Annotated in this window: 54 protein-coding genes (2 of these 54 only partly in view); 28 read left to right on the top strand and 26 right to left on the bottom strand. The window is 62.3% G+C overall.

Going from position 1 to position 56,085, the window contains the following annotated elements; genetic code table 11:
* The 3 genes in view from RTCK_RS16050 to pcaF are tightly spaced (at most 10 nt apart) and all read left to right on the top strand, a layout consistent with a single transcriptional unit that may run on beyond the window.
* Positions 1-665, top strand: partial view of a 3-oxoacid CoA-transferase subunit A gene (locus RTCK_RS16050; RefSeq protein ID WP_142593525.1) — the 3' portion only. The gene continues 43 nt to the left of window position 1, outside the view; the window shows 665 of its 708 coding nt (coding positions 44-708); its start codon lies off the left edge, out of view; it ends in the stop codon at positions 663-665.
* Positions 662-1,363, top strand: a complete 702-nt coding sequence (locus RTCK_RS16045; RefSeq protein ID WP_142593524.1) for a CoA transferase subunit B — start codon at positions 662-664, stop codon at positions 1,361-1,363. The genes RTCK_RS16050 and RTCK_RS16045 overlap by 4 nt, the downstream gene beginning before the upstream one ends.
* Positions 1,364-1,373: 10 nt before the next feature.
* Complete coding sequence (gene pcaF / locus RTCK_RS16040; protein ID WP_142593523.1) at positions 1,374-2,579, top strand: 3-oxoadipyl-CoA thiolase; 1,206 nt, start codon at positions 1,374-1,376, stop codon at positions 2,577-2,579.
* A gap of 29 nt (positions 2,580-2,608) precedes the next feature.
* Here pcaF and RTCK_RS16035 read toward each other — a convergent pair whose 3' ends face one another.
* Together RTCK_RS16035 and RTCK_RS16030 are read right to left on the bottom strand one after the other, a co-directional pair.
* Positions 2,609-4,099 carry a S10 family peptidase gene (locus tag RTCK_RS16035; protein WP_185928039.1) on the bottom strand — a complete coding sequence of 497 codons (1,491 nt, stop codon included), beginning with the start codon at positions 4,097-4,099 and terminating at the stop codon, positions 2,609-2,611.
* Between the two features lie 119 nt (positions 4,100-4,218).
* A complete protein-coding gene (locus tag RTCK_RS16030; protein ID WP_142593521.1) occupies positions 4,219-5,916 on the bottom strand; it encodes an ABC transporter ATP-binding protein/permease in 1,698 nt (565 codons plus the stop codon).
* A 362-nt stretch (positions 5,917-6,278) separates the two neighbouring features.
* On the opposite strand from RTCK_RS16030, the gene RTCK_RS16025 reads away from it, so the two are divergent.
* Complete coding sequence (locus tag RTCK_RS16025) at positions 6,279-6,620, top strand: hypothetical protein (protein WP_142593520.1); 342 nt, start codon at positions 6,279-6,281, stop codon at positions 6,618-6,620.
* Positions 6,621-6,660: 40 nt separating this feature from the next.
* On the opposite strand, the gene cysG is transcribed toward RTCK_RS16025, so the two are convergent.
* The 8 genes from cysG to RTCK_RS15985 all read right to left on the bottom strand — a co-directional run bounded on the left by cysG (position 6,661) and on the right by RTCK_RS15985 (position 16,264).
* Positions 6,661-8,148 carry a siroheme synthase CysG gene (gene cysG / locus RTCK_RS16020; protein ID WP_235988723.1) on the bottom strand — a complete coding sequence of 496 codons (1,488 nt, stop codon included), beginning with the start codon at positions 8,146-8,148 and terminating at the stop codon, positions 6,661-6,663.
* Positions 8,149-8,218: 70 nt separating this feature from the next.
* Entirely contained in the window at positions 8,219-9,952 is a 1,734-nt protein-coding gene (locus tag RTCK_RS16015) for a bifunctional protein-serine/threonine kinase/phosphatase (protein WP_142593519.1), read from the bottom strand.
* A 50-nt stretch (positions 9,953-10,002) separates the two neighbouring features.
* Positions 10,003-10,848 carry a formate/nitrite transporter family protein gene (locus tag RTCK_RS16010; protein ID WP_142522485.1) on the bottom strand — a complete coding sequence of 282 codons (846 nt, stop codon included), beginning with the start codon at positions 10,846-10,848 and terminating at the stop codon, positions 10,003-10,005.
* Positions 10,849-10,895: 47 nt separating this feature from the next.
* On the bottom strand, positions 10,896-11,228 hold the full coding sequence (gene nirD, locus RTCK_RS16005) for a nitrite reductase small subunit NirD (RefSeq protein WP_142593518.1): 333 nt from the start codon (positions 11,226-11,228) through the stop codon (positions 10,896-10,898).
* A 46-nt stretch (positions 11,229-11,274) separates the two neighbouring features.
* Entirely contained in the window at positions 11,275-13,734 is a 2,460-nt protein-coding gene (nirB, locus tag RTCK_RS16000; RefSeq protein ID WP_142593517.1) for a nitrite reductase large subunit NirB, read from the bottom strand.
* Between the two features lie 352 nt (positions 13,735-14,086).
* On the bottom strand, positions 14,087-15,349 hold the full coding sequence (locus tag RTCK_RS15995; RefSeq protein WP_408004561.1) for a CmpA/NrtA family ABC transporter substrate-binding protein: 1,263 nt from the start codon (positions 15,347-15,349) through the stop codon (positions 14,087-14,089).
* 52 nt (positions 15,350-15,401) lie between these two features.
* Positions 15,402-15,989, bottom strand: coding sequence for an ANTAR domain-containing response regulator (locus RTCK_RS15990; RefSeq protein WP_142593516.1), 588 nt, complete (start codon positions 15,987-15,989; stop codon positions 15,402-15,404).
* A gap of 89 nt (positions 15,990-16,078) precedes the next feature.
* Positions 16,079-16,264, bottom strand: coding sequence for a DUF2735 domain-containing protein (locus RTCK_RS15985; RefSeq protein WP_142593515.1), 186 nt, complete (start codon positions 16,262-16,264; stop codon positions 16,079-16,081).
* A gap of 384 nt (positions 16,265-16,648) precedes the next feature.
* Here RTCK_RS15985 and RTCK_RS15980 point away from each other — a divergent pair, with 384 nt between their 5' ends.
* Positions 16,649-17,689: a glutamine synthetase beta-grasp domain-containing protein gene (locus RTCK_RS15980; RefSeq protein WP_142593514.1), complete on the top strand. Its 1,041-nt coding sequence runs from the start codon at positions 16,649-16,651 to the stop codon at positions 17,687-17,689.
* Between the two features lie 150 nt (positions 17,690-17,839).
* Complete coding sequence (locus RTCK_RS15975; protein ID WP_142522491.1) at positions 17,840-18,607, top strand: SDR family oxidoreductase; 768 nt, start codon at positions 17,840-17,842, stop codon at positions 18,605-18,607.
* A gap of 56 nt (positions 18,608-18,663) precedes the next feature.
* Here the strand turns inward: RTCK_RS15975 and RTCK_RS15970 are convergent, their stop codons facing one another.
* Both RTCK_RS15970 and RTCK_RS15965 read right to left on the bottom strand, forming a co-directional pair.
* Complete coding sequence (locus tag RTCK_RS15970) at positions 18,664-18,861, bottom strand: hypothetical protein (RefSeq protein ID WP_142593513.1); 198 nt, start codon at positions 18,859-18,861, stop codon at positions 18,664-18,666.
* Between the two features lie 6 nt (positions 18,862-18,867).
* Complete coding sequence (locus RTCK_RS15965; protein WP_142593512.1) at positions 18,868-19,821, bottom strand: homocysteine S-methyltransferase family protein; 954 nt, start codon at positions 19,819-19,821, stop codon at positions 18,868-18,870.
* Positions 19,822-20,082: 261 nt separating this feature from the next.
* Between RTCK_RS15965 and RTCK_RS15960 the strand changes: the two genes are divergently transcribed.
* A complete protein-coding gene (locus RTCK_RS15960; protein WP_328803981.1) occupies positions 20,083-20,697 on the top strand; it encodes a TetR/AcrR family transcriptional regulator in 615 nt (204 codons plus the stop codon).
* On the opposite strand, the gene RTCK_RS15955 is transcribed toward RTCK_RS15960, so the two are convergent.
* The 3 genes from RTCK_RS15955 to denD are packed head-to-tail and all read right to left on the bottom strand — an operon-like array spanning position 20,694 to position 24,357.
* A complete protein-coding gene (locus tag RTCK_RS15955; protein WP_142593511.1) occupies positions 20,694-22,481 on the bottom strand; it encodes an IlvD/Edd family dehydratase in 1,788 nt (595 codons plus the stop codon). The two genes, RTCK_RS15960 and RTCK_RS15955, sit on opposite strands and share 4 nt — an antisense overlap.
* A 2-nt stretch (positions 22,482-22,483) precedes the next feature.
* The gene (locus tag RTCK_RS15950; protein WP_235988721.1) at positions 22,484-23,374 is read right to left on the bottom strand and encodes an NAD(P)-dependent oxidoreductase; all 891 of its coding nucleotides are present in this window, start codon (positions 23,372-23,374) and stop codon (positions 22,484-22,486) included.
* Positions 23,371-24,357, bottom strand: coding sequence for a D-erythronate dehydrogenase (gene denD / locus RTCK_RS15945; RefSeq protein ID WP_142593510.1), 987 nt, complete (start codon positions 24,355-24,357; stop codon positions 23,371-23,373). Before denD ends, RTCK_RS15950 begins: the two co-directional genes overlap by 4 nt.
* 177 nt (positions 24,358-24,534) lie before the next feature.
* On the opposite strand from denD, the gene RTCK_RS15940 reads away from it, so the two are divergent.
* The 6 genes from RTCK_RS15940 (at position 24,535) to RTCK_RS15915 (ending at position 30,938) form a co-directional block, all read left to right on the top strand.
* Positions 24,535-25,980: an FAD-binding oxidoreductase gene (locus RTCK_RS15940; RefSeq protein ID WP_142593509.1), complete on the top strand. Its 1,446-nt coding sequence runs from the start codon at positions 24,535-24,537 to the stop codon at positions 25,978-25,980.
* 31 nt (positions 25,981-26,011) lie between these two features.
* On the top strand, positions 26,012-26,731 hold the full coding sequence (locus tag RTCK_RS15935; RefSeq protein WP_142522498.1) for a FadR/GntR family transcriptional regulator: 720 nt from the start codon (positions 26,012-26,014) through the stop codon (positions 26,729-26,731).
* A 177-nt stretch (positions 26,732-26,908) separates the two neighbouring features.
* Complete coding sequence (locus RTCK_RS15930; RefSeq protein WP_185928027.1) at positions 26,909-28,069, top strand: fumarylacetoacetate hydrolase family protein; 1,161 nt, start codon at positions 26,909-26,911, stop codon at positions 28,067-28,069.
* Between the two features lie 16 nt (positions 28,070-28,085).
* Positions 28,086-28,622, top strand: a complete 537-nt coding sequence (locus RTCK_RS15925; protein WP_142523009.1) for a TRAP transporter small permease — start codon at positions 28,086-28,088, stop codon at positions 28,620-28,622.
* On the top strand, positions 28,619-29,896 hold the full coding sequence (locus RTCK_RS15920; protein ID WP_142593507.1) for a TRAP transporter large permease: 1,278 nt from the start codon (positions 28,619-28,621) through the stop codon (positions 29,894-29,896). Before RTCK_RS15925 ends, RTCK_RS15920 begins: the two co-directional genes overlap by 4 nt.
* Before the next feature lie 37 nt (positions 29,897-29,933).
* Entirely contained in the window at positions 29,934-30,938 is a 1,005-nt protein-coding gene (locus tag RTCK_RS15915; RefSeq protein WP_142522501.1) for a TRAP transporter substrate-binding protein, read from the top strand.
* 170 nt (positions 30,939-31,108) lie between these two features.
* On the opposite strand, the gene RTCK_RS15910 is transcribed toward RTCK_RS15915, so the two are convergent.
* The 6 genes from RTCK_RS15910 to RTCK_RS15885 all read right to left on the bottom strand — a co-directional run bounded on the left by RTCK_RS15910 (position 31,109) and on the right by RTCK_RS15885 (position 36,407).
* Positions 31,109-32,029, bottom strand: coding sequence for a DMT family transporter (locus tag RTCK_RS15910; RefSeq protein WP_235988720.1), 921 nt, complete (start codon positions 32,027-32,029; stop codon positions 31,109-31,111).
* A gap of 24 nt (positions 32,030-32,053) precedes the next feature.
* Positions 32,054-33,256: a mandelate racemase/muconate lactonizing enzyme family protein gene (locus RTCK_RS15905; protein WP_142593506.1), complete on the bottom strand. Its 1,203-nt coding sequence runs from the start codon at positions 33,254-33,256 to the stop codon at positions 32,054-32,056.
* A gap of 15 nt (positions 33,257-33,271) precedes the next feature.
* A complete protein-coding gene (locus RTCK_RS15900; protein WP_142593505.1) occupies positions 33,272-33,982 on the bottom strand; it encodes a FadR/GntR family transcriptional regulator in 711 nt (236 codons plus the stop codon).
* A gap of 83 nt (positions 33,983-34,065) precedes the next feature.
* Entirely contained in the window at positions 34,066-34,698 is a 633-nt protein-coding gene (locus tag RTCK_RS15895; protein ID WP_142593504.1) for a 2-dehydro-3-deoxy-6-phosphogalactonate aldolase, read from the bottom strand.
* Positions 34,699-34,710: 12 nt separating this feature from the next.
* Complete coding sequence (locus tag RTCK_RS15890) at positions 34,711-35,640, bottom strand: 2-dehydro-3-deoxygalactonokinase (RefSeq protein ID WP_142593503.1); 930 nt, start codon at positions 35,638-35,640, stop codon at positions 34,711-34,713.
* Complete coding sequence (locus RTCK_RS15885; RefSeq protein ID WP_142593502.1) at positions 35,637-36,407, bottom strand: SDR family NAD(P)-dependent oxidoreductase; 771 nt, start codon at positions 36,405-36,407, stop codon at positions 35,637-35,639. Before RTCK_RS15885 ends, RTCK_RS15890 begins: the two co-directional genes overlap by 4 nt.
* A 212-nt stretch (positions 36,408-36,619) precedes the next feature.
* Here RTCK_RS15885 and RTCK_RS15880 point away from each other — a divergent pair, with 212 nt between their 5' ends.
* Positions 36,620-36,904: a DUF6074 family protein gene (locus tag RTCK_RS15880; protein ID WP_328803980.1), complete on the top strand. Its 285-nt coding sequence runs from the start codon at positions 36,620-36,622 to the stop codon at positions 36,902-36,904.
* Between the two features lie 132 nt (positions 36,905-37,036).
* Positions 37,037-37,504, top strand: a complete 468-nt coding sequence (locus tag RTCK_RS15875) for an MgtC/SapB family protein (protein WP_142522508.1) — start codon at positions 37,037-37,039, stop codon at positions 37,502-37,504.
* A gap of 46 nt (positions 37,505-37,550) precedes the next feature.
* Here the strand turns inward: RTCK_RS15875 and RTCK_RS15870 are convergent, their stop codons facing one another.
* Positions 37,551-40,247 carry a bifunctional diguanylate cyclase/phosphodiesterase gene (locus RTCK_RS15870; protein WP_142593501.1) on the bottom strand — a complete coding sequence of 899 codons (2,697 nt, stop codon included), beginning with the start codon at positions 40,245-40,247 and terminating at the stop codon, positions 37,551-37,553.
* Positions 40,248-40,540: 293 nt separating this feature from the next.
* On the opposite strand from RTCK_RS15870, the gene napE reads away from it, so the two are divergent.
* The 6 genes from napE to RTCK_RS15840 are packed head-to-tail and all read left to right on the top strand — an operon-like array spanning position 40,541 to position 45,156.
* Positions 40,541-40,732 (top strand): periplasmic nitrate reductase, NapE protein, encoded by a 192-nt coding sequence (gene napE, locus RTCK_RS15865; protein ID WP_235988719.1) that lies wholly within the window; start codon positions 40,541-40,543, stop codon positions 40,730-40,732.
* 7 nt (positions 40,733-40,739) lie between these two features.
* Positions 40,740-41,231: a ferredoxin-type protein NapF gene (locus RTCK_RS15860; protein ID WP_142593500.1), complete on the top strand. Its 492-nt coding sequence runs from the start codon at positions 40,740-40,742 to the stop codon at positions 41,229-41,231.
* Positions 41,224-41,511 (top strand): chaperone NapD, encoded by a 288-nt coding sequence (locus tag RTCK_RS15855; RefSeq protein ID WP_142522511.1) that lies wholly within the window; start codon positions 41,224-41,226, stop codon positions 41,509-41,511. Before RTCK_RS15860 ends, RTCK_RS15855 begins: the two co-directional genes overlap by 8 nt.
* Entirely contained in the window at positions 41,486-43,990 is a 2,505-nt protein-coding gene (gene napA / locus RTCK_RS15850; protein ID WP_142593499.1) for a periplasmic nitrate reductase subunit alpha, read from the top strand. Before RTCK_RS15855 ends, napA begins: the two co-directional genes overlap by 26 nt.
* On the top strand, positions 43,960-44,448 hold the full coding sequence (locus tag RTCK_RS15845; protein ID WP_142522513.1) for a nitrate reductase cytochrome c-type subunit: 489 nt from the start codon (positions 43,960-43,962) through the stop codon (positions 44,446-44,448). The genes napA and RTCK_RS15845 overlap by 31 nt, the downstream gene beginning before the upstream one ends.
* A 3-nt stretch (positions 44,449-44,451) precedes the next feature.
* Positions 44,452-45,156, top strand: coding sequence for a NapC/NirT family cytochrome c (locus RTCK_RS15840; RefSeq protein WP_142522514.1), 705 nt, complete (start codon positions 44,452-44,454; stop codon positions 45,154-45,156).
* A gap of 697 nt (positions 45,157-45,853) precedes the next feature.
* Here RTCK_RS15840 and RTCK_RS15835 read toward each other — a convergent pair.
* A complete protein-coding gene (locus RTCK_RS15835) occupies positions 45,854-46,081 on the bottom strand; it encodes a hypothetical protein (protein ID WP_142522516.1) in 228 nt (75 codons plus the stop codon).
* A gap of 109 nt (positions 46,082-46,190) precedes the next feature.
* Between RTCK_RS15835 and RTCK_RS15830 the strand changes: the two genes are divergently transcribed.
* Both RTCK_RS15830 and RTCK_RS15825 read left to right on the top strand, forming a co-directional pair.
* On the top strand, positions 46,191-47,087 hold the full coding sequence (locus RTCK_RS15830; RefSeq protein WP_142593498.1) for an HpcH/HpaI aldolase/citrate lyase family protein: 897 nt from the start codon (positions 46,191-46,193) through the stop codon (positions 47,085-47,087).
* Positions 47,084-47,290 carry a DUF1737 domain-containing protein gene (locus RTCK_RS15825; protein WP_142522518.1) on the top strand — a complete coding sequence of 69 codons (207 nt, stop codon included), beginning with the start codon at positions 47,084-47,086 and terminating at the stop codon, positions 47,288-47,290. The genes RTCK_RS15830 and RTCK_RS15825 overlap by 4 nt, the downstream gene beginning before the upstream one ends.
* A 15-nt stretch (positions 47,291-47,305) precedes the next feature.
* On the opposite strand, the gene RTCK_RS15820 is transcribed toward RTCK_RS15825, so the two are convergent.
* Positions 47,306-47,743 carry a metallopeptidase family protein gene (locus RTCK_RS15820; RefSeq protein ID WP_142522519.1) on the bottom strand — a complete coding sequence of 146 codons (438 nt, stop codon included), beginning with the start codon at positions 47,741-47,743 and terminating at the stop codon, positions 47,306-47,308.
* 165 nt (positions 47,744-47,908) lie between these two features.
* Here RTCK_RS15820 and RTCK_RS15815 point away from each other — a divergent pair, with 165 nt between their 5' ends.
* From RTCK_RS15815 to bfr, 5 genes are all read left to right on the top strand, one after another.
* The gene (locus RTCK_RS15815) at positions 47,909-48,829 is read left to right on the top strand and encodes an ImuA family protein (protein ID WP_142593497.1); all 921 of its coding nucleotides are present in this window, start codon (positions 47,909-47,911) and stop codon (positions 48,827-48,829) included.
* Complete coding sequence (locus tag RTCK_RS15810; RefSeq protein WP_328803992.1) at positions 48,741-50,282, top strand: Y-family DNA polymerase; 1,542 nt, start codon at positions 48,741-48,743, stop codon at positions 50,280-50,282. Before RTCK_RS15815 ends, RTCK_RS15810 begins: the two co-directional genes overlap by 89 nt.
* Complete coding sequence (locus RTCK_RS15805; RefSeq protein WP_142593496.1) at positions 50,279-53,656, top strand: error-prone DNA polymerase; 3,378 nt, start codon at positions 50,279-50,281, stop codon at positions 53,654-53,656. The genes RTCK_RS15810 and RTCK_RS15805 overlap by 4 nt, the downstream gene beginning before the upstream one ends.
* 175 nt (positions 53,657-53,831) lie before the next feature.
* Positions 53,832-54,143: a (2Fe-2S)-binding protein gene (locus RTCK_RS15800; RefSeq protein ID WP_142593495.1), complete on the top strand. Its 312-nt coding sequence runs from the start codon at positions 53,832-53,834 to the stop codon at positions 54,141-54,143.
* On the top strand, positions 54,109-54,594 hold the full coding sequence (bfr, locus tag RTCK_RS15795) for a bacterioferritin (RefSeq protein ID WP_142522523.1): 486 nt from the start codon (positions 54,109-54,111) through the stop codon (positions 54,592-54,594). Before RTCK_RS15800 ends, bfr begins: the two co-directional genes overlap by 35 nt.
* Positions 54,595-55,176: 582 nt before the next feature.
* On the opposite strand, the gene RTCK_RS15790 is transcribed toward bfr, so the two are convergent.
* The gene (locus RTCK_RS15790; RefSeq protein ID WP_142522524.1) at positions 55,177-55,872 is read right to left on the bottom strand and encodes a Crp/Fnr family transcriptional regulator; all 696 of its coding nucleotides are present in this window, start codon (positions 55,870-55,872) and stop codon (positions 55,177-55,179) included.
* Between the two features lie 82 nt (positions 55,873-55,954).
* Positions 55,955-56,085: the final stretch of an SUMF1/EgtB/PvdO family nonheme iron enzyme gene (locus RTCK_RS15785; RefSeq protein ID WP_142593494.1), read on the bottom strand. 778 nt of this gene lie beyond the right edge of the window; only the last 131 of its 909 coding nucleotides appear in the window; its start codon lies beyond the right edge, outside the window; its stop codon occupies positions 55,955-55,957.

Here is a 56,085-nt window from a genome sequence, read left to right as displayed (position 1 = left end):
TCAACGACGGGGCCACGATCATGATCGGCGGCTTCGGGGGATCCGGTGCTCCAATCGAGCTCATTCATGCGTTGATAGACCGGCGCCCGAAGGATCTTACAGTCATCAACAACAACGCCGGAAACGGCCGTATCGGTATCGCGGCGATGATCGATGCCGGCATGGTCCGCAAGATGATCTGCTCGTTTCCCCGCTCCTCCGATCCTCGCGCCTTCACGGAAAAATACGTGGCAGGCGAGATCGAGCTGGAACTGGTGCCGCAGGGGACCCTTGCCGAGCGGATTCGCGCCGGCGGCGCCGGCATCCCTGCCTTCTACACCCCTACCGCGTACGGCACGGAACTCGCCGAGGGCAAGCCGATCGCCGAGTTCGACGGCCGCCCCTATGTTCAGGAACGTTGGCTCAAGGCGGACTTTGCTCTCGTCAAGGGATTGCTGGGGGATACCCATGGAAACCTGACCTACAGCAAGGCCGGGCGGAACTTCAATCCGCTGATGTGCATGGCGGCGGCGAAGACGATAGCGCAGGTGTCGAAGATCGTTGCGGCCGGCGAGATCGATCCGGAGCATGTCGTCACCCCCGGCATTTTCGTGGACCGGGTGGTCGAGGTCGCCGACGCCCGCCAGGAAGAAGAGCTCGTTCGTGCCGGAGTGGCCTACATATGACAGCCGATACGCCTATCGATACCCGCGAAGACATAAAACTCACCAATGCCCAGATCGCTTGGCGTGCCGCCCAGGACATTGCCGACGGCGCCTATGTCAATCTCGGCATCGGCTTCCCCGAGATGGTGGCCGGCTATCAGCCGTCCGGGCGGCAGGCGGTCTTCCATACCGAAAACGGCATTCTCAGTTTCGGGGAAGCGCCTCCGCCCGGTGAGGAGGATTGGGATCTGATCAATGCCGGAAAGAAGGCTGTCACCCTGAAGCCGGGGGCTTCCTTCTTCCACCACGCGGACAGTTTCGCGATGGTTCGCGGCGGCCATCTCGACGTTGCCATACTGGGTGCGTACCAGGTGGCGCAGAATGGCGATCTTGCGAATTGGCGCGTCGGCGCCAAAGGCGTACCTGCGGTCGGCGGGGCCATGGATCTCGTGCACGGCGCAAAACAGGTCTGCGTCATCACCGAGCATGTCACCAAGAACGGTGAGCCGAAGCTTGTGGAGAAATGCACCTTTCCGCTCACCGGCGTGGGCTGCATCACCCGCGTATACACAAGCCATGCCGTGGTCGACATTGTCGGCGGCCGCTTCGTCCTGCGGGAGAAACTGGCGGCAATGTCGCTGGAGGAACTGCAGGCCATGACCGGAGCACCGTTGCATCTGGATGGAGCCGTGGCCGATCTCGTCGTGCCGGCACTTTGAGGAAAACACCATGACCGATGCCTTTATCTGCGACTATATCCGCACGCCCATTGGCCGTTTCGGCGGTTCCCTGTCCTCCGTCCGTGCCGACGACCTCGGCGCCGTGCCGCTGCGTTCACTGATGGAGCGCAACCCGCAGGTGGACTGGCAGGCTGTGGACGACATCGTCTTCGGTTGCGCCAATCAGGCCGGCGAAGACAATCGCAACGTCGCACGGATGTCGTTGCTGCTCGCGGGGCTGCCCGCTTCGGTGACCGGTACGACGATCAACAGGCTCTGCGGCTCGGGCATGGATGCGGTGATCGCGGCCGCACGCGCCATCAAGGCCGGTGAGGCGGAACTGATGATCGCCGGCGGGGTCGAAAGCATGAGCCGGGCCCCCTTCGTCATGCCGAAGGCGGAAACGGCGTTCTCGCGCAATGCGGAAATCTACGACACGACGATCGGATGGCGCTTCATCAATCCGCTGATGAAAAAGCAGTACGGTGTGGATTCCATGCCGGAGACGGGTGAGAATGTCGCAGCGGACTATGGTGTTTCGCGAGAGGATCAGGACGCGTTTGCGCTCCGCTCGCAGAACAAGGCTGCGGCGGCGCAGGAGAATGGCCGTCTCGCCCAGGAGATCGCACCCGTCACCATACCCCAGCGCAAGGGGGATCCCATCGTGATCGGCAAGGACGAACATCCGCGGGCCACGACCATCGAAGCGCTTGCCAAGCTGGGTACGCCCTTCAAGAAGGAGGGCGGGACCGTGACGGCGGGCAATGCCTCCGGTGTCAACGATGGCGCGGCCGCTCTCATCATCGCATCGGAAGCTGCGGCGAAGAGGCATGGGCTCACCCCCATCGCCCGCATCCTGGGCGGTGCAACCGCGGGGGTCGAACCGCGTGTCATGGGGATCGGGCCGGCGCCTGCGACCCGGAAGCTCTGCGCCCGCCTCGGAATATCGCCGGCGGATTTCGATATCGTCGAGCTCAACGAAGCCTTTGCCTCCCAGGGCATCGCGGTGCTGCGCGAACTCGGGATCGCCGAGGATGCGGATCACGTCAATCCCAACGGCGGCGCCATCGCGCTGGGGCATCCGCTCGGCATGTCGGGAGCTCGCATTGCAGGAACTGCAGCCCTGGAACTCTCGCTGCGGAAGTCGAAGCTGGCCCTGGCGACCATGTGCGTGGGTGTCGGTCAGGGCATCTCGATCGCCTTGGAACGTGCCTGAATCGGGATCTCCTCCGGAGGTGGAGGTTGTCAGTCCGGCTTCGCCTGCCGGTAGAAGTCTGCCACATCCTTAGAGAAGCGCCGTCTAGAGTCCGGATCGGTGTAGAACATATGGCCGCCGCGATAGAGAGCCAGTGCCGTACGGGATGCCGCAAGTTGTGGCGGCAGGTGATCGAGGACATAGCGGCTCATGCCATAGGGGGTGATGGCATCGCTGTAGCCGTGGGCGATGAGAAGCCGAAACTCCGGAATGACGGATAACAGATCGCGCAGATCGTCCGATGCGCTTGCGCCTGCGCGGCCCCCGTCGCCATGCCCGCCTTTCCAATCCCAGCGCCGGTTCACGTCCTCGTTCAACAGCGTGTAGGTCATTGTGTTGCGGTAGTTGAGAACCTGTTCCGCATAGGAGGCGAACGCGGCGCCATAAGCCCGTGTGGAGCCATCGAGGATGGGGTCGTCATTGCGGCTGTAAGACGCCTCCGGATATGCGTCGGGACGGACATAGGCCGCGTCGTAGGGGCTGACGATTTCGCCGGTTCCCGCAGATTGCTTGGCATAGACGTCCGAAATGAATCCTCGTGTGCGGCGGACGGCATCCACATCGATACCGGTCAGTTCGGAAACGCGGCGGTAGAAGGAAGTTGCGGCGTCTCCCGTCGGGGGTGGTCCGGCGAGGGTCACGAGATAATTATTCATCGCGAACGCTTCGGCGTCCGCCAGTGCTTCTGCCGAGAATCGGCCTTCGCGTTCCATCCTGGCGGCAGCGAGCGCGGGAAGCTGAAGTGCTGCGCTGAGAGGATCCTCGCCCGCGCCGAAGAGGAAACGACCTTCGATCAGCGGCGAGAGCATGATGATGCCGGAGGAGAGCAGGCCCTGGCTGTTCTTGAGAGCCGTCGCCACCTTCGCTGCCCTGAAGCCTCCGTAGCTTTCGCCCAGCAGATATTTCGGCGACGCCAGCCGACCGTTCTTCTGGAGGTAGAGCGCGATTACCTTGGCGATGGCGTCTGCGTCCTGGTTGACGCCGTAGAAGTTGCCGGCGACCTCGTTGTTCGCGGCCCTGCTCCAACCTGTCCCGACGGGGTCGATGAAGACGAGGTCCGTGAACTGCAGCCAAGTATCCGGATTATCCGTCAAGAACGGAGTCGTTCCGTGGCCTGTATGCGCTCCGAACTCAAGAACCTTCGGTCCTGCCAGTCCAAGATGCAGATAGGCGGATGCCGCGCCGGGACCGCCGTTGAAGGCAAAGGTGATCGGCCGCGTTTTTCCCGCCTCCCCCTGCATCGCGTAGGCCGTATAGAAAACCTTGGCCGTACGCCCGCCGTCCTGCCCGAAGAGGTCGATCGTTCCCGCCGTTGCCTTGTATTTCTTCGGACTGGATGGAGTGGAGAGCATGTGTTCGGTTGTCGAGTCGGTCGGGATCAATGCGAAGATGCCCTGCTGGGTTTCCGGTTGCTGGGCATTCGGCGCCGGGCAGAAGGCCGCGAAGAGGACGAGAGTGAAAAGGAGACGCTGCAGGAACAAGATATCTACTCCGGGAAAGGCTGCTGCCGACTCTAACTCACTTCGGCGGGTGTGGCCGTTCAACAGAAATTGAGCCGGGCCTCGATGTCTGTCCCTGCCCGGCAGCAATCCAAGGCCGCCTAGTCTTTGGATGCCGATACTTCCGTCCTGATCTGCTGGAGATCGATGTGTCGCGGTCTGACGATTCGATCGAAAGCCGCAGAAAGGCCGATATAGATCATCGTGACATTTTCGAGCTCGGAGAGAACAGCCGCCATCTCGGATTGAACATCGGCATCCAGTCCTTCCAGGATGTCGTCCATGAACAGCCATTTCGGTTCGGTGACCAGGACGTTCGCGAGCCGGAGGCGTGCCTGATCCCCTTCGGAAAGCTTCTGGTCCCAGCGTTCCGTCAGTCCGAGTGCCGCGGTGAGCAGGGAAAGCCCCACCCGTTCGAGGGCAGCGGCAAGCCGTTCGTCCTCAAACCGGGACGGGTCCAGAGGATAGACAAGCACCTCACGCAGGCTCGCATGGGGCAGGTACGGCACCTGCGGCATGAACAGCGTCCGCCCGGTTCGTGGGAGGGCAATTTGCCCCCGTCCCCATTGCCCAAGCCCAGCCAGGCATTGAAACAACAGGCGGCGGTCGGCGCCCGCCTCGCCATTGATCATGACCCGGTCACCGAGGCGGATGACCTCATTGGCCGGCAGGCGAAGGCCGTGATTGTGTGCCGTGTCCGGCGGCGATGCCCACAGTTCCAGCTCTTTCAGCGAAAGGCTGTCTTCGTCGCTGAGCGTAAGAACCAAAGCTCCCTGAGCCGGCACATCTTCCATGGAGACTAGCGCATGGCGGAAGGTCGAGACACGCTGCAGTGTCGCCTTCCAATCGGCGATCTGGCGGAAGTTGTCGACATACCAGCGCAGCGCGCCATAGACCTGGTTGAAGGCGCCGACGGTCATCATCAAGCCGCCGAACGTGAGTTTCCCGGCAAAATAAACAGGCGCCGCGATCAGGATCGGCGCCACGATGGAAAGCCATCCGAAGCCGGAAGACACCCAGGTGAGATGCGTGTAGCCGATGGCAAGCCTCCGTATCACACCCAGCACGGTGGTTATCGCATCCTGAGCGCGTCCCATCTCGTTCTGCTCTCCACGGGCAAGGGTGATCGCCGTCAGGTTCTCACTTGTTCGCATCAGTGCGAAGCGCAGTTCGGCTTCCTTCGAATAGCGCTGCGCATTGAGGTCCGGAAGCCGGCGTCCGACGATGTTGCTGAGGATGGAAGCAAGGCCGGCATAGCCGAGAGCCGCCCATACCATGTAGCCGGGAACGGAAAAGGTCGTACCGTTGAACTGGAAGCTGAAGTCACCGGAAACCGACCACAGGACGCCGATGAAGCTGACGAGCAGGATGGTGGCGTTGACAAGACCGATCGTCAACGACGTGGTGAGTTCCGAGAGGTTCCGGGCGTCTTCATGCAGGCGCTGGTCGGGATTGTCTCCGAGGCTTCGCATCTTGGAGAGCCTCAGCGCGCGCTGAGGCTTCAGCCATTCGTCAACCAGGTCCCGGGAGAGCCCCTCGCGCATGTAGAGGGCGGTTATCTGGTTGAGCCATGTCTGGACGACGTTGAGCAGCAGAAGCGATCCGGCTATTGCCGCGAAGACGCCGAGTTGGCGGGCGAATTCTTCCACATCCCGACGCTCGAGAGCGTTGTAGAAGGGTATGTTCCACCGGTTGAGCCGGTACTGACCGTAGACGGTCGCGAGGATGATCGCCAGCAAGCTGAAAGCCAGCGCCAGGACGCGGTGGCGGACCGGCGTGTGCCAGAAGGCCGACACCATCAAGGCAAGCTGGTTTGCGAATGGGAGACCCAGATCTTTCGTCTTCGCTGTCAGACCGCCGATCCCTGCTTGTTCCGCCGTGCGGATGCTGTTGACCTGCGATCTCTCTAAAGCTTACTGCCCGGCGACGGAATGATAAGTATCAAACCCGTTGCGAGCGTTCCCCGATCCAAGCATCAAGTCGTGGAAGCCAGGACTGAGCAATACGTTCATCGGATCGGATTATGTCGAAGACTAAGAAGATAAGGCGGCAGGCCGGTCAAGAAGAGGGTTCTCCCACGGAACAGGGGATAGCGAAAGATGTCGCGTCGGGTCTCAGGAAACTGCGCAAGGCGTGGCGGAAGGCTTCGGAAGAGGAACGCATGGCTTTCCTCATCGAGGTGCACCCGGAACCGGCACGGCTGTCGGTCGGAGTGGGAACGGATAGTCCGGGTTCGCCCATTGCCAACGGGCGATACCTGCTCGGCCCGACGGTCAGGCGAATCGAAAGGGTGATGATTCGCCGCCGCCTGTCGCCGGGGGCGCTGATGGCGGAAATAGGCTTCGAAGGTACGGGAGGGCGATTGGCGAAGGCTCTCCACAAGGGAGCCAGCCTCAGGCTTGCGATCATCGCCGCTCTTGAGGAATGGTTGCCTGAACAGGAAAGGCAGCTGGAACAGGATATGCAGAAGCCGTCGACACGCACCGATTGCCCCTCTGCGTGAGGGTACTCGCGAAATCGGTCCTGGGACCGGAAGGGCGTCGTCAGACGGTTGCGGTGAGACGAGGCCGCTGCTCGCTCATCTGCGCTGCCGTGAATGCCGCACCGATGCCGATCAGGACCGGCTCGTCGTAACCGACCTCGGCCATGCCGAGATGCAGCATGTCCAGGGGTCCGCTCCAGCGCCTTTCATTGGCGCGCGTGATCGCCGCGACGATGACGACCGGTGTGTCTGCCGCCATGCCCTCCTTCAGCAAGCGGCTACGGATCTCCGAGGCGGTGCGGCCGCCCATGTAGAAGACCGTGGTCGTTCTGGCGTCGGCAAGGCCGCGCCAGTCGAGACTTTCGGGCAACCGGCCATCGCGGGCGTGGCCTGTGACGAAGCGCACCGCCTGGGCGTGGTCCCGATGCGTCAGCGAAACGCGCAAACGGGCGGCCATGGCGCTTGCCGCGGTAATGCCTGGCACGACCTCGACGGGGATACCGTTCTCCTCGAGCACGGCGATCTCCTCGCCGGCGCGGCCGAAGACCATGGGATCGCCCGACTTGAGCCGCACGACATGCTTGCCGGTCTTGGCCAGGCTCACCATCATGCGATTGATGTCTTCCTGGCGGCAGCTTTCCCGACCGCCGCGTTTGCCGACCAGCATGCGCTTGGCTTCGCGGCGCGCCAGCTCCAGCACGTCGCCCGACACAAGGTCATCGAAGAGGATGACATCAGCGGACTGGAGTGCCCGCATTGCCTTCAGGGTGAGGTATTCCGCATCGCCCGGTCCGGCACCGACCAGGGTAACGCGACCGGAGGGAGGCCTGGCTGCGATGGCCGTGGCATCCTTCAGGAAGCTGGAGGACGCCATGGCGCCCGGCGCTTCCCGCCCGCCGAGCGCGCGGTCGGTGAACCGCTCCCAGAACAGCCGGCGGCTCGGACCGGGCGTCAGTCTCTCGTTCAACCGTTCGCGAAACGCTTGCGCCAGCTCCGCCCATTGCTTGAGGGAGGGCGGCAGAAGCGTCTCGATCCGCCGCCGGATGGCCTGCGCCAGGATGGGTGCTGCGCCGCCGGTGGAGATCGCCACCACGACCGGCGAGCGGTTGACGATCGAGCCGAACTGGAACTGGCAGAAGGCCGGCTTGTCGATGACGTTGACCGGAACCCCGGCGGCACGCGCAGCGATGAAGAAGGCCTCGGCTTCCTCGTCGGTCTCGCAGTCCGCAATGGCAACGGCCGCATCTGCAAGACAGGCCGCATCCCAGCTTCGGGAGTGATGGACATAGCGGCCCCCCTCCGGTTCCGCGGGCGGGGAATGGATCAGGGTGCGGAAAGTCTCCGACAGTCCCGCATCTGGGGCGAAAACATGGACGTCCGCCCCGCAGGCCGCGAGGAGCTCCGCCTTCCCTGCCGCGGCATCCGAGCCCCCGGCGACCACTGCCCTTCTTTGCTTGAGGCCGAGAAAGACGGGCAGCGTTGCGAGTGCCGCCATTCGCGCCGGAACCTGGCGTGGCGGGAGGTTCGTGTTGCTGTGCATTCCGAACATCGAGGGCCTCCTGAGGCTGTACATGCTGGCAGGACGAAGAGAGCAGGCGGTGGAAATGCCGAGCGGGTGCTCATGCGGCCTCCCGCAGCAGAAGGAGGATGACGATCAATCCCAGCGCCAGCGTCGCGAGCTGCCAGAGCAGCAGCGGATTGCGCTCCACCAGGGGACGGCGAGTGGTTTGCGTCAACCGCGGGTTGGGATGGGAGAGATCGTATTCGAACTCGGAAAGGCTCTCGTAGCGCCGTGCCGGATCCGGCTCCACCGCCTTGCGGATGGCACCTTCGACCCATGGCGGCACGTCCGGCCGGATATCGCGCAGGCTGGCGAACCGCAATTTTCCCTGCTGGCGGCGTGTCGTGGTTTGCGCCACGCGGGTGCCATAGGGCAGGCGACCCGTGAGCATCTGGTAGGCGATGACGCCTAGCGAAAAAAGATCCGACTGTTCCCCGGCACTCTCGCCGGCGAACAGCTCGGGAGCGGTGTACTGTACGGTGCCGAGAATATCGCCGTCGTCAAACTCCGGCGCGGCTTCGACGACGCCGGCGACCCAAGCGGAGCCCAGGTCGATGATCTTCACCGTGCCGTTGCGGTCGATCATGGTGTTTTCCGGGCGCAGGTCCTGGTGAATGACCTCCTTGCGGTGCAGTGCCCTGAGGCCGGCCGCGACCTGACCGAGAATATCGCGCAGGCTCTGCAGGTCCGCCTGCGGATGATCCGCCATCCACTGGGCGAGCGTCTCTCCCTCGACGTACTCGCTGACGAGATAAAGGGAGCGCCGGGGCTGGAGGGGCGCGCGGCTCTTGAACACATGCGGGCTTGCGATGCGGCGGGCAACCCATTCCTCCATTGCGAAGCGGCGGAGGTAGTTGTCGTCTTCCCGTTTGTCCGCTGACGGAAACTTGAGGGCCACCCGAGCTCCGTCCTCCCCTTCGCTGGCGAGGAAGATATGGCTTCGGCTGCTCGCATGGATCTGGCGGTGCACATGGTAGCCATCGAAGATGCCGGGGGCGGACGGCGGCGACGCGGGCGGCAGCGACCCGCCATTGCCGAAGACAGGCTCCTCGTCGTCCAGCGGCAGGCCGTCGATCCGGACGATCTGGATGGTCATGTTGTCATCGCTGCCGGCGCCAAGGGCCGCGGCGACGATCTGGTTTGCCGCAGCCGGCAGGCTGGCGTTCGCGATAATGGCGGCGGCGATCGCACGCGCCGGCAGATGGTCGTGAACGCCGTCGGTCGTCAGCACGAAGACGTCGCCAGCCTCAACATCCAGACAATGATAGTCGATCTCGACGGAGTGCATCAGGCCAAGGGCGCGGCCGAGCGCGGTGTGACCGGAGAACTGGGTGACCCTGTGGTCGCGGGTAAGCTGCTCCAGCGTCTTGCCGGAAAGCCGCCAGATGCGGCTGTCGCCGACATGGAAGATATGGGCGCGGCATCCCTTGAGAACGAGGGCGGAGAAGGTCGTGACATGGGCATGGTCCCGGTTCTCGACGCCGCGGCTCTGGGCGCTCAGCCAGGAATTCGTGGCGTCGATGACCCGGCTTGCCGCGGTCTTCACCGTCCAGGCATCCGAGGTGCAGTAGTAGTCGGTGAGGAAGCTTTTGACAGCGGTCTCAGCCGCGACGTGTCCGACGGGGCTGGAGGAAATGCCGTCGGCAATCGCAAGCGCCACGCCCTTCATCGTCAGCGCGGGATCGCCAGGAACCACGGCGCCGTGGAAATCCTGGTTGGCGGGCTTGCAGCCACAGGCCGAGCACTGGCCGAGGCTGACGGCGAGGCCGGAACGTGGCAGGATCTGCAGCATGGCTTCATCCCCGGATGGAGGTCCCGCCGGGGAGGCGGGACCGGGTGGCGTTACTCGGCGGCCACAAGGCGTGCCGTAGGCTTCGTGCCATCGCGGCGGTTCGGCGAGGTCCGGTAGTGGGTGGCGTAGATCATGCCGCCGACGAAGGTGAGGCCGCCGACGAGATTGCCGATCACGGTCGGAATCTCGTTCCAGATGAAGTAATCCATCCAGGTGAACTGGCCGCCCAGCATGATTCCCGACGGGAAGAGGAACATGTTGACGATCGAATGCTCGAAGCCGAGGTAGAAGAAGACGAGGATCGGCATCCACATGGCGATGACCTTGCCAGAGACCGAGGTGGACATCATGGCCGCCACGACGCCGGTCGAAACCATCCAGTTGCACATGACGGCGCGGATGAAGAGTGTCAGCATGCCGGAAGCCCCGGCAGCCGCGTAGCCGAGCGTCCTTGCCTCACCGATGGTGCCGATCTTCTGGCCCACGGCATCGGGAGCATGGGAAAAGCCCATGGTGAAGATCACCGCCATGAAGAATGCCGTCGTCATCGAGCCTGCGAAGTTGCCGACGAAGACGAGGCCCCAGTTGCGCAACACGCCGCCCAGGGTAACGCCCGGGCGGCGGGCGATCAGCGCCAGCGGCGCGAGCGTGAAGACGCCGGTCAGGAGGTCGAAGCCGAGGAGGTAGAGCATGCAGAAGCCGACGGGAAAGAGCAGCGCTCCTATCAGCGGGTTGCCGGTGTTCACCGTGACAGTCACCGCGAAGGCGGCGGACAATGCGAGGATTGCGCCGGCCATATAGGCGCGGATCAGCGTATCCTTGGTGGACATGAAGACTTTCGATTCCCCCGCTTCGATCATTTTCGTCGCGAATTCCTGAGGCGACACGTAAGACATTGCAGTTTCTCCTTCACCAGTCGTTGTTGTTGATGGGCAGGCGGTGATCATTCGGCGGCGGCGAGCATCAGGCTCTCCAGCGCGATCGAGAGTTCGCCGTCCTCGTTGCGGACGGCGATGGTATGCACTTCGCCCTGGTCGGCCCCGAGCGCGCGGCCGGTTTCAAGCGAGATGACCCAGTTGTGCAGAGGGCAGGTGACGGCCCGTCCATGGACGATGCCCTGGCTGAGGTGGCCGCCCTTGTGGGGGCAGTGATCCTCGATGGCGAAGACCTCGTTCTCTGCCGTGCGGAAGACGGCGATCTTGCCTTGGGGGGTGCGCACGCAGCGGGCGCCGCGCAGAGGTATGTCGTCGATATGGCCGATGGCGATCCAGTTCATGGCTCTGTTCCTTGATCGTTGAAATCCCCTCCTTCTCGAGGAGGGATCACTCCGCAGCCTGAGGAAAGCCGACGGTCGCCATCGGCTTGAACTCGTGCTTGTCCTTGCCGGAAACGCGCTCCGACCAGGGGTCGACCTGAGCAAACTTCTGGGAGAACACGAAGCGGTCGTAATAGGCGCGACGCTTGTCCCGATCTTCCAGGATCTGCCGGCGGATCTCGTCGAGGCCGATGCGCTTGGCCCATTTGTAGATGCGCTCGAGATAGCGCCCCTGTTCGCGATACATCTGGGTAAGAGCGACGATGTGCTCCAGCGCTTCGTCCTCGGTCTTGACCAGGCCGAGAACCTCCGTGCCCCTGATATCCAGGCCGGCGGCGCCCGCGAAATGGATCTCGAAGCCGGAGTCGACACAAATGACGCCGATGTCCTTGCAGGTTGCCTCGGCGCAATTGCGGGGGCACCCGGAGACGGCCATCTTGAGCTTCGCGGGTGTCCACGACCCCCACATGAACTTCTCGATGCGGATGCCGAGGCCGGTCGAATCCTGCGTACCGAAACGGCACCAGTCGGAGCCGACGCAGGTCTTCACAGTCCTGAGCCCCTTGGCGTAAGCCTGACCGGAGACGAAGCCGGCCTTGCCGAGATCGGCCCAGACGGCGGGCAGATCCTCCTTCTCGACGCCCAGCAGGTCGATGCGCTGGCCGCCGGTGACCTTGACCATGGGGATCGCGAACTTATCCACGACATCGGCGATCGCCCGCAGTTCCTGTGAGGAGGTGACGCCGCCCCACATGCGCGGAACGACCGAATAGGTGCCGTCCTTCTGGATGTTGGCGTGGACACGTTCGTTGATGAAGCGCGACTGGTAGTCGTCGGCATATTCATCCGGCCAGTCGCAGACGAGGTAGTAGTTGAGAGCGGGCCGACACTTGGCGCAGCCGCAGGAGGTCTTCCATTCCAGCTCCTGCATGACGGCGGGGATCGTCTTCAGTCCCTTGGCCTTGATGAGACGGCGTACGTCGTCGTGGCCGAGTTCAGTGCAGGGGCACATGGGTGTGACGGCTGCCGGGTTGTACCGGTCGCCGAGCGTCAGGGTCATGAGCTGCTCGACCAGCCCCGTGCAGGTGCCGCAGGAGGCAGAGGCTTTCGTGTGGGCCCGAACCTCCTCGAGCGTCGTCAGGCCCTTATCGGTGATCGTTCCGGTGATCTTGCCCTTGCAGACGCCGTTGCAGCCGCAGATTTCCGCATCGTCCGGAAGCGCAGCCACCGCGGCCAGCGGATCAAGTGGTGAGCCGCCCTGGTAGGCTTGGCCGAAGATCAGCGTATCCCGCATCTCGGAGATGTCGGTGCCCTTCTTCTTCAGGTCGTTGAACCAGGCGCCGTCAGCCGTGTCGCCGTAAAGAACCGTGCCGATGATGCGGTTGTCCTTGAGGACGAGGCGCTTGTAGACGCCGGCTGTAGCGTCGCGCAGCACGATTTCCTGCCGGTCGTCACCGTCGGCGAAATCGCCGAGCGAATAGAGGTCGATGCCGGTGACCTTCAGCTTGGTCGGCGTGTCGGAATGGGCGAAAGCGGGGCTGCGGTCGCCGGCCAGGTGGAAGGCGGCGATGCGCGCCATCTCGTAGAGCGGTGCGACCAGACCATAGACCATACCTCCCACCTCGGCGCATTCGCCGACCGCTAGGATGTCTCCGTCGGAGGTCTGCATCCCGGCATCGACGACGATGCCACGGTTGACGGCGAGGCCCGCCTCTTTCGCAAGCCCTGTATTCGGACGGATGCCGACGGCCATCACTACTAGGCTCGCCGGAATGATGCAGCCGTCTTCCAGTTCCACGCCTTCCACGCGGCTTTCGCCGACGATCGCCCTGGTGTTCGCCTTGCAGATGACCTTGATGCCGCGCTCCTCGACCGCCTTCTGCAGGAGATAACCTGCAGCCGGATCGAGCTGGCGCTCCATGAGGGTCGGCATGACGTGCAGGACGGTGACGTCCATCCCGCGTTGTGCAAGTCCTGCCGCCGCTTCCAGACCGAGGAGACCTCCCCCGATCACCACCGCCTTCTGGCGCGACTGCGCCGCGAGCAGCATGGCGTTGACATCGTCGAGGTCGCGATAAGTGACCACGCCCGGCAAGTCCTTGCCCGGGAGGGGGAGAATGAACGGCACCGAGCCCGTGGCTATTACCAGCTTGTCATAGCTTTCGGTGACGCCGTGGTCGGAGGTGACGGTTTTGGCGGCGCGGTCGATCGCGACAATCCGATGGCCCTTGTACAGGGTGATGCCGTGGTCGATGTACCAGCCGTCACCGTGGATGACGATCTGCTCATAGGTCTTCTCGCCGGATAGCACTGGCGAGAGCATGATGCGGTCGTAGTTGACCCGCGGCTCCGCGTTGAAGATCGTCACTTCATGGTGGCCCGGCGCCAGCTCGAAAAGATGTTCGAGCATGCGGCCCGGCGCCATGCCATTGCCGATGATGACGAGTTTCTCTGTCTTGTGGGTCATGCGGCGTTCCCTCGATCGAATTCGGGACGAAAACAAAAAAACGCCGCTCGGTAATCGCGCCCGGGGAACCCAGGACTGCAAGACCTTGCGACGTCGATGTCTGTTAGGAGCGCCTCGCTCTGGGCGCATGGCGCCGGTCGCCGTTGACCGGTGCACTTGGAGAAAAGCAAGGGGCGTGCCAGATCTCTAAAGGGCCGCTAGGACGCTGATTTTACGAAATTTCCCGGAATTGCTGAGGCGAGCCTGCTTTAAGACGGCAGATGGGGCTGCTTATCTCTTGGGCGAACCGCCATTTCCTGCCGCAGGCAATTTTGAGCAGGTTAGGCAGTCTCATTCTCCGCCGAATGGCTTCTCAGGCGTCGTCCGTCGCGGAATGCGGCGTCTTCTGCGCGGCTGGGAAATGCGTCAGGTATTCCTCCAGCCGCCGCGGGTCAAAGACGTGGCCGTCCATGAAGCGATCCTCCGAAGCGGAACCTTCGATCCTCAAGTCGCCGTCACCCGGCGCTGCGGTCTCGCCGAGGGCTGCGCGATAGAGGTCGGGCCGGTAGGCGGAGGCTGCTGCCCTTGCGCCCTCGGCCGAATAGCTCGTCTGTCCCCAGCGGATCATCTGGCTGTAGATCCATAGGGCCTGGCTGGGACGCGGGTAGCCGGCGTGATCGTCGTGGAAGCGGAAGTAGTTGCGGATGACGCGGCGGTTTCCGGTGGCGTCGAGGCTGAAGTCACCGGCGAGCACCCGGCGGATGATGTCGACCGGGGCCCCGATATGACGGGGGTCGGCAAGCGCTTCGGCCAACCGATCGCGGTTATCGGTCCTGTCGCACCACCGAGCTGCCGCGTCGAGGGCCACGATGAGGCGGGCGACGGTCTCCGGATGCGCTTCCGCCCAATCCGGCCGCATGCCGATCACCTTCTCCGGCGCAGAGGGCCATATGTCCTGCTTGGCGGCAACGATCCGCCCGACGCCCCGTTCCGAGGCGACCATGTTCCAAGGCGCGCCGACGCAGAAGCCGTCGATCGCACCGGCGGCCAGCGCATCGGAAGTGAGCGGTGGCGGTACCACCACCAGTTTCACGTCCCGGTCGGGATCGATTCCGCCGGCGGCAAGCCAGTAGCGAAACTCGTAATTGTGTGAGGAGAAGGGATAGGTCACGCCGAGCGTTGGCTTGGCCTCTCCGGCTTTCCGCATGTCTGCAAGAACGAGCGCAAGGGCTTGGGCGTGATCGAGAGCGCCCGCCTCCTCCCCGAGAGCGGCTGTCTCCCGCATGCGGCGGAACAGACGGGCCGACAGCGTGATCGCATTGCCGCCGCGGCCAAGTGAGTAGGGCGCGATGGTCGGCGAGGGGTTCGAGCCGAGGCCGAGCATGGAGGCGACCGGCATCGGCGAGAGCATGTGGGCGATGTCGAACTGGCGGAAGGCGAGACGGTCGCGCACATTGGCCCAGGAGACGTCGCGGACCAGATCGAGCGTCAGCCCTTCCTTGCGTACGAAGCCGAACTCGGCCGCCGCAATCAGGACGGAGGCGTCCACGAGCGGGATGAAGCCCGCCCGAAGCGTCTTCGCATTCGCCGGGCGGATCGTAGCGGGAGCTGCGCTTTCCCCTTCTGCACGCGGCATTGCTGCTGTCATGTTCATTCCACCGTCCTCTGGATCCCGCCGGTGCCTGATCTCACATCAGAAGCCCGGCGGCCGTCACCACGCTCTGGGCGATCTCCGCCATCTTCTTCTTCTCGTTCATGGCCGACTGACGGAGCAGGCCGAAGGCTTCGTCCTCGGAAAGCCCTTTCATCTTCATCAGGATTCCCTTGGCTCTTTCGACGACCTTGCGCTCCTCGAGCGCGGTGCGGGCTTCCGTCAACTCCCGTTGCAGGCGGCTGAAGGCGTTGAAGCGGCTGACGGCCATATCCAGGATGGACTTCACCCTCTCCTTCTTAAGGCCATCGACCACATAGGCCGACACGCCGGCCTCGACCGCGGCCTGGATGGATGCCGTGTCGGAGCGGTCGACGAACATGGCGATCGGCCGGCTGACGGTGCGCGTCAGTTGGAACAGGTGCTCCATCATGTCCCGGTTGGGACTTTCGATGTCGATGATGATGACATCGGGCTTCTGCGTCTCGATAAGACGGGCGACGCCGTAGATATCGTGAATAACGGTGACGTGGCGGGGCCCCGCCTCCCGCAGGCCCTCCTCGATGATGGAGGCGCGGATCACGTTCTCGTCGATGACCAGTATCGTCAGATCAGCCTGCTGCATGCGCCATTGATGACGCAGTGCAGCAATGTTGGCAAGCAGGGTAGCCTAAAAATCGTGCCGTGAAAATAATTGACTAAAAAATATACAGATCAATCGTTCAATCGCTTCGAGTCGGCCTCGCGCACCGCTTCGTCATGGTACCAGCAAGAGTCGAAGGCCAGATCGGCGAAGCGGGTCATCTCATCCGCCGCCTTGGAGGCGGCAGGACGCGGACCTACCCGACTGAGGGGAAACTGGTAAATGGTGGCTGATACGCGCTCTACATTCGGAGTCATGGGCGTCTTCCTTGCAGCGGGTATTGGGCACGATTTGTAGCACAGATTTTGCGCATCTGCATCTATAATGATCACATGATAAGGCTCTCCGACCCGCCATGTCTTTGACCGGTCGCAAGGGAGCAACGCCCCATTCTTGTAGAGGTTCCGCCGCGAGCAGCCGGGCCAATTCCAGTTCCGGGCCCGACAGATCAAGATCTTAGATCGCGATTGCCGAACCTGCGCGCTTCCTGACATGCATGAAATTTGACCGGTGAGCTGCTTTGCTCGCCAATCTGGCACGCGGCATGCATCAGGGAGATCATCCACCGGTCGATGGGCGCATGAAGCGCCGAGGAGGCCGGGCAGTGCCCATTGTCGAAGCATCATTAAAGAGAGAGTCCGATGACGAAATACAAGCTCGAGTATATTTGGCTTGATGGCTACACCCCCGTTCCGAACCTGCGCGGTAAGACGCAGATCAAGGAGTTCGACGCCTTCCCGACGCTCGAGCAACTGCCGCTCTGGGGTTTTGACGGATCCTCCACCATGCAGGCAGAGGGTCACAGTTCCGACTGCGTGCTGAAGCCGGTCGCCATCTACCCGGATCCCGCCCGCACCAGCGGTGCGCTGGTCATGTGTGAAGTGATGATGCCGGACGGGGTCACGCCGCATCCGTCCAACAGCCGCGCCACCATTCTGGATGACGAAGATGCCTGGTTTGGCTTCGAGCAGGAGTACTTCTTCTACGAGAACGGCCGCCCGCTCGGCTTCCCGGAGCAGGGCTTCCCGGCTCCGCAGGGCCCGTACTACACCGGCGTGGGCTACAAGAACGTCGGCTCCATCGCCCGCGAGATCGTTGAGGAGCATCTCGATCTCTGCCTAGCCGCCGGCATCAACCACGAAGGCATCAATGCCGAAGTGGCCAAGGGCCAGTGGGAATTCCAGATCTTCGGCAAGGGCTCCAAGAAGGCCGCCGACCAGATCTGGATGGCGCGCTACCTGCTGCTGCGCCTCTGCGAAAAGTACGGCATCGACGTCGAATTCCATTGCAAGCCGCTCGGCGACAGCGACTGGAACGGCTCGGGCATGCACTGCAACTTCTCCACCAAGTTCATGCGCGAAGTGGGTGGTAAGGACTATTTCGAAGCGCTCATGGCCGCCTTCGCGAAGAACTGGAAGGAGCACATCGACGTCTACGGTCCGGACAACCACATGCGCCTGACCGGCAAGCACGAGACGGCACCGTGGAACAAGTTCTCCTATGGAGTGGCCGATCGTGGCGCTTCGATCCGCGTTCCGCATTCCTTCGTGAACAACGGCTATCGCGGCTACCTGGAAGACCGCCGCCCAAACTCCCAGGGCTGCCCGTACCAGATCGCATCGGTGGTCCTGCAGACGATCTCGGAAGTCCCGACCGCGCAGTTCGGCCGCAGCGCTGCCTAAATCCTCCTGCGGCGCCGGAAAGCTTCCGGCGCCGCCTTCCGTTGCGCAGCCGACGGTGCTCCCCAACTATCTCCTTTCCGGCGCTGGACATCCGGACGCACCGGCGCCTATGGCTGGCTATCGCAGCCGCATGCACGGGAGATTATGCTCATGAACAACCCGCTCTTCAGCCTTCAAGGCCGCACCGCGCTGGTGACCGGCTCCTCCCGCGGCCTCGGGCTTGCGATCGCTACCGGTCTTGCGGAGGCCGGCGCGGCGATCATCCTGAACGGCGTAAACGAGGAGCGGCTTGAGGAGAGCGCGGCAAGGCTGCGCGAGCGCGGCTTCACCGTATCGACCTCCGCCTTCGACGTCACCGACGAGCCATCCGTCGTCGCCGCCTTCGAGCGGCTCGATGCCGAGAAGGTCGAGGTGGACATCCTCGTCAACAACGCGGGCATCCAGTACCGGAAGCCGATCGTGGAACTCGACAGCGCCAACTGGCAGCGCGTCATCGATACCAACCTGACGAGTGCCTTCCTGGTATCGCGCGAGGCGGCCAGGCGCATGCTGCCGCGCAAGCGCGGCAAGGTCGTCAACATCGGCTCGCTGATGAGCGGCCTGGGCCGCGCGACGGTGGCGCCCTATACGGCGGCCAAGGGCGGCATCAAGACGCTGACCCAGGCCATGGCGGCGGAATGGGCGGAGCACGGTATCCAGGCCAATGCCATCGGTCCGGGCTACATGCTGACGGACATGAACCAGGCATTGATCGACAATCCCCAGTTCGACCGCTGGGTAAAGGGCCGGACGCCGTCGCGGCGCTGGGGCAAGCCGGAAGAACTTGTCGGCGCCGCAGTCTTCCTCGCCTCGGATGCTTCGAATTATGTCAACGGCCAGATCATCTATGTCGATGGCGGAATGAGCGCCGTCATCTGAAGAAAGGGTTGGAAAGATCCTCCGCGCATGCTGCGGAGGATCTTGAAGGGCTGCGATCAAAATTCGGACGGATTGCGGCGAGACCTCGGCCGGTAGTATCCGTCGTGGAAGCCGATATCCCGAAGGATGTAGTCGTTATAGCGATCAAGGTCCCGGCGCCGAGTTCTCTCGCGCTCCGGACCGTGGCTCTTCGCCTGACGGCGGCCTTGGCGGTTCACCCACCCGAAGATCGACATAAGCAACCTCACCTGCATGGCTCCCTACTCCGCAACTATCAGAGGCAGGCAGATCTGGCAGATCGCCTGCAGGTGGCGGTGGTCGGTGCCGCAGCAGCCGCCGATCACGCGCATCGATGGATATCGGCGCCGAAGGCCTTGATATCGGTGTCCCAGATCGATCGGATCGCCGATGTCGAGTTCGGTCGCCTCATCCAATTCCGCGTGGCTCTTGGTGGAGGCATTCGCGCGCACGCCGCCGATGCGGGCGACCCAATCTTCCCCCCGCGCCAGGGCGCCTTCGAAGTGGGATGGATGGGCGCAATTGATCATGTAATACGCAGGGCCCGTGCCGGTGGCGGCGTCCGTCGCCTCGATCGCCTCGCGTAGGGATTGGCCGGTCACCAGCCGTCCGTCGGCTTCCACGGTGAACGAGATCACGCAAGGCATGTTGGCTGCTTTCGAAGCGCGTGCGATCCCGATCGCCTCCTCGATGGTGTTCATGGTGATGGCGCTCACCATGTCGGCATCGGATGCGGCGAAGACGCCGATCTGGAAGGCGTGATAGTCCTGCGCCTCCTCCGCAGACATGCGGCCAGCCTTGTATCCGTCGCCCCTCGGACCGACCACCCCGTTCAGCACGATGGCTTGGCCAGGACTTTCCCATTGGCGGCGAAGGGCAGCGATGAATTCGACCGCATGAAGGTTCAGATCCCGAAGTTCGGTGAGGCTGTAGCCGAGTTCACGGGCCCAATCCGGATTGGCGCGCCAGGTTGCTGTATCGAGAACGAAGCCGAGATTCCGGGCCCGTGCGAGCTCAAGATAGCTTTCGTAGTATTTCCGCAATGCTTGGCGCCCTTCCTCTTCCTTGAGGAGCGGGAAGGACGCGAAGAGGGGCAGTTCGAGACCCTGATGAAAGATCAACGTCGTTTCAAGCCCGCCGTCCGTCAGGAAGGTAGTTTCGTTCAGCTGTGGTAGCTGGTTCCTGTATTTCGCCACAAGTTCCTCCTATGATAGTATGGCCTCTCAAGCATTCGCCTGAGTGACGAGACATCATGTTGTGGCAGGGAAACCGCGACGCGATCTAGCAAACTTGCGGTACGGCTCGAGTCAGTTCGTCAATACAGGAGACATTGTCGGGGGTTAGCCATGCCCGGTCAGGTCGGGACGATAGAGGAACTTCAGCCGGAGCAGGCTAAAACTGCACCCGCAGTGCAGCTTTCTCGCTCAGAGAGAGCATCGAAAGGCGAGCGGACCCGGTTGAGGATCCTCGAAATCGCCCAGACGTCCGTCCTGGCGAAAGGGTTCGCCGCGACCTCCATCGAAGAAGTCATCGCCGAAGCAGGAATTACGAAGAGCGGGTTCTTCTATCACTTCAAAGACAAGAACGAATTGGCGCGGGAGATGCTGCGCCGGTATGTCGAGGAAAACGACGAGATCTTCGACCAGATCTTCGGGCGGGCGGGAGAGCTCACTGACGACCCGCTCCACGCCTTCCTGCTCGGGCTGAAGCTGCTGGCCGAACTTACCCGAGACCTCCCGGGCGGACATCCCGGCTGCCTCGTTGCCTCCATCTGCTACCAGGAACGGCTCTTCGACACTGAAGTCCATCAACTGAATGCGACGTCCGTGCGGCGGTGGAACGCGCGGTTCCTCGGTTATCTGGAAGAGATCGCGGCGATCCATCCTCCCCGCGAGCCACTGTCTCTCCAGGACGTTGCCTGTATGTTGTCATGCATCTTCGATGGAGCGATCATCCTGAGCAAGGCGCTCAAGGATCCGGGGCATCTGGAACGGCAGATTTTGGCCTACAGGACCTTTGTGAAGATCCTGTTCAGCCGTCCCAGCGCTTCCGGCAATCCGATCTCCGACTAGTGGTTGTGGCGCGGCGGCATCTTTGCGGCGATCTGCCTGAAGTCGGCCGCACCCTCCAGCACGGCGCCGTCCGAAAGCTGTGTCACGGACTTGCGATAAATGCGCTGCCAGGGGGTGGCGTCAGCGGGCACGGCCGGGATGCCGTCAGCCTTGCGCCGCTCGATCTCCTCCGGCTCCACCAGCATGTCGCAGCGGCCCTGGTTGAGATCGATGCGGATGATGTCGCCGGTCCGCAGCCATGCCAGGCCGCCGCCTGCGGCACTTTCCGGCGAAGCGTTGAGGATGGAGGGGCTGTCGGCGGTGCCGGACTGGCGTCCGTCGCCAATGGTCGGCAGGCTCGTGATGCCTTGCTTGAGGATGTGGTCCGGCGGCTGCATGTTGACCACTTCCGCCGAACCAGGCCAGCCCAGAGGCCCGGCGCCGCGGATCACCAGGATGGTGTTCACGTCGATCCCTAGCGAAGGATCATTGATGCGGTGGTGATAGTCCTCGGAACCGTCGAACACGACCGCCTTGCCCTCGAATACGCCCTCGCGGCCCGGCTCCTGCAGGTAGCGCTCCCGGAAGCCTTCCGAGATGACGCTGGTCTTCATGATGGCGAAGTCGAAGAGGTTGCCCTTCAGAACAAGGAAGCCCGCCTTCTCCTTGAGCGGCTGGTCGAAGGGGTAGATGACCTCGCGGTCGGTGGCTTCCCTGCCTTGCAGGTTTTCCGCCACCGTCCTGCCGGTGACGGTGCGACAGCTGCCGTCGAGCTTTCCGGCCTTCAGCAGTTCCCACATGATGGCGGGTGTGCCGCCGGCGCGGTGATAGCGCTCACCGAGGAATTGGCCGGCGGGCTGGACATTGGCGAGCAGGGGAATGTCGAAGCCGTGCACCTGCCAGTCGTCGGGGTAGAGATCGACACCCGCATGTTTCGCCATGGCCGCAAGATGCGGTTGCGCATTGGTGGAGCCGCCGATCGCCGAATTGACGCGGACGGCGTTCAGGAAGGCTTCGCGGGTGAGGATGTCGGACGGTTTCACGTCCTCCCAGACCAGCTCGACCGCCCGTCGGCCGGTGCGATAGGCCATTTGCCCACGCTCGCGATAGGCGGCGGGAATGGCGCCGCAGCCTGTGAGCGACATGCCGAGCGCTTCGGCGAGCGCGTTCATGGTGGAGGCGGTGCCCATGGTGTTGCAGTGGCCGACGGAGGGGGCGGAATCGAGCGCGGCCTGGAGGAATTCCTCGCGGTCGATCTCACCGGCCGCGAACTTGCGGCGCATGCGCCAGATGACCGTGCCGGAGCCGACGAGGTCGCCCTCGTGCCAGCCGTCAAGCATCGGACCGCCGGAAAGGACAATGGCCGGGATATCGACGGTGGAGGCGGCCATGATCGCCGAAGGCGTGGTCTTGTCGCAGCCGGTGGTCAGCACGACGCCGTCCAGCGGATAGCCGTAGAGCACTTCGACGAGGCTGAGATAGGCGAGGTTGCGATCGAGCGCTGCGGTCGGGCGCTTGCAGTTCTCGAAGATCGGATGCGTTGGGAATTCGATCGGGATGCCACCGGCATCGCGAATGCCGTCGCGCACCCGCTTCACCAGTTCCACATGCACACGGTTGCAGGGCGTGAGGTCGCTACCACTCTGGGCGATGCCGATCACCGGCTTGCCGGATCGCAACTCTTCCGGTGTCACGCCGTAATTCATGAAGCGCTCCAGATAGAGCGCCGTCATGTCGATGTGGTCGGGATTGTCGAACCAGTCCTGCGAACGCAGACGGCGCTGTGGGGTGTTATTGTCGCTCATGGCTATGCCTGGTCTTTCCGGTTGAGCTTTTCGAGATGCAGGAGAAGGCCGCTGTGGTCCTTTTCGGCGCCGCCTTCGGCGACGAAGTCGGCGAAGGCCTGGCGTACCTGGCGAGTGAGCGGCAGGGTCAACGACAGGCTGTCGGCCATGGCCATGACGGCGTCAAGATCCTTGAGCTGGTTCGCGGATGCGCCGCCCGGCACGAAGTCGCGGTTGACCATGCGGCCGCCATGCAGTTCAAGAATGCGGCTTTCGGCGAAGCCGCCGCGGATCGCGTCGCGGAACGCCGCACGGGATGCGCCGCCGGCTTCCGCCAGGATCATGGCCTCCGCCACCGCGCCGATTGTGACGGCGACGATCTGCTGGTTGGCGAGCTTGCAAATCTGGCCTGCGCCGCTCGGGCCGACATGTGTGACGCGGCCGAGTGCGGCGAAGACGTCCTTCAGCGCTTCCACATCGGCCGCGTCGCCGCCCGCCATGATGGCGAGCGTGCCGGCCGCAGCGCCGGCGGTGCCGCCGGAGACGGGCGCATCGAGGCTGCGGATGCCGTATTCACCGAGCAGGCGGGCATTTTCCTTGGCGATCGACGGTGCGATGGAACTGCAATCTACAAAGATGGCGTCCTTCGACATGGCGCCGGCCACGCCCTTCTCGAACAGCACCTCGGCGACTGCCGCGCCATTGGTCAGCATGGTGAAGACCACCTCGGCGCCGGCAACCGCATCGGCGGGTGATTGCACCTGCTTTGCGCCGTCGGCGACGAGAGGCGCTGCCTTCGCGCCGTCGCGGTTCCAGACGGTGACCGGAAAGCCCGCCTTCAGGAGGCAGCGCACCATGGGTGCGCCCATTAGCCCCGTGCCGAGGAAGGCAATCATCTTCTTACCCGAAGTCATGGCAGCTTGCCTCCCAGCTCATCCTCGATATGGACGCGGATGATCTCGTCGAAGGAGGTTTCGGCGGTGAAGCCCAGTTCTTTCGCCCGCTTTGCCTCGAACCCCGGCGCCCAGCCAGCGACCATCTTCATGATCATCTCGTCCGGCTCGCGGCGGATCAGTGCCACAGCCTTGTCGCCTGCCACGCGCCGAAGCGCCTCGATCTGCTCACCGACGGTGGCGCTGAGGCCCGGCATCGACAGGTTGCGGCGCGGGCCGACCTTGTTGAGGTCGATCGTTGCGCCATGGACCAGGAAGCCGACCGCCGAGCGGGGCGACGTGTGCCAGTGGCGGACGTCTTCGGAGACCGGAAGCACGGCTTCCTGGCCGACCAGCGGCTCGCGCAGGATGTTTGAGAAGAAGCCGGAGGCGGCCTTGTTCGGCTTGCCCGGCCGGATGCAGATGGTCGGCAGGCGGATGCCGATGCCGTCGAAGAAGCCGCGGCGGCTGTAGTCGGACAGCAGCAGTTCGCAGATCGCCTTCTGGGTGCCGTAGCTCGTCAGCGGCGTGAGGTGGAAATCGTCCGGGATCGGGAAGGGCAGCGGGGCGCCGACGACGGCGATGGAGGAGGTGAAGACGACGCGTGGCTTGTAGCCGTCGGCGTTGTGCGCCAGGCGGATGGCGTCGAAGAGATAGCGGGTGCCGTCGAGGTTGATGCGGTAGCCCTTGTCGAAGTCGAGCTCCGCTTCGCCGGAAACGATGGCGGCGAGATGGAAGATGACGTCCGGCCGGCCGGCGACCAGCTTCTCGGCTTCGCCCGGCGCAGAAAGATCGCTTTCACGTGCATCGACTGTACCGGAAAAGCCAGCCGGCGCATCCGGCTTCACGACATCGACGAGGGTCAGCTTCTCGACGGGTTTCTCCCCGAGCATCTTGTCCGAGACGAGCCGCTGCGTGAGCTTGCGGCCGACCATGCCGGCCGCGCCGATGATGAGAATATGCATGGGATGCGTTCCTCCTGACGAAGCGCTGCAGGCTCCTTCAAGAGCCGGAACGGCGCGACTAAAATCCAGCTTGTAAGGTTGTCTGATAACTCTATATGGTCGCCTTGGAAACTGTTATTTCTATGCCGTCCGAAAATGCCGTGCCCGGCAGCGGCGGCAAGCAGAGGTACGAGGCATATGACACAGGATACCACCGCTTCCATGGCCGAATGGCGGGTGACGCTGCGCAGCACGCTGGGCGACGATATCGTTCTCAGCGAGACCCACGAGATGCTGCCCTATTGCCGCGACTGGCATGGCGACGTGACCAGCAATGCGGTGGCGGTGCTGCGGCCGCGTTCGACCGAACAGGTGGCGCAGGCGGTGAAGCTCTGCCGTGAACTCGGACTGTCGATCGTGCCGCAGGGTGGGAATACCGGTCTCGTTCTCGGCGCGACGCCCGATGCGGATGCCAATCAGGTCGTGCTGAGCCTGGAGCGGATGAACAAGATCCGCCAGATCGATGCCGACGATTTCTCGGCCGTGGTCGAAGCCGGCTGCATCCTTTCCGAGCTCAAGGATGCAATTGCGGAGAAGGGCATGTTCTTCCCGCTGGCGCTCGGCGCCCAGGGTACCTGCCGTATCGGCGGCAACGTCTCCACCAATGCTGGCGGCATCAACGTGCTGCGCTACGGAATGACGCGCGAACTGATCTTCGGCCTCGAAGTGGTGCTTCCCGATGGCAGCATCTTCGACGGACTGTCGACGCTGCGCAAGGACAACCGCGGCATCGACCTGAAGCAGTTGTTCATCGGCGCCGAGGGTACGCTGGGCATCATTACGGCGGTCTCCGTCAAATTGACGCCGTATCCGGACCAGGTGGCGACGGCGCTTCTCGGGCTCGCCTCGCTCGACGATGCCATCAAGCTCTTCCGCCGGGCGCGCCGCGATTGCTGCGACCTGATGTCGGCCTTCGAATTCATGCCCCCGCTGGCATTCACGCTCGCGAAGGAGGCGATGCCGGACCTGCCGATCCCGATCGCGGCCGACTACCCCGCCTATGTGCTGATGGAAATCTCCGGCTCCGGCCTCGTCGACATCGACGACCTGATGGGGCGTTTCCTGGAAGCGGTGATGGAGGAGGGCATCGTGCTCGACGGCACGATTGCGGCGTCGCAGACGCAGGCCCGCAATCTCTGGCTCATCCGCGAGGGCATGAACGAGGGGCAGGCGAAGCGCGGCATGCATCTGCGCACCGACGTGTCGGTGAAGCTGTCGCAACTCGCCAATTTCGTCGCGGATGCGGAGAAGGCCGTCTGCGAGGCGGTGCCGGGCGCCGTCTGCGTCTCCTATGGGCATGTCGGCGACGGTAATGTCCACCTCAACGTGCTGCCGGTGGCGGAGGCGACGCCGGAGCAGCGGGTCGAGCAGATCTACAAGGCAAAGGGCGCGATCAACGCCGTGCTGGACCGCTACCAGGGCAGCATCAGTGCGGAGCACGGCATAGGTCGCCTGAAGCGGGCGGACTTCGAGACGCGGCTGTCGCCCGTCCGACGCACGCTGCTGACGGCGCTCAAGCAGGCGATTGATCCGAACATGGTGATGAACCCTGGCTGCCAGTTGAAAATCGCGCCGAACTCATAGAAGTAGAAGCTAAGTTCGAGGGAGGGCGGACGTGACGGTTGCAGATTTCAACCAGATCAGACGGAGCGAGCATCTGCCGGCGCGTATCGCCGCGCAGATCGGGCGGGAGATCAGCGAGGGAAGGATCGCGCCCGGCGAGAAGCTGCCGACGGAGCACCTGCTGGCGAAAACCTTCGGCGTCAGCCGCTCCGTCGTTCGCGAGGCGATCGCGCAGTTGCGCAATGAAGGGCTGGTGGAAACGCGTCAGGGGGTCGGCGCCTTTGCGACCGAAATCGAACGCCGCCAGTCGCTCAGGATCGAGCAGGGCGATCTCTCCGACCGCGACACCTTCCGTTCCCTCTACCAGCTGCGCATGCCGCTGGAAATCGAGGCGGCAGGCCTTGCGGCCATCCATCATACGCCCGAAGACATGGCCCGGATCGACGAAGCGCTGGCGCAGATGACCGGTGCCGAGAAATGGACGGAACAGGGCATTGCCGCCGATCTCGTCTTTCACCGCGCGCTCGCCGGCGCAACCCAGAACGAATATTTCCTCCTGTTCATCGGCTTCATTGCCGAGCGCATAAGCCTCGCCATCAACGCAGCACGGGCCAAGGCGGTGCTGGAGGAGATCGTCGAGGTGACGATCTCGGAGCACGTGGCGATCCGTGAGGCGGTCGCCAGCCGAGATCCGGTCAGGGCGAGGGATGCGATGCGCCGGCACTTGGAAGAGGCGGCAGGCCGGCTCGACCTGACGCTTGAAACATTTTAGGCTCATATCCGGCAGCGAGAGAGGGCAATTCTCGCACCTCTTTGTTCACGGACTTTTTCCCACATCGGGACGGGTCGACTGGACATCGGCTAAAAGCCATACTAGAAACGCCGGCACTATCGTTGTCAGACATCCTGACAATCAGGGCGATTGCGATCGCCGCATGGAGGAAAATTGGTGAGCTTGAATACCGTTTTGAGCGCGCAGTCCATCCTGCCGCAAGACGTGAACGACGCCCTGCTCGTGGGCCGGGTCTGGTCCAAGGCGGCAGACGGCCCGTGTCCGGTCCTGTTCAAGGAAGGGCGGCTGTTTGATCTCACCTCGCTGTCGCCGACGCTGTCCGGCCTTCTAGAGCTAGACGATCTGGCCGCCCGTCTCAAGCAGACTGCCGCGTTTACCGATCTCGGCGCGCTCGACTCCTTCCTGAATGGCGAAGCCGGCGAGCTGCTCGCGCCGGCCGACCTGCAGGCTGTCAAGGCCGCCGGCGTCACCTTTGCGGACAGCATGCTGGAGCGGGTGATCGAGGAGCAGGCCAAGGGCGATCCCCTGCGGGCGCAGGAGATCCGGGGGCGGTTGGCGCCGGTTCTCGGAGACAACCTGAAAGGCCTCGTCGCCGGTTCCGAGAAGGCTGCCGAAGTCAAGAAGCTCCTGCAGGAGCTTGACCTCTGGTCTCAGTACCTGGAAGTCGGCATTGGTCCGGACGCGGAGATCTTCACCAAGGCACAGCCGATGTCGTCGGTCGGGTGCGGCGCGCTCGTCGGCATCCATCCGAAGTCCGACTGGAACAATCCGGAGCCGGAAGTCGTGCTTGCGGTCACCTCGAAGGGGAAGATCGTCGGCGCCACGCTCGGCAACGACGTAAACCTGCGCGATTTCGAAGGCCGCTCGGCGCTGCTGCTCAGCAAGGCGAAGGACAACAATGCCTCCTGCGCGATCGGTCCCTTCATCCGGCTGTTCGACGACAAGTTCACGCTCGAGGACATCAAGCAGGCGGAAGTATCCCTGTCCGTCGAAGGTGCCGACGGCTTCACGATGACGGGTGTCAGCCCGATGGCTGCCATCAGCCGTTCTCCGGAGGACCTTGTCTCGCAGCTCCTCAACGACAACCACCAGTACCCCGACGGCGTCGTCTTCTTCCTCGGCACGATGTTCGCGCCGGTCAAGGACCGCCGCGGCGCAGGCCTGGGCTTCACGCACGAGATCGGCGACCGGGTGGAAATATCGACGCTGCGGCTGGGACGGCTTATAAACTGGGTGGAGAACAGCGACCGCTGCCCGAAATGGGATTTTGGCCTCGGCGCTCTGATGAAGAACCTTGCCCGACGCGGGCTCCTGTAAGGATAGAGGAGAGCAGATGCAACGAGCGATCGACATCTTCTATAAATTTCTCGAGCTGCTGCTGATCCTGCTGCTCGCCGGCATGGCCGTTATGGTGTTCCTCAATGTCGTGCTTCGTTACGGGTTCAATTCTGGCCTCAACGTTTCAGATGAGCTGTCGCGCTACTTCTTCGTATGGGTGACCTTCATCGGAGCTGTCGTGGCCTTTCGGGAGCATTCGCATGTTGGGGTTGAAACGCTGGTCATGATGTTTGGACGCAAGGGGCGCATCGTCTGCATGATCCTTTCCAACATCATTATCATTGCCGTCTCGGCGATCTTCTTCTGGGGCACTTGGAAGCAGTCTCCCATCAATGCCAGCATGGTAGCGCCGGTAACCAAGCTTCCAATGATCTGGGTCTATGGTGTCGGCTTCTTCACCGGAGCCGGGGTGGTCCTCATCGCCCTCGAGCGTCTCCTCCGTCTGCTCACAGGCCGCGTGACCGAAGAGGAAATCGCTGCCTTCGCTGGTGAAAACATGTCTATCGAGCAGCTGGCGGAGCGCAGCCAATGACTCTTGTCGTCTTTATTGTCTCGCTCCTGGGAGCCATGGCGATCGGGGTTCCCGTTGCCTTTTCCCTGATGTTCTGTGGCGTAATGCTCATGTGGTACATGGGCATGTTCAACACCCAGATCATTGCCCAGAATATGATCGCCGGGGCTGACACCTTTACGCTGCTCGCGATTCCGTTCTTCATTCTCGCAGGGGAATTGATGAATGCCGGTGGTCTGTCACGCCGCATCATCGACTTTGCGATCGTCTGCGTCGGGCATATCCGGGGCGGCCTTGGCATTGTGGCCATCATGGCTGCGGTCATCATGGCCAGCATCTCTGGATCCGCTGCCGCTGATACGGCCGCGCTCGCCGCGATCCTCATCCCGATGATGGCAAAGGCGGGTTATAATGTCCCGCGCTCTGCAGGTCTTATCGCCGCCGGTGGCGTGATCGCGCCCGTGATCCCCCCATCGATGGCCTTCATTGTCTTTGGTGTTGCAGCCAACGTTTCCATCACCCAGCTGTTTATGGCCGGCATTGTTCCAGGCCTTCTGATGGGTATTTCCCTTGTGGTCACTTGGCTCATCGTCGTGCGCAAGGACAAGGTCGAGGCACTTCCTCGGGCACCGGCCAAAGAGCGGTTGCGTGCTACCGGCCGTGCGCTCTGGGCTCTCGGTATGCCAGTCATCATTCTTGGTGGTATCAAGATGGGCGTTGTCACCCCGACCGAGGCGGCGGTTGTAGCAGCGGCCTACGCCCTGTTCGTTGGCATGGTAATCTACCGTGAGTTGAAACCTGCCGAGCTCCCGCATGTGATCCTGCAGGCAGCGAAGACGACCGCGGTTATCATGTTCCTGGTCTGCGCCGCACTCGTTTCGTCCTGGTTGATTACTGCGGCGAACATTCCGGCCGAGATCACGGGCTTCATCGAACCGCTCATCGATCGGCCCATGCTGCTGATGTTCGTGATCATGCTGGTTGTCTTGGTCGTCGGTACTGCTCTCGACCTGACCCCCACCATCCTGATCCTGACGCCGGTGCTGATGCCGATCATCAAGCAGGCTGGCATCGATCCGGTCTATTTCGGCGTGCTGTTCATCATGAACACGTGTATCGGTCTGCTGACACCCCCTGTCGGTGTGGTCCTGAACGTCGTCAGCGGCGTTGGCCGAGTTCCGCTCGGAAAGGTAACCATAGGCGTCTGGCCGTTCCTGGTCGCCCAGGTCCTGGTACTTTTCCTGCTCGTCCTGTTCCCCGATATCGTCCTCGTGCCCGCACGTTGGCTTTACTGATCCGCAACCCCTCTAAACCTATCCAAGGGAGGATATTATGAGGAAACTTCTTCTAGCCACCACCGCTATCGCATTCGGCCTTTCGGCTGCTGCGCCGGCTTTCGCTGAGTTCAACGACCGCAACATCCGCGTGTCGAACGGCATCAACGAAGACCACCCGGTCGGCAACGGCATCAAGGCGATGCAGGCCTGCCTCGACGACAAGTCCGGCGGCAAGCTTAAGCTGACCGCATTCTGGGGCGGCGCTCTCGGCGGTGACCTTCAGGCAACCCAGGCTCTGCGTTCGGGCGTGCAAGAAGCTGTCGTAACGTCTTCTTCGCCGCTGGTCGGCATCATCCCGGCACTTGGCGTCTTCGACCTGCCGTTCCTTTTCGCCAGCCCCGAGGAAGCATACCAGGTCCTCGATGGTGAATTTGGCGACATGATGAGCCAGAAGCTGGAAGAAGCCGGCCTGGTAAACCTTGGGTACTGGGAAAACGGCTTCCGCAACCTCTCGAACTCGCAGCGCCCGATCACGAAGTGGGAAGACTTCGAGGGCCTGAAGGTTCGTGTCATGCAGAATGACATCTTCCTCGACACCTTCCAGAACCTCGGCGCCAATGCGACGCCGATGTCCTTCGGCGAAGTCTTCTCGGCGCTGGAAACCAAGGCGATCGACGCACAGGAAAACCCCTATGTAACGATCGACACTTCGAAGTTCTACGAAGTGCAGAAGTACATCACCGAAACCAACCACGCCTACACGCCGTTCCTCTTCCTGTTCTCGAAGGCGATCTTCGACACCTATACGCCGGAAGAGCAGGCAGCGCTTCGCGAGTGCGCCATCGTCGGTCGCGACGAAGAGCGCAAGGTCATCCAGGACCTCAACAAGCAGTCGCTCGAGAAGATCAAGGAAGCCGGCCTCGAAGTGAACGTCCTTTCTCCGGAAGAGCAGGCCCGCATCCGCGAGAAGTCCATGGTCGTTTATGAAAAGCACAAGGCAACCATCGGCGCCGATGTCGTCGATGGTATTCTCGCCAAGCTGGAAGAGATCCGCAAGTAAGCGAGAACTCCTCGGCGGCGCCGTTGGGTGCCGCCGCTTCTTATCAGCCCACGGTCTTCATCGCCGTGGGCTTTTCTTTTGCTTCGCTTCAGATGGATGCCGGGAGTGCTTCAATAAAAAAGGCTGCCGGAGGGGCAGCCTTTGCCAGAGAGCGTTCAGCACCGAACCTTTCAGGGCACTTCGATCGGCGGATCCGCCTGGCGCCTCTTCAGCGTCTGCTCACGGATGAAGATGAAGAGGCCGGAGGCGACGATGAGGCCGGCGCCGATCATCATCGTCAGGCGGGGCACATCGCCGAAGAACATCCAGCCGAAGATAACCGCGTAGAGCAGCAGTGTGTACTGCAGCGGCGCCACGGTTGCCGCATCCGACATCTTCAGCGCGCGGTTTACGAGCATGTGCGCGGCCATGGCCACGACGCCGAGGAGGCAGAGCAGCATAAGATCGGTCTGCGACTGGATCGGCGACCAGTCGAACGGGGCGAAGACCAGGCCGGCGAGCCCCGCAGCCGAAGTCTGGAACAGCACCAGCGTCGTATCCGGGGTGCCGCGCAGGAAGCGGCCCGAGATCATCATAAAGGCGAAGGCGGCGCTGCCGATGATGGAGATGACGGCCGGCATGGTGAACATGGCGCTGGACGGCTCCAGCGTGATGATGACGCCGACGAAGCCGACGGCAATTGCGCACCAGCGTCGCCAGCCGACCTTTTCGCCCAGCAGGAAGGGGGAGGCGGCCGCGACATAGATCGGTGCGGCCAGCCAGTAGGTCATCACATCCGCCAGCGGCAGGTACATGACGGCGTAGTAGAAGCAGAAAACTTCTGCGGTCGACAGGATCACGCGGGCCAGCTGCATGCCTTTCCGCTCAGCTCCGACGATCGGCGCGAGCCCTGCCTTCCAGAGGAGTGGCGAGAGGATGACGAGAGCTGCGATGCTGCGGATCAGGATGACCTGACCCAGTCCATAGGACGAAACGAGCCATTTGCCCATCGCGTCGTTCAGCGCGAACATCAGCATTCCGAGCAGCATGACCAGCGGCCCGGCGGCCGAGGAGGCTCCCAGACCGGCCGCAGCCGAAGCAATCTTCGTCATGATTCCTCCAAAGAAATTATGGGGTCAGATGGTCGATACGTCGGAGAATCGCCGGCTGACTGTAAAGGTCTTCTCTAGCTCCGGATGTAGTTCCATGCCAAGGCCAGGACCGGGCGGAACGGTGATCATTCCATTTCTTACTTCCGGCAAGGCAGTCACGAGATCGCGGTACCAGGTATTGTAGAAGGCGCGCACGCTTTCCTGCACCAGCGCATTCGGCGCGTTAAGCGACAGGTGGGTGGAGGCGCAGAGCACCACAGGGCCCGTGCAGTCGTGCGGTGCGACCGGCAGGTGCCAGGCTTCCGCCATCGAGGCGACCTTGCGGGCTTCCGACAGGCCGCCGCACCAGGAAATGTCAAGCATGACGATGCCTGCCGCTCCGGTTTCGAGGTAGTCCCGGAAGCCCCAGCGGGTGGCGAGGGTCTCAGAGGCCGAGATCGGTGCCGGCGAAACCTCGGCATAGCGCTTCAGGCTCGACAGGCTGTCCATCTTGATCGGGTCTTCGTGCCAGAAGGTCTGGTATGGAGTGAGCGCCTTGGCGATCTGCATGGCCGGCAGGAGCTGCCACATGGAGTGGAATTCGACCATGATGTCGATCTTGTCGCCGACCGCCTTGCGGATTTTCTCGAAGGGCTCGAGAGCGAGCTTCAGATCCGGCATCGAGATATACTGGCCGCGCGTCTTTTCCGCAGCCGCGTCGAAAGGCCAGATCTTCATCGCGGTGATGCCGTCGGCCAGCAGCGATTCCGCCAGCTCGTCGGCGCGGTGGAGAAAGCCGTTCAGGTCGTCATAGGCCGTGCCGCCGGTGAGGCCGTAGTTCGCCGTCGTCTGCCCGGTGTTCTTCTTGATGTATTCGGTACCGGCGCAGGTATTGTAGGTGCGGATCTCCCTGCGGCTGAAGCCGCCGAGCAGCTGGGCGATCGGCTGGCTCGTCGCCTTGCCGAAGATGTCCCAGAGGGCGATGTCGAAGGCGGAGTTGCCGCGTACTTCAGCACCGGAGGAGCGGAAGCCGATATAGCCGACCAGCTCGTTGGCCAGGAGGTCGATCTGCAGCGGGTCGCGGCCAATGACGCGGGGAGCGACGTATTCGTGCAGGTAGCTCTCGACGGTTTCGGCACCGAAGAAGGTCTCGCCGAGCCCGGTGATGCCCTCATCCGTGTGGACGAGGACCCACAGGAGGTTGCTGCGTTCGGCGACGCGAACGGTTTCGAGTCTGGTGATCTTCATGATTGCTTCCTGTTGTCAGACGAGGCCCGCCTGGAGCAGGGCCTTGATACTCTGGTCGAAGTGGTCGCCCATCAGGCGGGCGGATTCCTGCGGGTCGCCCGCCATGATCGCTTCGGCGATCGCCATGTGGAGTGCGTTCATTGCCCGCCGCTCATCGTCGTTCGCGCGGCTTTTCCAGCCAATCGGCCAGGTCTGGCGGGTAACGCCGCCGAAGGCGCCGATGATGAGCGCGAAGACAGGATTGCGCGAGGCATGGGCGATGACGAGATGGAAGGCGATATCGTGCTCCATCACCCTTTGCGGATGATCGAAGTCCTCTTGCATCGCCCGGGCATGCGCCATGATTGTCCGGGCTTCCGCTTGCGTTCGTCTCAGGGCGGCCAGCGAGGTGGTTCGCGCCTCTATGGTGCGGCGGGCATCATAGATCTGCTGAATGTCTATCTGCTCGGTTACCACGCCGTGCTCGATCGTCAGCGAGAAGGCGCCGTCGTCCAGTTGCGCCACGGTCGGGCGCTTGCCCGCACCGAGCTGCACAAGATGCAGGGCCGCCAGTGAGCGCAGCGCTTCGCGGATCACCGTCCGCGATACCTGGAGTTCTTTGGAAAGAGCCGCCTCCGCCGGGAGCCGGTCCCCCGGCTTCAGGTCCTTCTCACGGATCAGGCGGGCGATCGCCGTAACGGCGTCGCCGACGTAATCATTTGCCCGTTCGCTGTGCAGCGGAAACATCTAATACCCATAGCCGAAACCTGTATGATAGGTTCTACGGCAGCCGTCGGGCTTCGGCAAGCACAAACCTTCGGGTCGAGATGCTATTTCGCCAAGGCGGCGTCGTAGGCGGCGATCGCCAGTTGCGCACGTTCGGACACCTCGGATGCACTCATGCCAGGCTTGTAGAGGCTGGAGCCGAGGCCGAAGGCGGTAATGCCCGCGTCTATGTACTCACGGAAGTTCTTGTCCGACACGCCGCCAACTGCCGCGATCGTCAGGTCCTTCGGGAGGACGGCGCGGATTGCCGTGATGCCGGAAGGGCCAAGGACATTCGCGGGAAAGAACTTCAGCCCAGTTGCACCGGCCTTGGCGGCGGCGAGCGCTTCGGTCGGGGTGAAGACACCGGGCAGGGTCACTATACCGCGAGCCGCAGCGGCCCGAATGACGTCCGGCTCGACGTTCGGGCTCACCATCAGCCTTCCGCCTGCGCCATCGAGCCTTTCCACGTCCTCCACCGTCAGTACGGTGCCGGCGCCGATCAGGCAGTGGGCAGGCGCCAGTTTGGCGGCGATCTCGATGGAGCGGAAGGGGTCGGGAGAATTCAGCGGGATTTCGATTGCCGTGAAGCCGGCCTCGATCAGACTGCCGACGACCGCTTCCGTTTCCTCAGGCTTCAAGCCGCGCAGGATAGCCACCAGCGGATAGGCCATGTCGGGGAAGGGGATGCGGTTCATGTTGGGCGTCCTTTAGGGATGAAGGGGAAGAATCTGGCGGGCGGCGGCAGAAAGGCCGGTGCGGACCGCATCGTCCGCGTTGATGGTGCTGAACGGCAGCGACAGAGCGTCAAATGCACCCTCGTAGAGATCTCGTAGCCGTCCGGAGGCGACCAGCCGGATGGAACTGGGCCGTGAGCCGGCGGACGACAGGCCGCCGGCGATCTCGGCGCCGATCAGGGTTCCGGACAACCGGGCCGCAGCATCGGTCGGTGCCAGCCCGGCAAGCAGCATGCCGGCGCGGACCGTGAAGAGCAGGTTCGTGAGGCGCTGCGGTGCCTCGAAGGCGGCCCGCACGGCTTCGACGAAAACAGGCCGGTCGCCGGCGAAAGGTTCTGCATCGGCGAGGGAATGCGCCAGCACGGAATGCTTCGAGGTTACCTCGAAGAGTTCGCCGGTCATGTAGGTCGAAAAGCCGGAAACCGTCTGGCCGCTGACTTGCACCCATTTGGAATGGGTGCCCGGCATGCACACCACCTGGTGGGCGGATTGGGCCGCCCCATCCAGCGCTCCGAGCAGTTGCGTCTCCTCGCCGCGCATCACGTCGGGTGCTTCGGCCGCCCGCTGCGCCAGTCCCGGCAGGATGTATACGGGGGCGTTTTCCCCCGGCACCTTGACGGCACCCCTCAGGACCGCCGGCAGCAGCGCCGGAACGTCCACATAACCCGCCTCAATCCAGCCCTGGCGGGCGCCTGCCATGCCGCAGACGATCACCGACAGATTGGCCGGAGCCTCGACCGCCTGCAGATGGTGTTGCAGGACCGCCGAGAAGCCTGTTTTCGCCGCCGATGTCATGCCTTCGCCGCTACGGCGCTCCGCAAGCACGCCACCGGCTTCATCCATCAGCCACAGACGAAAGCTGCTGGTGCCCCAGTCCACGGCGGCATAGGCGGGTTTAGTCAAAGCAGTCCTCCGTCGATGATCATGGTCTGCGCCGTCATGCCGGCCGAGGCTGACGAGGCAAGGAAAAGGCAGGGGCCGACAAGATCGGCCTCAGTGAGCGGCCGCTTCAGGCATTGGCGGTCCACTGTTGCGGCGATGCTCTCCTCCGTGAGCCACAGGCGTTTCTGGCGCTCCGTGACGATCATCCCCGGCAGGATGGCATTGACCCGGATGCCCTCCGGCCCAAGCCTGCCGGCAAGGCTCTTCGTCAGGCCCACGATGCCAGCCTTGGCGGCGGCATAGGAGGGCAGATCGCCCATGTTGAGCAGGTAGGAAATGGATGAGAAGTTGACGACGGCGCTGCCGTTAGCTTGCCGCAGATGGGGAAGGGCGGCCTGGGTGACGAAGAACATCTGCCTCAGGTTTACGGCCTGGCTTTCGTCCCAGTAGTCTTCCGTGACCGCATCCACCTCGTGACGATCGTCCCAGCCGGCATTGTTGACGAGCACGGAGAGAGAGCCAAGGATACTGGCCGCCTCGCGAACGGCCGCTTGCGCCTGCTCGACGCTCTTCAGGTCTGCCTTCACATAGGTGACTGCATTGGCCGATGTGCGGGAAAGCCTCTCGGCTAGAACCCGGCTCGGCTCCTCTGCGATGTCGATGAAGGCGACACGGGCACCCTGAGCGGCGAACCCAGCCGTCAGCGCAGCCCCGATGCCGGAGCCGCCGCCGGTGACGAGCACGCCCCTACCGGCGAGATCGGGATGCTGAACAAAAGGATCGGCCAAGGCTTGCCCTCCTGTTCGGCGGCTGGCGGGGAGATGGCCGGTTCTACTCACCTCACCGTGCAAACACAAGCGCGCAGCAACACGTGCCGGATCCAGTGAATGCGGGACGACGATGCCGCTAGGGGAGACTGCAGCGCGCCGATGGGCCTCTGAAGCCAGTGCGGCTCACATTCTCGGGCACCTTAGGAGTTTGTGAAGGAAGCGAGGAGACGATGGCGTCTCCAGTGCCGATTCGATCAGTTCGCGAGTATGCCATGACCCTTGTTCAGTTTCCTACCTATCGCCGAACCGCGGATGTCCGCCGATGCGCCGCAACACTCCGCGACCTTCAGGGGGAAGCAGCCAATGGCTTTTGGAGAGCAGAGATGGCACGGCTAGCCTCCGCGCTGAGGCGCTTGGGCTCTTCCGACGACGAGATCGCTCTACAGGCCCGTCTTTTCATGGACGCAGTGCAGGTTGAGCTTCAGGCGGCCTTCGCCCACGAATCCGCCGGGTGATGAGGTTTCCGTAGCGCCTGCCTCCGCAACCGCAGGCTAGCGCACCCCGCTCTTGAATGTTGCCCCGCCTGAAGCAGATGTCATTTAGGGCAACCATGTTGTGGATGCCGGCAATCGGGACGACAGGCAAAAATGCAAGATCAGCTTTATTCCCTTCTTCAGGGCTTCGACCTCATCCCGCACTTTCTGGCCCTGATGACGGCTTATATCTTGGCGCTTCCCGTCGGTTGGGATCGGGAGAAGAGCGAACGCAGCGCTGGATTGCGAACCTTTCCGCTCGTCGCGATGGCGGCCTGCGGTTTCGTACAGGCGGCCGAGACGGTCATCGGTGGCAATGCCGAAGCAACCGCGCGGGTGGTCGAAGGGTTGATCACCGGCATGGGATTCGTCGGTGGGGGGGCCATTCTGGTTGTCAAGAATTCGGTCAGAGGCACGGCAACCGCCGCAAGCCTCTGGGCGACCGGTGCAGTAGGGACCGCAGTCGGGCTCGGAGCCTATGATATCGCTCTCGTGCTTTCGGCGGCGACCTTCCTTACCCTACGGATCATGACAAGCCTCAAGTCGAGCGACCGACCGGAGGATACGATAGACAAGGACTGATCGGTCCACAGGGGGCCTTGCAGCCTGCGAAGATGAATAGGCCGGGTCAGGCCCGCCTCAACGTCGCAGGACGGTGTGCCGCGGGGTGCAGCTTTTGCCATTCCTCGGCGAAAATGATGAGGTCCTGAGAGGACATCGGGCGCGCAAAGGCATAGCCCTGCAGCGTATTGCAGCCCATCCCCTTCAGAATTTCGGCATGCGCCATGGTCTCCACCCCCTCCGCGACGATATCGATGCCCAGGGAGCGGCCGATCTCGATGATCGACGCCACCAGCCTTCGCTGCGATTCCGACACATCGATAGGCGCGACAAGCTTGCGGTCGATCTTCAAGCGGTGCGGTGCCAGCTCCAGCAGGCTGACGATTGAGGCATGACCGGAACCGAAGTCGTCGATTTCGATCTCGATGCCGAGTTCCTTCAAGTGCCGGATCGCCGACTTGAGATCCTCCTCCTGGTCTTCGAACGAAATCGATTCCAACAGTTCGAAGGCAACCTTATGGTCGCCGATCGGCATTGCCGACAGCGTTCCCAGAAGCTTGGGGTCCTTCAGGCGTTGAGCCGAGATATTGACGGAGAGCTTGGGAATGCCAATGCCCTGGCCGCGCCAGCGCGTCATCTGGAACAGAGACTTCGAGAGGACCAGGGCATCAATTTCCGCGACACGGCCGAGCCCTTCGGCGACATCGAGGAATATGTCGGGTGTTAGAATCCCCCGCTCGGGATGGGCCCAACGTGCAAGCGCCTCGACACCGGAGATGGCGAGGCTGTGCGCATCGAACTGGGGCTGGAAGTAGGGAACAAACTCATCGCATTCGAGCGCCTTCAAAAGCTCGTCTGCCGTGCGCTTCGTCTCTATGGTCGCCGCCCGCAACTCATCGGAGAAGAATTCCACCCGGTTGCGACCCCGCTTCTTGGCTTCGTACAGGGCGATGTCGGCATTGATGAGCAACTGCTGCGGCGTTTCGGCTGCAGTGATCTGGCATGCGATACCGGCGCTGCAGCCGATGCGGCATTCCTGACCTTCGACCTCGATGGGACGCGCCAGCATCGCCACCACCGCGTGGGCGACTTCCTGTGCTCGGCCGGCAGGGTCGGCCCCGCATGTGACGATCACGAACTCGTCACCGCCAATCCGTGAAATAACTTCTTCCGGGCCTACGATCTCCCGCAGGCGGGCGGTCGCCGCTTTCAGGACCTCGTCACCGGTTGCATGGCCGAGCGTGTCGTTGACATGCTTGAAATGGTCGAGGTCGATGTGGATGAAGGCGAGTTTCTGGGAGACGTCGGAGGTATCGGCGTTGACCATGAACTGGTCCAGGAATCGCCGGTTGGGCAACCCGGTCAAGGCGTCATGCAGCGACTGATGCTCAAGAACCCGCCGGGTGGTTCTCAACTGACGGTTCTGCTCTTCCGTTGCGACGCGCGCGGCTCGAAGCTCCGTTTGCATCGCCACATCTTCCGTCACATCCCAGTTGGCACCTACGACGTTGACAACGCCGTTCGAGGTTTGCTGTACGGCGCCGTGGGCTCGAATGTGCCGGACTTCGCCGGACGGAAGCACCACTCGGAAATCCTTCAGAAAGGGGGTCTTCCTGCTGACGACTTCCTGAAACGCCGCTTTGGTCTCGTTGAGATCGTCGGGGTGAACCGCATCGAACCAGTCCTTCAGGCTGCCTTCGCTCTTATCTGCGGGCTGGCCGTACAGGTCACACATGCGCGCGTCCAGCAGGAGCCTGTTCGTCTCCGGATGATACTCCCAGACGCCGATCCTGGACGCTTCCAGCGCAAGCTGGAGGCGGCGGGACAACGTCTCGAGCCGGTCCTCCCGCTCCTCCAACATGAGGAGACTGTCGTGTCGTTGCTTCATGAGCAGACCCGCCCAGACGAGCGGCGCAACGATGAAAAACGCAAGGGCAAGGGCCGATAGCCTGAAGAAGTCCAGGTCCGACGGCTCACCGCTCCAGCCGCCCTTGGGCACGGCTGCGAGGTACCAGCTATCGTATCCCAGGTCGATGGAGGTCATCACCGGGTTGTCTTGGAACAGGTCTTCTCTGCCGTAGAAGACCTCTCCTGCCCGTGGTGAAGGGCGTTTTGCGATAGCGATATCGAGGCCTTGAGAAGGAGAATTGACGTTGCTGTCCCAGTAGAGCCGATTGAGGTCGACCACGGCGGAAACGATCCCCCAGAAGCGTCCGGAACTAAGGGAGAAGACGGGGTAGCGGGCTATCAGCCCCTGGCCCCCCTGGACCAGATCGACCGGGCCGGTGATAACCACCTTACGGCGCTCGATGGCCTGGACGGCGGGGCCGCGTTGCGCAGGTATCGTCATGTAGTCGAGGCCAAGGCTCGCCCGGTTCGCTTCCTCCGGATAAACCATGGTGATAACGAGGTTCGGCGCCGCGGCAAGATTGCGAAGCTGTGACGGGACCGAGAAGATACGCTCGGCAATGGCCGTGAAACGCGGTTGCGAGATCTGGGGGTCGCTCGCAACGGCAGTCACGAGACCATGAACCAAGTTGACGTTGCCGCGGATATTCGTTTCCAGGCGAGCAACCACGTCCGCCAGCTGCTCTGCTGCCTTCACCCTTTGCGTCACGTGATATTGTGCTCGTCGATCGGCGTCAGCCAGCACGAACACGATAAGGACCGTCGTAATCGCCAGCAGGGCGGGAATGTAGTACGACAGTCCCCACCACTTGGGAGCAGTGCGATTGGCGCGGTGCTTGGAAGGCGATAGAGACATCGTCGAGATCCGAAAGTGATCCCGTAATCTCCCCGAGAAACTTTAAGATATTCTATTTCCTCCGCCTTAGTTGTCGTAGGGCAATCCTTTGCAGGGTCCCGCGCCACCTCCCATGCTGATCGTCGTCACGGTGCAATTCATGAAGCAGCAGAGGTCGGCGTCGGCCTCCTTGATTGCCTCCAGATGATGCAAGGGAGCATGTTCCACAAAGGACATCCCCGGTCCTTTATCGGTTGACTTCTTCAAAGAGCTGTCCATTTTGGGAGGAGCCCCATTGGAGCGAGGAGGACCGCGTGGCTGAATATTCCTCGGATCATGTGATTGAAAAATCACCCAAGTCGCGGCGCCGGTCCGAGATCATGACGTTTCTTGTCCTCGCTTTCGGCATCTGGCCTATCGTGGCGGTGGGCGTCGTCGGCGGATACGGCTTCCTAGTCTGGATGTATCAGATCATCGCAGGCCCGCCCGGACCTCCTGGGCATTGAGGCTGCCATGGGTGCGCCTCTTTCACGACGCGACTTTCTTCGCGGACGCAGCCCCGCCGAGGGCAAGATCGTTCTCCCCGGCTTTCTCGGCGGTCGGCCAGAAGTCTGTTCCGCCTGCAGTCTCTGCCTTGAGCGCTGTCCTACCGAAATCATCGTGATGGACGATGGCGTACCGCACTTGGATTTCTCCCGAGGCGAATGCAGTTTCTGCGGCGAGTGTCGTACCCACTGTCCCCATGCCGCCGACTTCTTTGCCGGTCCGGTTTCCCTGCCGCACGTCGTCGAAATCGGAGGGGGCTGTCTTGCGCGCCACGGCATCGATTGCCAGGCCTGCCGCGATCACTGTCCCACCACCGCCATCCGCTTCCGGCCGCGCCTGGGCGGCCCATTCCTGCCGGAAATCCAGGAAGACGCCTGCAGCGGTTGCGGCGCATGTATCAGCGTGTGCCCGGTCGGCGCGGTCTCCGTCAAGGCCGCAAAGGAGCTTTCCGATGCCTGACATATCGCAACGATACCATGTTTCCAGCGCCGTCGTGGTGGCGAGGCCGGAGGAGGCGGAAAGCGTTGCCGCGTCGCTTGCGGCCATGGAAGGTGTCGAGGTCTTCACGATCCAGGACGGCAAGATCGTGGTGGTGATCGAGGGGAAGACCAGCGGCGAACTGGGGGCGACCCTTTCCGCCATTTCGGGGCTTTCCGGGGTGTTTGCGGCGAACATGGTTTTCGAACATTCAGAATACGAGGAGGCTTTCGCAGATGAGCGGAGAACTGACGCGGCGTAATCTACTGAAGGCGCATGCGGCCGGCATCGCCGCAGCGACGGCAGGCATTGCGCTTCCGGCGACCGCGCAGCCGGTTCCGGGCGGCGTGGAATCGCTGGAGATCAAGTGGTCGAAGGCACCCTGCCGCTTCTGCGGCACCGGCTGTGGCGTGATGGTCGGCGTCAAGGAGGGCCAGGTGGTGGCCACCCACGGCGACATGCAGGCGGAAGTCAACCGCGGCCTCAACTGCATCAAGGGCTATTTCCTGTCGAAGATCATGTATGGCCAGGACCGGCTCCAGACGCCGCTTCTGCGCAAGCGGGGCGGCCAGTACGCCAAGGATGGCGAATTCGAGCCGGTGAGCTGGGAAGAGGCCTTTGACGTGATGGCCGAGCAGTGCAAGAAGGTGCTGCGGGAAAAGGGACCGGAAGCCGTCGGCATGTTCGGCTCGGGCCAGTGGACGATCTTCGAGGGCTATGCCGCGACCAAGCTGATGCGCGGGGGCTTCCGCTCCAACAACCTCGACCCCAATGCCCGTCACTGCATGGCTTCGGCAGCCTATGCCTTCATGCGCACCTTCGGCATGGACGAGCCGATGGGCTGCTACGACGACTTTGAGCACGCCGACGCTTTCGTGCTCTGGGGCTCGAACATGGCGGAGATGCATCCGATCCTGTGGACGCGGCTGGCCGACCGGCGGCTCGGGCACGAACACGTCAAGGTCGCGGTGCTATCTACCTTCACCCATCGCAGCATGGACCTGGCGGACATCCCGATCATCTTCACGCCGAGCACCGACCTGGCGATCATGAACTACATCGCCAACCACATCATCACGACCGGCCAGGTCAACGAGGACTTCGTCAGCAAGCACACGACCTTCATGAAGGGGGTCGACAACATCGGCTACGGGCTTCGGCCGGAAGACCCACTGGAGCTTAAGGCGACCAATGCCGGCGACCCGACGAAGATGGAGCCGATCGATTTCGAGGCTTTCAAGGAGTTTGTCTCGGACTATACGCTGGAGAAGACAGCAGAACTCACCGGTGCCGATCCCGGCTTCCTGGAGGAGCTTGCCGAGCTCTACGCCGATCCGAACCGGAGGGTGATGTCGCTCTGGACAATGGGTTTCAACCAGCATACCCGCGGGGTCTGGGCCAATCACATGGTCTACAACCTACACCTGCTGACCGGAAAGATTTCCGAGCCGGGTAACGGTCCGTTCTCCCTCACCGGCCAGCCGTCGGCTTGCGGCACGGCGCGCGAGGTCGGCACCTTCGCCCACCGGCTGCCGGCCGACATGGTGGTGACCAATCCCGAGCACCGGCACCATGCCGAGGAGATCTGGCGCCTGCCGGAGGGACTTCTGCCGGACAAGCCCGGCTACCATGCCGTGCAGCAGGACCGGATGCTGAAGGACGGAAAGCTCAATTTCTACTGGGTGCAGGTCAACAACAACGTCCAGGCCGCTCCCAATACCAGCAACGAGACCTACCAGGGCTATCGCAATCCGGACAATTTCATTGTCGTCTCCGATGCCTATCCGACGATCACGGCCATGTCGGCGGACCTCATCCTGCCGGCAGCCATGTGGGTCGAGAAGGAGGGGGCCTACGGCAATGCGGAGCGCCGCACCCATGTCTGGCACCAACTGGTGAACGCGCCGGGCGAGGCTCGTTCAGATCTTTGGCAAATGGTCGAGTTTTCGAAGCGCTTTACCACTGACGAGGTCTGGCCCCCGGAGATTCTCGACAAGAACCCGGATTACCGCGGCAAGACCCTGTTCGATGTGCTGTTCAAGAACGGCAAGGTGGATCGTTTCCCTCTCGAAGAGATCAACAAGGATTACGTCAACCGCGAAGCCGAAGCCTTCGGCTTCTACATCCAGAAGGGCATGTTCGAGGAATATGCCGAATTCGGCCGCGGCCACGGGCACGACCTTGCCCCCTATGATACCTATCATGAGGTTCGCGGGCTGCGGTGGCCGGTGGTCGACGGCAAGGAAACCAAGTGGCGCTATCGCGAAGGCTACGATCCCTACGTGAAACCCGGCGAGGGGGTGAGGTTCTACGGGCGACAGGACGGCAGGGCGGTCATCCTGGCCGTTCCCTACGAGCCGCCGGCCGAGTCGCCCGATGAGGAGTACGACGTCTGGCTGGTGACGGGACGCGTTCTGGAGCACTGGCATTCCGGATCGATGACGATGCGGGTGCCGGAGCTCTACAAAGCCTTCCCCGGCGCGAGATGCTTCATGAATGCCGACGATGCCCGCAAGCGTGGCATCAACCAGGGGGCCGAAGTGAGGATCATCTCCCGCCGTGGCGAGATGCGCTCACGCGTCGAAACCCGTGGCCGCAACCGCATGCCGCCAGGCGTCATCTTCGTTCCGTGGTTCGACGCCAGCCAGTTGATCAACAAAGTCACCCTGGACGCTACCGACCCCATCTCCAAACAGACGGATTACAAGAAATGCGCAGTCAAGATCGTTCCCGTCGCCTGAGCCGCGGCCCGATTGGATTTGCGGCAGCTTTCGCCGCGCTGTTGATGGCGACCATGGTCGTGGCGCAGACGGTGCCACAGCTGTCCGGTCCTGCAGAAAAGATGGATAACGTGCCGGCACGGCCTCTTCCGAAATGGACCGTGGATGATGTCCGCAAGATGCGAGCCTACCCGGATCAGCCGCCGGTCATCCCCCATTCCATCGAGGGCTATCAGCTTTCGGTCAATACCAACCGCTGTCTGTCCTGCCACAAGCGGGAGTTTACCGAAAGCTCCGGTGCTCCAATGATCAGCGTCACCCATTACATGACGCGTGACGGCCAGATGCTGGCGGATGTATCGCCGCGGCGGTATTTCTGCACGGCCTGCCATGTGCCGCAGGCGGAGGTCAATCCGCTGGTCGAGAATACCTTCCGCGACATGAGCGAAATGGGCGTGAAGCATCTCGGGGAGCATTAGCGGATGGAAAGGATCAAACGTCTATGGGCCTGGGTGTGGAAGGTCCTCAGCACTCCGGCCGCAACGCTCAGTCTCGCCTTCCTGACGCTGGGAGGATTCGTCGGCGGCGTTATCTTCTGGGGTGCCTTCAATACGGCGCTGGAGTTGACGAATACGGAAGCCTTCTGCGTCAGCTGTCATGAAATGGAGACCAACGTCTACGAGGAACTGACTCGGACGGTGCATTTTTCCAACCGATCGGGGGTGCGCGCCTCGTGCCCCGACTGCCATGTCCCCCATGAATGGACCGACAAGATCGCCCGCAAGATGCAGGCTTCCAAGGAGGTATGGGGCAAGATCTTCGGGACCATCAACACCCGGCAGAAATTCCTGGACGAACGCCTGAGGCTTGCCCAGCACGAGTGGGCGCGCCTGAAGGCGAACGACAGCCTCGAATGCCGCAACTGCCACTCCTCCGTCGCGATGGACCTCTCCAAGCAGACGGAGCGGGCGGCGGAGATTCATACCCGCTACCTTCTTTCCGGCCGTGCGACCTGTATCGACTGCCACAAGGGAATCGCTCACGAACTGCCGAACATGCAGGGCGTGGAGCCCGGATGGCAGATGCCGGACGAACTGGAAGGCGATGTGCTGCCGAGCGCTTCGGCGATCGACGAACTGAGGAAGGCGATGGACCGCGCGCATGTCGGCCTTGCGAGCATGAAGTAATAAGTGGGTCAAGCGGGGCGATCAGTACGGTAACGCGGTTGCCGGTTGCGCCAGACCTAACCGCCAATCCCTCGCGTAAGGCCCGCCGCCTCCTCCCCCTTCGAGCATGTTCGTTCGTCCCGTTAAGAACCTCCGGACGCAGAGGACGAAGGTTCCCAAACCAAAGCCGGGAAGGAGCCCCAGTTCCGATCTCAGCGCCTGACAGTCGCGCGACGGGGCCGATGACTTGCCCCCTGCGAGGCGGCAGCCGGTGGCCTGTGCCAGCATAGGGCCAAAAGAGGGTGCTCCAGACGATGAAGCCGGCGGTATGGCGGGCAGGGATGCAGCGTCTCTGTCACCTCCCGGACCAGGCTTGTCAAGGAGAGGGGGAGACTAGCGCCGCTCGCCACGATTTTCCGGGAGCGATGCCATTCCTGCTCGCGATGATCGTCGCACTTCTGCTGATCATCATATTTCCGCAGATTGCGCTTTTCCTGCCGAACTCCATGTTCGGGTAGGTAGGTATGAACGGATAGACTATCGGTCACGGATGCGCCGCAGCCTCTTTTGCAGGCCGCTGAGCATTCGTGGCCGAAGAGGTTTTGAATGACGCTGCTATAAGCCCTTAGGGTGGCGACCCTGGTTATACGGGTTGCCCGTCATCTCCCGAGGGGGCGGTCCGTTCTTCCATGCCTGTAATAGGGGCTTCCCGCCGGCCTTAGAGATCGATGATCGTGCCGCGGCCGTCGTTCCATACCCGCATGTCTTCCTTCCGGGCCTTCGCTCTGACCGGTACCGGCTTCAGCCGCGCGGAGAGAAGACGTCCGGCCGCGAGCACACCGAGGATGCCGGCGAATGCCACCGTGAGGGATGCGGTCAGCAAGGCAGCCAGGGTGAACAGAGCGATACCTGTGGTGAACAGGACGAAAGAACGGATGTTTTGCATGGTCTCGAACCTTTCTCCGTATGAATGTGGCTCCTGATCAACAGGCTTGCAAGGCCTTTTCCCTGGCTGATCTATTGCGGTGCGAACAAAAGCTTGTCACAAAACCGCGATGACGGTTCCTGTGTCCCTTTCTCCGCCTCGTCGTTCCTGCCTCAGTGTTCCTGCAATCAATCAGCGGGCGCTCGATAAGGTTCATGCGCTGGATTGCGACGTGGTAATTTTCGATCTTGAGGATTCGGTCTTTCCCGAGAAGAAGGCGGAGGCGCGCGCCAATCTGCGCCGCTTCTTCCGAGAAACGCCGCTTGCGGCGCGGGAGACGGTCATCCGCATCAATGCAGCGGCCTCGGAATTCCGTGCGGCGGATATCGGGCTGATCCTGGATCTGCGGCCGGATGCGTTGCTCCTTCCCAAGGTGGAGGAGCCGCAGGAAATCCGGCAGGTGGCGTCCTTGCTCGCCACCGCCTCAGGAGACCTGCGGCTTTGGGCGATGATGGAAACGCCGCGAGGAATCCTGAATGCCGCCGCGATTGCAGCGGCCGGGCGGGAAGCGGGCGGAAGGCTCGACTGTTTCGTGCTCGGCCTCAACGACCTGCGCAAGGAAACGGGTGTTCAGCCGGAACCGGGAAGGACCTATCTGCTGCCCTGGATGATGCAGGTGGTGCTGGCCGCACGCGCCCATGGCCTCGACGTAATCGACAGCGTGTTCAACCATTTCCGCGATACGAACGGATTGGTCGCCGAATGCGCGCAGGGCCGTGCCATGGGCTTCGACGGCAAGATGCTCATTCATTCGGCGCAGATCGCTGTAGCCAACGACTGCTTCGGCCCGTCGCCCGAGGGGGTCGCGGAGGCGGAAGCGATCATCGCCGCTTTCGCAAATCCGGCGGCGCAGGACCTCAACGTCATCAACATGAACGGGCAGATGGTCGAGCGGCTTCACCTGGAGCAGGCTGAAAGGCTGGTGGCCAAGGCCCGTCAGATCTCCGAAAGAAAGAGGACAGCATGAGACTCTATCGTTTCCTCACCGGGCCCGACGATGCCTCCTTCTGCCACCGGGTCACGGATGCGCTGAACAAAGGATGGGAGCTTCACGGCTCGCCAAGCCACAGCTTCAACGCTGCCGAGAACAAGATGTATTGTGGGCAGGCAGTAACCAAGATCGTGGAAGGCAAGGACTACCACCCGGATATGAAGCTCGGCGAGCAATAGCGGCTTTCGGCCGGGTCAGCGGTCCGTCGCTTCCTCGGCGCTTGCCTCGATCCGCTCCATGTCGTCGTCGCTCAGGCCGAAGTGATGGCCGATCTCGTGGATCAGAACATGGGTGATGATGTCGCCCAGCGTTTCCTCGTTTTCGGCCCAATAATCCAGGATCGGGCGGCGGTAGAGCCGGATGCGGTTCGGCAGCTCACCGGTTTCCATGGTGAATCGCTCGGAAATGCCGCGCCCTTCGAAGAGGCCGAGCAGGTCGAAAGGGGTCTCCAGCGCCATGTCCTCGAAGATTTCGTCGTCGGGAAAGTCCTCGATCTCGATAATGAGGTTCGTGGTCAGCGCCCGGAATTCTTCCGGCAGATTGCCATAGGCTTCGATGGCCAACGATTCAAAGGCGCTGATGGTCGGCGCGTGGCGATCCCGCCAATCGTCGGTCTGGTCAATACGGGCCATAGATGCTCCTTGTTGACGCTCATATAAGCTATTCCAGAAAATTTTCGAGAGGATTCATAGGGCTCCTTGAGAAGCGGGCCTTTGCTCCAAAATGGTTGTTGACTCTGCGTAGGACCTCTGGAATCCATTAGAACATAAAGTGAACATATGGATGGAGCTGACGCCATGGCTGGACATGCCACGGCGCAGGAGAGACTTTTTGCCCTGCGTGAGACGATTGCCAGACTGGAGGGAAAGACGCCCATGCTGGTTGCGGAGGAGCAGCGGGAAAGGGGAAAAAATCCTGCCGTCCTCACGTCCCGAAGGGTTTCACTTGGAATTGCAGACGTGGATGCGGCCCTGGAGGGAGGGCTTCCGCTCGATGGGATGACGGAGGTCCGCACCTCCATGATGCGAGATGCCGGTGCGGGTAGCGGTTTGGTCCTGGCTCTGGCGGCCCTTATCCAGAAGCAGACCGGAGCCTCTGCTCTGCTCTGGATCAGCGACAGGGTTTCAAACGGTGAGGCGGGGCTGCCCTATCCGGTCGGCCTGGCGCAATATGGGGTGCAGGTGGAGCACTTTCTCCACGCGGCGCCCAGGACGCTGGAGGATGCGTTGTGGCTTGCGGAGACGGCTGCGGCAAGCGGCGCTCTGGCCGCAACCATTCTTGAAATCAGAGGCAATCCCTCGTCCTTCGGCTTGTCGGAGAGCCGGCGGCTCAGCCTGAGGGCAAAGGCAGCGAGGCGACCGATCTTGCTGCTGCGGCATGCGGGAGAGGAGGAGGCGAGCAGCGCTCTCTTTCGCTTTCACGCCGCATCGGCGCCCGCTTCGGAGCGGGTCCTTCACACTGGAGCCATGCTTGGCGGCAGCATCGGCTTTCCCGTCTTTCGTCTGATCCTCGAGAAGAGCCGCAACCCGGCTCCCCTCTCCCTTCTTCTGGAGTGGAATTCCCATGACCGTCAATTTTCCCATGCCCGGCGATCAGAACCGTCTCGCCTTTCCACACACGCGGCAACGCATCCTGGCACTCGTTTTCCCGTATCTGTCGACGGACCGGATCGCACGCCGGCTGTGGGGCGCCTCCTGGCGTTCGATCGGGCGTCCTGACCATCCGCCCCTGCTCTGTTCTGGACGGCGTGACAACGGTACCCGTCTGACGGCAGTGGATGAAGTGGCCGTGGGGCTGGGGCTGAGGCAGGGACAGGCTCTTGCCGAAGCGCGCGCCATGCATCCGGCGATCGATGTTGTCGAAGAGAATCCGGTCGCCGACAAAGCGCTTCTGGAAGGGATCGCGGACTGGTGTGATCGGTATACGCCGCTGGTGGCGCTCGATGGCGGCGACGGCCTGTTCCTCGACATCACCGGCTGCACGCACCTGTTCGGCGGAGAACAGGCGCTTCTCGACGACATTCTGCTGCGTCTGTTCCGGATGGGCTTCAAGGTACAGGGAGCAATCTCCGGATCCCCCGGCCTTTCCTGGGCGGCTTGCCGCTTCGGAACGGGTGGGGTGATCGCGGAAGGTGCGGCAAAAGAGACGCTCGAAGACATGCCGGTGGCCTGCCTGCGGATCGGCGCGGAAGCGGCCGCAGCATTGAACAAACTCGGATTGAAGCGGGTAAGAGACCTGTTCTCGCTGCCGCGGGCGCCCCTGGCGCAAAGGTTCGGAAGCCATATCCTTCTTCGGCTCGACCAGGCCCTCGGACATCAGGAGGAGCCGATTTCGCCCCGTCGCCCGGTGGGTGTTCTATCGGTCGAGCGAAGGCTCGCGGAGGCCGTCCAGGCGGAAGAGGATATCCTGGAGCTTACCGCCCGCATTGCCCGGTCGCTCTGCTTCGGCCTGGAGAGCCGCGGCGCGGGAGGTCGGTTTTTCGAACTGGTGCTGTTTCGGGTCGACGGTCGTGTTTTCAGGATTGCGGCCGGGGCGTCCCGTCCTCTGAGGGATGCCCGGAAGATCGCCGGACTTTTCACCGAGCGGTTGAAGGCCGTTCATGACGAGCTGGATGCCGGCTTCGGGTTCGAACTGCTGCGGCTCAACGTTCTCCACCATGATCCTTTCGAGGTGCTTCAGGGCAGCATTGCAAGCAAGCAGGAAGATGAAGCATCGCTTCCAGACCTGATCGACCGGGTTTCGGCGCGGCTGGGTGAGGGAATGGTGCAAAGCTTCCGGTTCCGCGAAAGCCATGTGCCTGAGCGGGCGGTGGTCCAGGTGCCTGCCCTTTCGCATATTTCCGATGCCGGGAATGATGAAGCTCCCGTGACCATGACGCGGGCGGAACGACCCTTGCGGCTGCTTCCACGGCCTGAACCCATGGAAGCGTTCGCGGCAATCGTTCCGGACGGTCCACCCAGCCGCTTCCGGTGGCGCCGCGTGCTCCACGACGTTGCCCGTGCCGAAGGACCGGAGCGGGTCTCGCCGGAATGGTGGCTGGATGACGTGGCCGAGGAGCGCGATTATTTTCGGCTGGAAGTCGCTTCCGGCCATCGCTTCTGGGTTTATCGGCAGGGGCGCTACCGGATGGATCATCGGCCGACATGGCACATGCACGGGATCTTTGCATGATGTCCGGAAGTGCTTTTTTCGAGATTGGTGCCCGCACCAATTTCTCCTTCCTGGAAGGCGCGTCGAAACCCGAGGAAATGGTGCTGGCGGCATCCCTTCTCGGCTTGTCGGGCCTCGGCATCGCCGACCGCAATTCCGTGGCGGGCGTAGTTCGCGCCCATGCGCATGTCGGCGAATTGCGGGAAAGATATCGGCGCAGGCAGGAAGGTCATCCGGAGGAACAGGGCGTTCCCAATCCGTGCCGCATGCAGCCCGGGGCACGCCTCGTCTTTTCCGACGGTACACCTGAAGTCCTCGCCTATCCGAAGAACAGGAAAGGATGGGCAAATCTCTGCCGCCTCCTCAGTCGGGGAAACCTGCGGGCGGACAAGGGAAGCTGTATCCTGGAGGAATGGGATCTTCTGGAATGGGGCGGGGAGATGATGCTGGCCGTCCTTCCCGATCCCGCATGCGCCGATGACGAGGTATATCTCCAGAAGCTCGGGAAGGTTATCGGTCTGCTCAGGGAGAGGCTGGGGGGGGTGGTCTACCTGGCCCTCTCGCCCAGCTATGACGGTCGGGACAAGTTTGTCCTTTCGACGTTTGCCGCCATTGCAGCCAGCCATGGGGTGCCGCTCTTGGCGAGCAACCAGCCGCTCTATCACCTACCGGAGCGGCGTTCTCTGTCGGATGTGGTCACGGCCATCCGCGAACATGTGCCGGTCGCCCTGGCCGGCTTCCGGCTAGCGCCCAATGGCGAGCGTCACCTGAAGACGGGTCAGGAGATGACGCGCCTGTTCGCTGATTATCCGGAAGCCGTTGCCAATACGAAAAAATTCTTCAGCCAACTTCAATTCTCGCTGGATGAGCTGAAACATAATTATCCGGATGAGAGCATTCCAGGCGAAACCATGCCGGAGACCTTGGAAAGGCTGACATGGGAGGGAGCCAGGGAGCGCTTCGAGGGTGAAGTGCCGACGAAAGTCGCCGCGCAGATAAGCGAGGAACTCACTCTCATCAGGCAGATGGGATACGAGCCTTACTTCCTAACGGTCCGTCACATCGTCTGGCACGCTCGTCATGTGTTGAACATCCTCTGCCAGGGACGGGGATCGGCCGCCAATTCAACCGTCTGTTATTGCCTCGGCATCACCGATGTGGATCCTCGGGACTCGAGTCTCCTTTTTGCACGGTTCATTTCAACCGAACGCAATGAGCCGCCGGATATCGACGTCGATTTCGAACACGAGCGGCGCGAGGAGATCATCCAGTACATCTACGGGCATTATGGTTTTCGCCATGCGGGGCTGACGGCGGCGGTCACGAGCTATCGGACCCGGATGGCCGGCCGTGAGGTCGCCAAGGCATTCGGGCTGTCGGAGGACGTGCAGGCGGCACTTTCAAGCACTGTCTGGGGATGGTCGGAGGAGGGCATTACGGAACGGGAAGCGAAGGTGGCAGGCCTTGATCTCGCCAATCCAACAACCCGCAAGGTCATCGCCCACGCCAAGGAACTGGTGGGCTTTCCCCGCCACCTGACGCAGCACGTGGGCGGCTTCCTGATTACCCGTGATCGGCTTGATGAAGTGGTTCCGATCATGAAGACGGCCATGCCGGGCCGCTACATGATCGAATGGGACAAGGACGACCTCGACACGCTGAAGCTGCTCAAGATCGATATTCTGGCGCTGGGCATGTTGAGTTGCCTGAAAAGGGCGTTTTCCCTCCTGCAACAGCATTACAAATTGGAGGAGAGCCTTCCCAGCCTGATGAGGAAGAACAAGGATCCGAACGTCTACGACATGATCTGCAGGGCAGATACGATCGGCGTCTTCCAGATCGAAAGCCGGGCGCAGATGAGCATGCTGCCGCGGCTCAGACCACGCGTATTTTACGATCTCGTCATTGAAGTTGCGATCGTGCGGCCCGGACCGATCCAGGGCAACATGGTACACCCCTATCTGAAGCGGCGAGAAGAGGTGGGGCGAGGAAAAGAAATCACTTATCCTAGCCCAGAACTGGAAGAAGTTCTTAGGCGCACGCTGGGCATCCCTCTTTTCCAAGAACAGGCGATGCAGATTGCGATTACTGCCGCAGGCTTTACGCCGGCCAAAGCAGATATGCTCCGGCGATCCATGGCGACCTTCAAGCGTTCCGGGCGCGTTGAAGAATTCAAAGCCGACATGGTCAACGGCATGCTGATGCGCGGCTATTCGCGGGAATTTGCCGAACGCTGCTTCAGCCAGATCGAAGGTTTTGCAGAATACGGCTTTCCGGAAAGCCATGCCGCATCCTTTGCGCTCCTGGTCTTTGCTTCGTCCTGGCTCAAGACCTATTATCCGGATGTCTTCTGCACGGCGCTGCTGAATTCCCAGCCGATGGGTTTCTATGCTCCCGCCCAGCTTGTGCGCGATGCACGGGAGCATGGCGTCGAGGTGAGGCCGGTCGATGTCAATTTGTCGGATTGGGACAGCGGCCTGGAGGATGCAGATTTCCGGCGCGACCGGATCGATCCGCGGCACAGACAGATGATGGACGTGATCCTGAGCCGAAAGGCTGTGCGGGTCGGCTTTCGCCAGATCAAGGGATTGTCCGAGCGCAGCATCCGTGAGCGCCTGATCGAAAACCGTGGCGGCGGCTACGTCTCCATCCGCGATCTGTGGCTGCGTTCCGGGCTCGACAAGACGGACCTCGAACGGCTGGCGGATGCGGATGCCTTCGGCTCCCTGGGGCTTTCGCGACGGGAGGCGCTCTGGCAGATACGCGGTCTCGATGCCGGCAAGGTTGCCGACGAGCTGCCGCTCTTCGACCAGGTGAAGCAGGGAGAACTGCAGGTGGAACCGGTGGCAAATCTGCCGGAGATGTTGCCAGGAGAACAGGTCATCGAGGATTACCGTTATCTGTCGCTGTCACTAAAGGCGCATCCGGCGGCCTTCCTGCGCGAGGACTTCATCGGGATGGGGGTGACCCGCAGCGTCGATCTTCTGCACGTCCGCAACGGTCGAAGGGTGACGATCGCCGGTCTGGTGCTGGTGCGCCAGCGCCCCGGATCGGCACAAGGCGTCATCTTCATGACGCTGGAAGACGAGACCGGCATTGCCAACGCCATTGTCTGGCCAAAGGTGTTCGAGCGGTACCGGGCGATCGTCATGGGAGCCCGGATGGTGAAGATTCGCGGCCGGCTGCAGAGCGTGAACGGTGTCATCCACACGGTCGTCGAGGACATCGAGGATATTACCCATATGCTCGGCCTTCTCCAGAAGGAGGCGCGTCGCTTCGGCGCTCCCCGGTCCGATGAAACGTTGGGTTCCGGCTGTGGCAGCTACCGCATGCGGAAAATATCCCCTGAGCCGCATCCGCAGGACGTCATGCCGAAAGGACGGAACTTCCATTGACCGGGTCCGTGGAAGCGAGCAGCCATCAGAGGTCTTGGCGTAGTGCGACATCTGCGCGCAGAGCCGGCGATGGAGCACAAGCAAATGCTAATTGTTTTCGGATTCAACTTGACAGAAGCTGTCCTCTTTCGCAAAAAGCGGATTACATTGGTCATGTTTGACGGGTTGACCGAAAATGCTGGTCTGCAGTTGCAATTACATTACCGACAAGGAAATCCGCGAGGTCATCGTCGAGCTCCTCGATCAGGATTGCTGGCAGCTCATCGTTCCTGCCAAGGTCTATCATGCCATGGGCAAGCGCGGCCGCTGCTGCGGCTGCTTCCCCAATGTCGTCGACATCATCATCAAGACTACCGAGGAATATCACGCTGAGCGGCACTCGACGTCGGCCGAAGTTATTGATTATATGTCCCGCCTGAGACAATTCCACGAAGAAAACAGGAGAGCGGACATTGAAAGGCGACAGCAGCGTCATCGAGCGGCTTAACGAGGCTCTGTTCCTCGAACTCGGCGCCGTCAACCAATATTGGCTTCACTACCGTCTGCTATCGGATTGGGGCTATGCTAAGCTGGCGAAGAAGGAGCGTGAGGAATCCATCGAGGAGATGCATCACGCCGACCGGCTGATCGATCGGATCATCTTCCTTGAAGGCCATCCCAATCTCCAAACGGTCGCGCCGTTGCGCATCGGCCAGAACGTCAAGGAAGTCCTGGAAGCGGACCTCGCCGGCGAGTACGACGCCCGTACCGCCTACAAGGCATCGCGCGATATCTGTCACGCCGCCGGAGACTATGTCTCCATGAAGCTTTTTGAGGAGCTTCTGGCCGACGAGGAAGGACATATCGATTTCCTCGAGACCCAGCTCGACCTGCTCGCCAAGATCGGCGAGGAGCGTTACGGCCTGCTCAACGCAGAGCCGGCGGACTCGGCGGAGTAAGATACCCATCGCTGAGGACCTGTGTCCTCATGTCGATAGATAGCAGAAGGGCGCTGTGGCGCCCTTCTGCATATTCCGGCCCGACAGGCCGCTCAATTTCAGTTCCACGGCTCCAAAACGCGGTGGAGGTGCCCGGTTCGGAGACCGATCCGCAATGGCCTTGCGTGAGTGACCAGATCAGGCGAACGGGGGTGGCTGCATCATCGCGCGATCTTCGGACGGAGGCGGTTACGCGTATCCTCGGTCGATGCTTTCGGCCTCGTCCGGTGTTCATCCCGCGTTCTCCCGCGCCGCGGAACTTATCGATCCTGCTGCGAACCCGCCGTCTCGGCCCCGACACTGGCGTGCTGAAAAGCCGTGAGGTAGCGAACGCAGCTCGGAGATTCCCTGCAGCGCGTATTTCCACGTCGCATGACGTGAGCCATGCGACAGTAGGGGTGCTTCTCTCGATCTCTCCAGTCTGGGTCGAGAAACTCTACCGCTCCCGCTGAACAGACTCTTATCGGCCAGCGCGCTTGGCTGGTAGGGGCGGGACGCGACGCGACAGGGACGGAAACGTCCGGGCCATGCCTGCAAGTTCCGCTATTCCTTGGAGCTCTCGGCGAGATCGGACAACCCTTTGATGTCGCAGACGAGAAGTTTCTGCCGTCCGCCTTCCACGAGGCCCTTGTTCTCCCAGGCACTCAGGATGCGGGACACGGTGTGGAGGGTGGTGCCGGTCATCTCGGCAATATCCTGGCGGGAAATCGGGAAATCGATCCGGATGCCGGATCCCTCCGCCTTGCCGGCCTGCTTCGTCAGGCGTAGCACGGCATGCGCCACGCGCCTTTCTACCTCCTCCGTCGACATCTCGCGGATGCGGGTATGCGCCTCCTCGAGCCGCTGGCCGATCGTGTGCATCGCCGATACGGCAAGCTTCGGATGGTGATCGATGAACTCGGGCCACAGATGCGTGGGCCAACTGAGCGCCACGCTATCGGAAGCCGCGATCGCCGTGCCCGGATAGTCGGAACGCTGCAGCGCCTTTGCGAAGCCGAAGAGGTCACCCGGATGAACGACGCGGACGATGATCTGCTGCCCGCTCGCCGTCACCTGCGTGACCTTGAGACGTCCATGGAGAAGCAGGAAGAAATGCGTCGCCGGCGCTCCCTGCTCGAATACCGCTTCGCCCGGGGGGATGCGCCGCGAGGTGGAATGCGCCAGCAGCTTCTCCAGGCTTTCGTCGCTCATCTTTTCGAACAGCGGAAACGCCCGGACCAGGCTCTTGTCGATCTTCACTCTGTCACTCTCCGATATCGCGCGGGAGGATACATGATCACTGCCGCCGTCGGAAGAGCCCAGCCGCACCTGCGGCATCAGGTTACGTGATGATCCCCCTCTGGCGAAGAGCCTGCAGGAGCGGCGCATACCATTTGGTCGATTTTACGAGCCGGAAGCCGAGGTTGTCCGGGGGTGTTCCGACCGAGCAGCCGCCGCCCCGGGGCTCGCGCA

The organism is Pseudorhizobium endolithicum (assembly GCF_902153245.2).
GTDB lineage: Bacteria > Pseudomonadota > Alphaproteobacteria > Rhizobiales > Rhizobiaceae > Neorhizobium > Neorhizobium endolithicum.
This window is presented reverse-complemented; position numbering and strand designations above follow the sequence as displayed.

Excerpts from the sequence above, each read along its gene's own strand:
- RTCK_RS16045 (WP_142593524.1), top strand. The coding sequence starts at position 662 with ATGACAGCCGATACGCCTATCGATACCCGCGAAGACATAAAACTCACC.
- pcaF (WP_142593523.1), top strand. The coding sequence starts at position 1,374 with ATGACCGATGCCTTTATCTGCGACTATATCCGCACGCCCATTGGCCGT.
- RTCK_RS16030 (WP_142593521.1), bottom strand. The coding sequence starts at position 5,916 with ATGGTGTCGGCCTTCTGGCACACGCCGGTCCGCCACCGCGTCCTGGCG.
- RTCK_RS16025 (WP_142593520.1), top strand. The coding sequence starts at position 6,279 with ATGGCTTTCCTCATCGAGGTGCACCCGGAACCGGCACGGCTGTCGGTC.
- cysG (WP_235988723.1), bottom strand. The coding sequence starts at position 8,148 with ATGTTCGGAATGCACAGCAACACGAACCTCCCGCCACGCCAGGTTCCG.
- RTCK_RS16015 (WP_142593519.1), bottom strand. The coding sequence starts at position 9,952 with ATGCTGCAGATCCTGCCACGTTCCGGCCTCGCCGTCAGCCTCGGCCAG.
- RTCK_RS16010 (WP_142522485.1), bottom strand. The coding sequence starts at position 10,848 with ATGTCTTACGTGTCGCCTCAGGAATTCGCGACGAAAATGATCGAAGCG.
- nirD (WP_142593518.1), bottom strand. The coding sequence starts at position 11,228 with ATGAACTGGATCGCCATCGGCCATATCGACGACATACCTCTGCGCGGC.
- nirB (WP_142593517.1), bottom strand. The coding sequence starts at position 13,734 with ATGACCCACAAGACAGAGAAACTCGTCATCATCGGCAATGGCATGGCG.
- RTCK_RS15995 (WP_408004561.1), bottom strand. The coding sequence starts at position 15,349 with ATGCCGCGTGCAGAAGGGGAAAGCGCAGCTCCCGCTACGATCCGCCCG.
- RTCK_RS15990 (WP_142593516.1), bottom strand. The coding sequence starts at position 15,989 with ATGCAGCAGGCTGATCTGACGATACTGGTCATCGACGAGAACGTGATC.
- RTCK_RS15985 (WP_142593515.1), bottom strand. The coding sequence starts at position 16,264 with ATGACTCCGAATGTAGAGCGCGTATCAGCCACCATTTACCAGTTTCCC.
- RTCK_RS15980 (WP_142593514.1), top strand. The coding sequence starts at position 16,649 with ATGACGAAATACAAGCTCGAGTATATTTGGCTTGATGGCTACACCCCC.
- RTCK_RS15975 (WP_142522491.1), top strand. The coding sequence starts at position 17,840 with ATGAACAACCCGCTCTTCAGCCTTCAAGGCCGCACCGCGCTGGTGACC.
- RTCK_RS15970 (WP_142593513.1), bottom strand. The coding sequence starts at position 18,861 with ATGCAGGTGAGGTTGCTTATGTCGATCTTCGGGTGGGTGAACCGCCAA.
- RTCK_RS15955 (WP_142593511.1), bottom strand. The coding sequence starts at position 22,481 with ATGAGCGACAATAACACCCCACAGCGCCGTCTGCGTTCGCAGGACTGG.
- RTCK_RS15950 (WP_235988721.1), bottom strand. The coding sequence starts at position 23,374 with ATGACTTCGGGTAAGAAGATGATTGCCTTCCTCGGCACGGGGCTAATG.
- denD (WP_142593510.1), bottom strand. The coding sequence starts at position 24,357 with ATGCATATTCTCATCATCGGCGCGGCCGGCATGGTCGGCCGCAAGCTC.
- RTCK_RS15940 (WP_142593509.1), top strand. The coding sequence starts at position 24,535 with ATGACACAGGATACCACCGCTTCCATGGCCGAATGGCGGGTGACGCTG.
- RTCK_RS15925 (WP_142523009.1), top strand. The coding sequence starts at position 28,086 with ATGCAACGAGCGATCGACATCTTCTATAAATTTCTCGAGCTGCTGCTG.
- RTCK_RS15920 (WP_142593507.1), top strand. The coding sequence starts at position 28,619 with ATGACTCTTGTCGTCTTTATTGTCTCGCTCCTGGGAGCCATGGCGATC.
- RTCK_RS15915 (WP_142522501.1), top strand. The coding sequence starts at position 29,934 with ATGAGGAAACTTCTTCTAGCCACCACCGCTATCGCATTCGGCCTTTCG.
- RTCK_RS15910 (WP_235988720.1), bottom strand. The coding sequence starts at position 32,029 with ATGACGAAGATTGCTTCGGCTGCGGCCGGTCTGGGAGCCTCCTCGGCC.
- RTCK_RS15905 (WP_142593506.1), bottom strand. The coding sequence starts at position 33,256 with ATGAAGATCACCAGACTCGAAACCGTTCGCGTCGCCGAACGCAGCAAC.
- RTCK_RS15900 (WP_142593505.1), bottom strand. The coding sequence starts at position 33,982 with ATGTTTCCGCTGCACAGCGAACGGGCAAATGATTACGTCGGCGACGCC.
- RTCK_RS15895 (WP_142593504.1), bottom strand. The coding sequence starts at position 34,698 with ATGAACCGCATCCCCTTCCCCGACATGGCCTATCCGCTGGTGGCTATC.
- RTCK_RS15880 (WP_328803980.1), top strand. The coding sequence starts at position 36,620 with ATGGCGTCTCCAGTGCCGATTCGATCAGTTCGCGAGTATGCCATGACC.
- RTCK_RS15875 (WP_142522508.1), top strand. The coding sequence starts at position 37,037 with ATGCAAGATCAGCTTTATTCCCTTCTTCAGGGCTTCGACCTCATCCCG.
- RTCK_RS15870 (WP_142593501.1), bottom strand. The coding sequence starts at position 40,247 with ATGTCTCTATCGCCTTCCAAGCACCGCGCCAATCGCACTGCTCCCAAG.
- RTCK_RS15860 (WP_142593500.1), top strand. The coding sequence starts at position 40,740 with ATGGGTGCGCCTCTTTCACGACGCGACTTTCTTCGCGGACGCAGCCCC.
- RTCK_RS15855 (WP_142522511.1), top strand. The coding sequence starts at position 41,224 with ATGCCTGACATATCGCAACGATACCATGTTTCCAGCGCCGTCGTGGTG.
- napA (WP_142593499.1), top strand. The coding sequence starts at position 41,486 with ATGAGCGGAGAACTGACGCGGCGTAATCTACTGAAGGCGCATGCGGCC.
- RTCK_RS15845 (WP_142522513.1), top strand. The coding sequence starts at position 43,960 with ATGCGCAGTCAAGATCGTTCCCGTCGCCTGAGCCGCGGCCCGATTGGA.
- RTCK_RS15840 (WP_142522514.1), top strand. The coding sequence starts at position 44,452 with ATGGAAAGGATCAAACGTCTATGGGCCTGGGTGTGGAAGGTCCTCAGC.
- RTCK_RS15835 (WP_142522516.1), bottom strand. The coding sequence starts at position 46,081 with ATGCAAAACATCCGTTCTTTCGTCCTGTTCACCACAGGTATCGCTCTG.
- RTCK_RS15830 (WP_142593498.1), top strand. The coding sequence starts at position 46,191 with ATGACGGTTCCTGTGTCCCTTTCTCCGCCTCGTCGTTCCTGCCTCAGT.
- RTCK_RS15825 (WP_142522518.1), top strand. The coding sequence starts at position 47,084 with ATGAGACTCTATCGTTTCCTCACCGGGCCCGACGATGCCTCCTTCTGC.
- RTCK_RS15820 (WP_142522519.1), bottom strand. The coding sequence starts at position 47,743 with ATGGCCCGTATTGACCAGACCGACGATTGGCGGGATCGCCACGCGCCG.
- RTCK_RS15815 (WP_142593497.1), top strand. The coding sequence starts at position 47,909 with ATGGCTGGACATGCCACGGCGCAGGAGAGACTTTTTGCCCTGCGTGAG.
- RTCK_RS15805 (WP_142593496.1), top strand. The coding sequence starts at position 50,279 with ATGATGTCCGGAAGTGCTTTTTTCGAGATTGGTGCCCGCACCAATTTC.
- RTCK_RS15800 (WP_142593495.1), top strand. The coding sequence starts at position 53,832 with ATGCTGGTCTGCAGTTGCAATTACATTACCGACAAGGAAATCCGCGAG.